Here is a 55,578-nt window from a genome sequence, read left to right as displayed (position 1 = left end):
GTCGTCGCTTGAGTCCATCATCGATGCCGACGACATCTCGGCGTGGGCGCGGACCGCTGCGGCCTGGGCGCTTCATGTGGAGCTCGTTAAGGGCTACGAGCTTGAAGACGGAACCCGCGCGCTCGTCCCTGGTGAATCCATCGCGCGCGAACGTGTGGCGATGGTGTTGCGCAATGCATTCGATCTGGGCATTCTGTAGGGAAGAGGGGATTGAGGGCTGCTCTGCGGGCTGTCTGCAGGCCGAAGCGTCTTGGCATTTGCGGGACGCTTCGGCCCGATGTGTCCTATATCTTATCAAGGATAAATATATCCTTGACGTGGAATAATTAAAGGGCTATTCTTCTCATCGTTCCAAAGATTTCTCCTCACTCCACTCGTCCGAGAACAAGGCCGCCTCCCCCGCGGCCTTTTCTCGTTTTTGGGAAAGTCGCCTCGGTGCCCTCGGGGCGGAGGGGCGCAGGGGCGCAGGGGCGCGAGCGAAAGAAGCTCCCCTCGCGGGCGGCTTGTTGGAAGCACGTGCGGGAAGGAACCTCGCTCGTCAAAGGGACTGCGGTGGGCGTTGTGGAAAATCGCTCGAGTGAGATTTCTTCTATTTCCCCAGGCGGGGGAGCTTTTTAAACAACGCCCAGGCGCGTTGTTTCCCCTCGGGGGTCTCAAGCATGTGCTCTAAGTCCCGAAATGCGATAGCGTTGCGGCAGAAGATGCGGCAGGCGCTATCGACGGGGACATTTTGCCGATAGGCGCGCGCGAGTCGCGCTGCCGCCGCGGCATCTGCCGTCACGAGGACAAGCGGGTCGATTCCTTCCACAAGGGTGAACAGGTCGCTATCCTCGAGCGTAATGTCATCGGCGGTGAGGGTCACGAAGGCCACGGCGTTGCCGTACCCGAGGGCGGCCATCGAGCTTTCGAGGGCATGCTTTGCCGCCTCGCTTGGCCTCTGAGAGCTGCATGCGCAAACGAGCGTCGTACGGGATCCCGACACGTAATCGGCGTACAGGTCCCATACGAGTCTGCCACTCGTCTCGTAAATGTTACTTTCTGTGGATTCTTTCACATCGCTCCCATGTTGTATGGCATAAAGGGGTATACCAGATTGCATGATAGCAAGAAACAAAGTTCCGGGCTTGCGAATAGGCGCAAGGTGCGCCTATTCCTCCGGTGCGATGAAGGAGGCTGTTTATGTGCACGAACGGGATTAACACGGGTCAATTCTCCCAGATGATCGATCAGATCGACGATCACATCAAGCTGGAGCGTCGCTGGGCGCACACGCTTGCCCACCAGGCGGGTGATGCGGGTTTCGCGCAGACGAACGAGAAGCTCCACAACGTGCAGGCGCTCCTCGATGACGTGCGCGCCATGCTCGACGAGGCGAAAGACGCGCTCGAAGACGACGCGGAAAACGCTCCCGGTGTTACCGTCAACCTCGTGTAATCGGCGTCTATCATGAGCAACGATCTCATGCGCTTCTCGGTGGCAATGCCCGAGGAGCTTTTGATGCGCTTCGACCAGCTGGTCGCTCGTCGCGGCTTGGCGAAGAATCGCAGCGAGGTAGTGCGCGACTTGGTGCGCGACGCCCTTGTCGAGGACGAATGTGCGACGCCTGGCACGGAAGTGATGGGCACGCTGACGATCGTCTTCGACCATCATGCGTCCGACGTGCAGGAAAAGCTGCACAACATCCAGCACGATTACTTCGGGAACATCGTATCGACGCTCCATGTGCACCTCGACCAGCATCATTGCTTGGAAGTGGTGATCCTTCGCGGCGAGACTGGACTCGTGCAGACCATCGCGAACCTGATTCTCGGCACGAAAGGCGTGAAGAACGGTCGCCTGGTTGTTACCACTGCGGGCGAGGGCTTGTAAGGGTCCTGGCGAAGGGGGCTGCAAAGTCCCCTCGAAGGGCGCCTCGGAGGGCGCTCGCGAAAGCCCCTGCAAAGGGCTCCCGTAAGGTTCCCACAAAGAAATAAAACGCGCGAAACGCCCAGGTTGGCGGCTCGATTGGTCGCAAGCCTGGGCGTTTCGTCTTGTTCGCGCTAATTACTTGTTCGGGTAGAACGGGCAGCCTTCCTTAAGGCATTCGGCGTTTCGTGTGTAGAACGCGCAGGTCACCTTTTCAGGTACCTCCATTTCCACGCCGTGCATTTCCTTGGCGAAAGCGACACCCTCGAGAATCGCCGTGAATCCCGTGCGCTTGCAGCAGCGCGGGCCTCCCAAATCGGCCAACTTCCCCAAGATGCGCGAGGTTAAACGTTGCGTTTGCGCCCAGGGGTCGCGCGTCATGGGCGTCGAGCCCGAAACGATCGACCACCATTGCCCGACGCTCGTCGCGGCGCCGCATGTGCCCCAGAACCCGCAGGTGCCGCCCGGCACAAGCAGCGATCGTTTCTGCAGCTCGGCGAGCGCCTTGTCCAAATCGATGTCGCCGCCGGCGTTTTTGTAGGCTGCCATGAGCGAGGCCCCGATGAGCGTGTGGTGCTCGGGCCCGTTCGGGTAGATCGATTTGTCGCCCATGATTTTCTGCGCGATGCGGATGGGGTTCTTCGAGTCGGTTTCGCGGCATACGGCCATGATGTGCTCGACCCCGCCCGCGCGATGGCACGCATCGCAGACGTAGTGGCCCGCCACGCAGACGGAATGCCCCGTCTCCTTCTTTCCGCAAATCTGGCAGGTGACCTCCTGCGCTTCCTCGAAATAGGCAAGCGGTTCCCCGCATACCAGGCAAATCCCTTTTCCAGCTGACATACGCTTCCTCTCTCTCGTCCCAATCAGGCTAGCTCCACTTCACCGTCTTGCGGACGAGGAGCCCGACCAGAAAGTCCAAAATGGTGACAACGATTCCAACCATGATAATGCCCGCGACGACGTTCGTGTAGTTCGCGTAGTTCGTGTAGTTGATGACGAAGTACCCAAGCCCGCTCGTGGCGCCATACATCTCGGCCATGACCAGCATCAACATGGCGGTTGGCAGCTGCGTTTTCAGGCCGGTCGCAACTGTGGGGTACAGATACGGCAGCAGCACCCTAAAGATCATCGTCGGCGTGGAGAGCCCCATCATGCGCGCCGAGTCGAGGATGTGCTTGTCCAGGGATTCTACGCGCAGGATGGTGTTCAGAAGCGTGGGCCAGAAGATGCCGAGGAAGATGACGGCGACGGCTGCGGCTTTGAACGAGGGCAAAAGCATCACGAGGTACGGTGCGAACACGATGGCCGGCACGGGCGCGAGCACGTGGGCGATGGGGTACACCGCTTCGCGCACCTTCGGCATCCAGCCGACGAATAGCCCGATGATGTTGCCGGCGATAAGCGAGGTGATGAAGCCCTCCGCGAGGAGGATCATCGACGACGTCACATTCTTGAGCAGCTCTTCCCAGCGTGCAGGGAACACGGCGAACACGTTCTCGGGGTTGGGAATGAGCACCGGATGCGTGAGCTTCAGGTCGGTCGATACGATTTCCCACACGATGAGCAGCGCAAACACGACGATGACGATATGGCACGTCGAGCGCTTCCGCCCGCCTGCGAAGTAGCGCCAAAGGAAGAGCGCCTCGATGATCCCTGTAGCGACGTAGAAGGGGACGCTTGTCTTCGGGTGAACCTTGCCAGGGACGGCGATTACGACGAGAAGTGCTATGAACAGGACGTTTGCCAGGATAAACGACACGGTGAGCACCTGGCGCGCAAAGCTTTTCGTTTGGATGGGCACCGCTTGCTCGTCGCGCTTTGCAGCGTGCTCGACAGCGATCTTGCTTGCGGCCTCGGCAGGACGGGAATCGTTTGCGACGGACTTTCTTCCGAATGGCATCAGCGGTCCTCCTTTCCCGTTGCGGTGGCGTCGAAGAGCTCCATGACCTCGCGTTTGATGTCGCGCAGGCGTGCATCCTCCACGATGGCATCGCTGTTGCGGACGCGGTCTTTCGGCAGGATGAATTCGCGCGTGATGTGGCGGGGCTCCATGAAGACGATGCGGTCGGCGAGGATAAGCGCCTCGTCGATGTCGTGCGTCACAAACACCGCCGTCTTGCAGCAGCCTTCGCCTTCGTTCCACAGGCGCAGAAGCAGCTCCTGCAGTTTGCCGCGGATAAGCGGGTCGAGCGCCCCGAAAGGCTCGTCAAGAAGCATCGTGGGCGCGTCGATGGCGAGCGCGCGGGCAATCGCGACGCGCTGGCGCATGCCGCCCGAGAGCTGGAAGGGGTAGCGGTTCGCTGCGTCTTCCATGCCAACCTGGGCAAGCAGCTCGAGTGCGTGTGCTTTCGCCTGCTCTTTGGTGGCGTTCCTGTTCGTCTGGCGGATCGAGAACGTTACATTCTTAAGGGCGGTCTGCCAGGGGAACAGAGAATAGCTCTGGAACACGATTGAACGGTCGGGGCCGGGGCCCGAAACGGGCGCGCCGTCGATGAAGATTTCGCCTGCGGTCGGCATCGACAGGCCTGCGAGCAGGGACAATAGGGTTGATTTGCCGCACCCTGAATGACCGATGAGGCATACGAACTCGCCGTCGGCGATGTCGAGGTCGATGTTCTCAAGCGCCAAAAACGACTCGTTGCCGTCGACGTAGGAGTAGCTTACATTCTTGAATGAGATAGCAGGCATAGAGCTCCCTCGCGATATCGGATGGGAAGGCGCGCGTGCCCGCGAATCGGACCGCGGGCACGCGCGGGGGGAAGGGCTGCTAAATGCCCAGGGTGTTGTGCTTTTCGTACTCGGCGACGAGCTTCTCGTAGAAGGCCTTGTTTTCTCCGCGCTCGATAAGCGCATCGAGGGCCGCCTTGTAGATAGTCGAGTCCATGTGCTCGACGATGAGCTCCTTGTTGGTGTCGTCGATGTCGCCGTTGTCGATCATGTCCCCGTAGAACACCTTCACGTCATCGGTGTAGGGGTCCATCTCGAACTTCATCGCGGCGACGTAATCGCCCTTGCCGTACGTGATGTTCTCGATGTACTCCTCGGGCTGGCCGGAGTACTCCACAATGGTCGCGATGGTACCCGCGTGGTCGTTCTCGATGTCGTAAATCGCGCGCAGGTTGGCGATCTCGAACTTGATGAGCGCCGAGCGCTTCTCCTCGAATGCCTTGCGGTTCGTGGTCTGGCGGCAGCAGGGGAACTCCTTGCCCGTCAGCTCGTTGGGGCGGAAGGCGACGGCGCATTTGCCGCCCTGCGTGGCGACGTAGCCGTAACCGCTGTTCACGAAGCACATATCGATTTCGCCGTTTTCAACTGCGGCAACTTCGGCGGCAGAGCTTTCCAGCAGGATGAACTCCACGTCCTTGCCGTCCTCGATGCCGTTTTGGCGCAGCCAGCTCTTGGTAATCATGTGGCCGGTCTCCATGCGGAAGCAGCCGATCTTCTTCCCCTTGAAGTCTTCCGGCTTCTTGTAGGAGTCCTTGTTCTCGATAAGCGTGACGCACTCGGAGCCGTCGGCGACGGTGCCGCCGAAGATGACCAGGTCATCGCCTTGTCCGATGTAGGTGCAGGAAGGGATGGAGCCGAAGGGGAGCACGTCGGCGGTGCCGTTGGAGAGCGCAGGCATTGCCTCGGGGAAGCCGCCCGACACGGTCTGCGTGGCGACGTTGAGCTTCTCCTCCTCGTAGTAGCCCTTCTTGAGGGCCAAGATGATGGCGGCGATCTTCGAGTCCTTGCCCAAAAGCACGATGTTGAGGTCTTCGGTGTCGGTCGAAAGCGTGTTGTCGTACTTGCTCTCGGGGGTTTCGGTTTTCGCCTCGGACTTGTCCTCGGTCTTCTGCTCGCTTGCGCATCCGCCGAGGGCGGCGATGCCGGCGAGTGCACCTGCGGCAGCAGCGCCCTTAACGAAGGTTCGACGGGAAAGGTTGTCGATAAGTTGGGCCATGCGGTTCCTCCTTGATTTGTTGGAATGTCCCCTATAAAGACGTAGTTCACATATAGCACACAAGCGAGTATTGGGTTAGTGACAATAGTCTAAAGTGTCGCATTTTTCCTTGAATAGGTTGCGAATGAGCTGGGAAAAAACTAGTAAGTAACTCGGATTTACTTAGCTTGTTAATCATAGTTGAGCAATAGGGATAAAGCTGTTTTCAGTTGGATGGTGGCTATAAGACAATTGACAATAATTGCATTGGAAGCGTATGGTTCAGCAATAGTCTAGCAGTAGCCTAGGATTAACAAGAAAGGTTGAAATATGAGCGACATTCGCGAGCAGGTCAAGGAATACTACAGCAAGATGTCCGTCGATAACGGCGGCGAGATGGTCACCCATACGTGCAGCTGCGGCACCGATAGCTTGCCCCAGTACATTAAGGATGTCTTGGCGGATATCCCCGAGGAGATCACCTCCCGCTTCTACGGTTGCGGCAGCCCGCTTCCGCCTGCGCTTGAGGGTTGCACCGTGCTCGATCTGGGCTGCGGTACCGGACGCGATGTGTACCTGGCGAGCAAGCTCGTTGGGCCCGAGGGCCGGGTCATCGGCGTCGACATGAACCCCGACCAGCTTGCGTTCGCCAAGAGCCATCAGGCTGAAATGGCCGCGAAATTCTACGACAACGTCGAGTTCGTCGAGAGCTACATCGAGGATCTTTCCGCTATCCCCGATGGGTCGGTCGACGTGGTCATCTCCAACTGCGTTATCAACCTGTCGCCCATGAAGGAGCAGGTCTTCAGGGAGATTTGGCGTGTGCTCAAGATCGGCGGCGAGCTCTACTTTGCCGACATCTTCGCCGACCGTCGCGTTCCGAAGGAAATCAACGAGAACCCGATCCTTTTGGGCGAGTGCCTCGGCGGCGCGATGTACGTTGAGGACTTCCGCCGCATGATGGCGCGCGTGGGCTGGGTCGACTTCCGCTACATGAGCTCGTCGGCGGCCACTATCGACAATCCCGAGGTCGAGGCGCTCGTGGGCAACATCCAGTTCAGCTCGCGCACGGTTCGCGCTTTCAAGCTGCCTGATACGCTGGAGGACATTTGCGAGCAATACGGTCAGACCGCCATTTACCGCGGCGGTATCGAAGGGTGCGAGAACTACTTCGACCTTGATGACCACCATCGCTTCTTCAAAGATCTGCGCCTCGACGTGTGCGGCAACTCCTGCAGCTACGTGCAGGACACCCGTTTCGGCAAGTACTTCACCGTTTACGGCGACCGCTCCATCCATTTCGGCCCCTACGAGGGCTGCGGCAACGCCCCCTCGGTTGACGGCGGCGGCTGCTGCGGTGGTGGCTGCTGCTAGCGATTACGCTCTTTATCGATATGGGTGAGCTGGTCGGGGAGAGAGCGGGTGCGCCCATCCCGCTTAAACGCCACTTTTTGTCCAGAAGTACTCGAAAAGCTAGTCGGAACGAGTTGTCCTCCGCGTCCCCACGCGCTCGCATCTGATGTTTCCCTGCTCGGTTGTGGCGAGTTGTGCCCCGCCGCACTTTCTGGCGTATGATGGGGCAAACCTAGAAGTCGCTCCATCCATGAAGGGGGATTCATGTCCAAGAAGGAAAAGAAGCAGAAGTTGGGAAAGCTCGCCCAAGCAGCGAAGCGCGCTCGAAAAGGCAAGGCTTCAGCAGGCGGGTGCTCGTGCAACCAGCCCGCCGAGCGCTCAATTGTCGCATTCGATCAGTGGCAGCCCGAACCTGTGCCCGCAGCGGAATCGGCGATTCTTCCGCCCTACAGCTCGGATGCGGCCTACAGCTGCTCCGATGATGTTTATGCTGGGCGCAAGAAAACGGTCGTCGTCGACTTTTTGTACCTCGACCTCACTGTGTGCGAACGTTGCCAGGGTGCCGACAAGCGTGTCGAGCGCGCGGTCGAGCTGTGCCGCCCCGTGCTTGCTGCATGCGGCTATGACATCACGCTGAACTCGGTAAACGTCGACAGCGAATGGCTTGCCGAGCAGTACAACTTCTACAGCTCGCCGACCGTTCGCGTGAACAACGTCGACATCTGCCCCTCTATCGAGGAAAACGACTGCGACTGCTGCAGCGACATTGCCAACTACGATGTCAAGTGCCGCCTGTTCCCGTTTAACGGCACGTACTACGAGGTGCCGCCGACGGATCTGCTTGTGCGCGGCATCATGGAGGTTGTGCTCCAGGGCCGCGTTGCCGAGCCTGGTGCCGATAAGCCCTACGAGTTGCCCGAGAACCTTGCCGGATTCTTCGCGGGCAAGCGCAAGAAGGATGCGGAGAAGCGCGCTGAACAGGGCGAAGGCGACAGTTGTTGCGGCGACGGTAGCGAATCCTCCTCGTCGAGCTGCTGATAGGCTGTCCGCGGGCGGTCGGCTCGCAGACTTCTTTCGGTCCCCGAAATCTTCGGAGTGGAATCATACATTATTGGACACTATCTATTATTAGAGGGTTCAATGTAGTAGAATAAACCTTAATGATGCGGGTGTGCAGCCGATGCGCACCCGTGTTGTATGTTGAAGAAAAATAAGGAAGGAAGCTAAATGGAACTCAATCTCAACCGCCGTCAGTTCGTCGCGGCAGGTACTGTGGCGGCAGTGGGCGCCATGGCTGGTTTGGCCGGGTGCTCCTCAAGCGATTCCAAGACCGACGCCAAGACCGACGACAAGAAGGTCGAAGCTCCCGAGAAACTCGTGTTCGCCTGGGAACCGGGCGCGTCGGAAGGAAAGTACGAGAACATGCGCGACCTCATCGCCGAAGCGATGGCGGAAGGCGCGGGTGTGCCCTGCGAGCCGATGACCACCACCGACTACAACGTGTGCATCGAAGCCGTGAACTCGGGCAAGGCCCATTACGCCTCGCTCGGTGCCAAGGAGTACGTCGAGCTGCACAAGAAGAACCCCGCTGTCGAGGTTGCCTGGGTCCTCTCCGACGGGGAAGGCAAGCTGAACCAGGTTTCCTACCATTCCCAGATCCTCGTGCTCGACGAAAACGCCGACAAGTACAAGAAGGGTGATTCCTACGAGCTTACGCAGGATGCCATGAAGGGCAAGAACATGTCCTGGGTCGAGCTCTCCTCGACTTCCGGCTACGTCATCCCCTCGATCGCGCTCGCGACCGAGTTCGGCATCTCCGACTCCGAGGAGCTTGGCGAGTCGGGCAAGTTCTTCAACACGGTGCTCTTCGGCGGCAGCCACGTGAACTCCATCTACAACGTGCTCACCGGCGACGCCGACTTCTGCGCGTGCGACGACACCGGCGCCGCGAACAACTACAACGTCATCGAGGGCGAAAACGGCGAGCTCGGCGCGCTCTACGAGATCAAATCCGGCCTCGAGGCTCCGCTCGACAAGTACGCCGGTGTGAAGCTGCGCTGCGTGTCGTCGCTGCCCGTTCCCGCGGTTCCCTTCGTCGTGAACACCGATTACGTGCCCGAGGATATGAACAAGAAGGTCATCGACTACATGTGCTCCGACGCGGTTTCCGGCAACAAGGAGCTGTTCAAGGATCCGAGCGACAAGGACACCGTGACCAAGTGGAAGCAGACCACGGGCAAGGTCACCTTCACCCCGGCCGACGACTCCTATTACGACGACTTCCGCAAGCTCATCGGCGAAGAATAGCGCGGAATGCCGCATACTGGATAGGGCATGACTGAAAGGGAAGGGGGCTCCGGTGGGTGCGACTGAAACATTGCTTCAGGTCGAGGGGCTGACGAAAAGCTACGATGGCTCCTTAAAAGCACTCGATGGCGTCTCCTTCTCCTTGAAGCGGGGGGAATTCGTCTCCCTGATCGGCAGCTCAGGGGCGGGAAAGTCCACGCTTTTGCGCTGCATCAACCGCCTGATCGACCCGACTTCCGGCTCTGTCGTGTTCGACGGGAAGGAAGCGACGAGTGCTCGTGGACGTGCGCTGCGCGAGATCCGCCGCCGCATGGCGATGGTCTTTCAGGGGTACAACCTGGTCTATCGATCGACGGCGATAGAGAACGTTCTTCAGGGGCGTCTTGGCTACAAGAATTCCCTCATGGGCGCTCTTAGCATATTCACGGAAGAGGAAAAGCGCGCGGCGTTCGATGCGCTTGAGCGCGTGGGGCTCGGGTGCTGCGCATACATGCGGGCTGACCAGCTTTCGGGTGGCCAGAAGCAGCGCGTCGGCATTGCCCGCGCACTGGTCCAAGACCCACTGCTCATTTTGGCCGATGAGCCCATCGCGAGCCTCGATCCTAAATCATCGAGAACGGTGATGGAGCATTTGCGCTGGGCCGCAGACGAGCGGGACATCGCTTGCCTGGTCAGCCTTCACCAGGTCGAATACGCGCTCGAGTTCTCCGACCGCATCATTGCGGTGTCGGGCGGCAGGCTCGTTTTCGACGGCGCGCCGAATGATCTGACCCCGGGCATCATTGCGTCGGTCTATGGCGAGGAGGATCCCTCGAGCTCGACCGCGGAGTGCTGCTGATGACCCTTTTCAAGAAGCGCGAATGCGCTGGGTGCAGCTCTGCCGTCGAATCGCCCGCGGGCACGGGGAAGGCGACGCCTGACCCGCTGTTCTTCCCCAAACGCCATGCGTCCTATGCGGGCATCCTTATCGCCTTCCTTGCGGTGACGTTTGTCGCGGGCGGCCATATCGACTTCAGCTTTCTCGACGCAGCGAAGGATTTTCCGGGCGGTTTCGTGTGGTTCGTCGAGCAATTCATGCCGAATGCCAAGGCGTTCGACCAGATGGAAAAGATTGCCTCGGCGCTCGCCATGACTATCTTGGACGCCATCGCCGCAGGTACGCTTGCCGCTATCATCGCGTTCGTCCTGGCTGTCATCGCTTCGCGCGTCTCGGGCGTCGGCGGCCCTGTTCAGATGGTCATCCGCGCGTTCGCGACGGTGCTCCGCAACATCCCGACCGTCGCATGGGGCTTCATTCTGCTCTTCTCCTTCAAGCAGGCGGAATTCACCGGCTTTCTGGCACTGTTCTTCAAAAGCCTCGGCTTCCTGACGCGTGCCTTCATCGAGACGATCGACGAGGCCGATGCGGGGTCGATCGAGGCCCTCAAAGCGACGGGGGCGTCGAAGCTCCAAGTCATCGTACACGGCGTGTTCCCCTTAAGCCTGACCCAGGTGGTGAGCTGGGTTCTCTACATGATTGAGACGAACTTCCGAGACGCGACGCTCGTCGGCATGCTCACGGGCACAGGAATCGGGTTTGTGTTCAACTGGTATTACCGCACGTTCAAGTACCCCACGGCTGGGCTCGTTATCATCTGCATCGCCGTGGCCGTGATCGTCGTCGAGGCGGTTTCCAACTTCGTGCGTCGCCGTATCGGCGCTCCAGACGGCCAATCGGGCGAGATGCGCGTCTCGCGGGGGAAAATCAAGGTGCGCGTCCGCACGACGTCGGGCATGGTGGTTGCCGCGCTCGCCGTTTTCCTTGCCGTCGCGACGACCTACACGATGGCAAACATGGGCTACGGCTCCGCCAATACGCTGCAGGCGGCATCTGACCTGGTCGAATACTTCAAGCTTATGTTCTTGTCCCCCTATCTTTCGAATTACACCTGGGCCGACATGTTCGAGGGGCTTGCCGTCACCCTTTGCATCGCGGTGCTGGCGACGGCGGGCGGTGCGCTTATCGCGCTCGTGCTGTCGCTGCTTGCGGCAAGCAACCTGTCGAACAAGCTTGTGAGCAACATCATCAAGACCGTGATGGCCATCATCCGTTCGGTTCCTACAATTATTTGGGTGCTCGTGTTCACCGTTGCCATCGGACTTGGTTCCGAGGCCGCCGTCATCGGCATGATGTTCCATACCGTTTCCTTCCTGACGAAGGCCTTCTCCGAGGCGTTCGAGGAAGTTGACCAGGGCTCCCTCGAGGCCCTCAAGGCGACGGGCGCAACGTGGTGGCAGCAGGTCGCGCGCGGGGTCTTCCCCGACAAGCTCAACGAGATACTGTCGTGGATCTTCATTCGCTTCGAGAACAACTTCGTCGGCGCGGTCACCGTCGGCGCCATCGCGGGCTCGGGCGGCATCGGCTACTATCTCTACATCGTTGCGAACTACATGTTCAACTGGCATGAGATGGGGCTCATCATCTACCTGTGCCTCGCCGTTTCCGTCACGTTGGAAATAATCGCCACGCAGCTGCGCAAGCGCTTCATCGTGCATCGCTAGGCACGTCGCTTTTCGGGTAAGATGGCCGCATGGAATCATTCGAACTGACATTGACGCATTATTCAGGCGATGGGGAAAGCGTCGTCGTGCCCGATGGTGTGACGGTTATCGCTCATCGCGCGTTCGCCAACAATGATGTCATACGCGAAGTCGTGCTGCCCGAGGGCGTCGTCGAGGTGGCAAGCCAGGCGTTCGCGTCGTGTGTGCACTTGCAGCGCGTTTCGTTGCCCGAATCGCTTGAGGCGATAGGTGCTGCTGCGTTTCGCGGGTGTCGCGACCTGCGTGAGGCTCGTCTTCCTAAACGGCTTACGACCCTTCCCGAGCAAGTGTTCCTTCGCTGCTTTCACCTGGGGGAAGTCGTTTTGCCTGAGGGTCTTGAGGTGATGGAAAACGAGGCGTTTCGCAAATGCGGCGAGCTTCGGTCGATTGCTCTCCCGTCAAACGTGAATTGGATCGGCGAGCGCTGTTTCAAGGATTGCGCGGCGCTTGAGGAAGTTGCCCTTCCCGCGGGGGTGCGCTCTCTGGAATCTGAGGTTTTCGCAGGCTGCTCGCGTTTGAAAGTGGTTCGCTCGGCTGGTGCGCTCGACTACATCGCGCCTGACGCGTTTGCCAACTGCCCCGCGATCGAGGTCGTGCCATGCGCAGGGTAGTGGCATCGACGTGTCAGGGGTGCCTGTCCAACTGTCCTGTGAAGGTGACGGTTGAGGATGGTCGTGCGGTGAAAGTGCGCGGCAACAATGCGAGCACGGCGACAGGCGGGGGCGTGTGCCCGGCTCTCGCGATAACCCTCGAGCAGGAATATGACCCCGATCGCGTGGCGACGCCGCTGCGCCGTCGCAGCCCTCGAAAGGGCCGCAGGGTCGACCCCGAGTTCGAACCCGTGACTTGGGACGAAGCGCTCGATGAGATAGCTGATCGGATGATGGCCTTGCGTCGCGCGGGGCATCCGGAGCGCTTTGCCCTTGCGAAGGGGCGCTCGACGGGTATCAACGAGGTGCTGACGCGCGCCTTCCCCGAGATCTACGGTACGCCGAACAGCTTCAACCACGACTCCATCTGCGCCGATGCCGAGAAGCTGGCAACGGGCGTGATGGATGGGGTCTACGACTACCACGATTACGACTGGAAACATCTGGAATGCGCCATTTTGTGGGGCGCCGACCCTGTCGCGTCGAACCGTCAGAAGGCACATGCCAGGCGCGCTCTTCCCGAGGCGCTTCGTCGCGGTGTGCCGATGTTCGTCGTCGACCCGCGCCGCTCGATGACGGCCGAACTTGTTGAAAAGGGGGCGCAACGAGCGGGCTCTGGTGGCTCGGGGATTTGCGATCCCTTCGCAGATAATCACTCCGGCGCGGGATGCTGGGTTCCTGTTATCCCGGGGACCGATGGTGCCCTCGCATCCGCCATCGCCCGCGTGATTCTCGCCGAAGGGCTTTGGAACCGCGACTACGTTGGGGATTTCGAGGATGGAAGGAACCTCTTTGCCGAGGCGGCCCAGCTCAAAGGCAAAGTGGATGGGGCTTCTTTTCAGGAACGATTCACGCGCGGCGTCTGCTCGTGGTGGAATGAGGAACTTTTCGACAAGACGCCCGAATGGGCGGAGTCCGCAACCGGTGTCCCTGCATCGATTATCGTGCGGATGGCGCGCACGTTCGCGGGGGCTGGCCAGCGCGCGGTGTCGTGGATTTCCCCAGGTGTTGCCATGTCGGCTCGCGGCCTCTATTCCGGGATGGCGTGCTATGCGCTCAACGGTCTTGCCGGGTCGATCGGTGCGGAAGGCGGCGTGCTCTCGTTTCCCTCGCTTCCTGTCGAGAAGCTTCCCAGCACCGAGCCGTATCGCGACGACCAGGCTCGTCGCGCATGCTCGCTGCTTCGTGTCGATGTTCCCCAGCGGGAGGATTTCTTATGCGCGAAGGCGGGTCGTGCGCATCGTGCTCCGGTCGCGAACCTTATTCCGGAGGTCATCGAGGGCGGCGACATCGATACGCTTGTCGCCTACTGGTGCAATTTCCCGTTTTCGTGTACGGGCGTCTCGCGGTGGGAGCGCGCGCTCGAAAAGCTGCCGTTTCTCGTGCATGTGACGACTCATATCTCGGAGATGTCCCAATTTGCGGACATTGTGCTGCCTGCGCGCCATCATCTTTTCGAGACGTGGGGGTTTGCGCGTTGTCGGCAGAACGGGCGTTCCTCGATTGTTCTCGAGCAGCCTTGCGTCGACGCTTTCGGTGAGTCGCGTAATGACGAAGCGGGCGTCGCCTTCGCCTTGGCGCAGAAACTCAGCTATCGTGGGTTTCCCAACATTCTCGATTACTATCAGCACGAATGCGTCGATCCCTGTACGGGCGCTGCGCCGACGTCGGGGGATGAGCTCGCCGAATACGTGCTCAAGGCGATGACTCTGCCGTTCTGGCGATCTGGTGGTGGGAACGGTGCGGGTGCTTCGGAAGGCGCCTGGAGGGATTTCCTCGCGAAGGGCATCTGGGAAACTGACCCCGTCTGCGGCAGGCGCGAAGGCGAAGACCCTTCGCCTCTCCCTACGCCATCAGGGCGCTTCGAATTTGAAAGCGACGCTCTCCGCCGCGCGTTCGAAGAGCATGCTCGCCCCTTCGGACTTGCCTCCGAAGGGGCGGCGACGTCGCTTGGGTATGAGGCGCGTGGGCGCAAGAGCTTGGTGCCACATTGTGAAATGCCTGTTCGCAAAGGAAGCGAGCGCGAATTCCCCTTCGTGTTCTCCCAGCATCGCTCGATCGTCAATCTGGAGGGCCGCTCGGCGAATGCCCCGCTCTACCACAAGCTGAAGAAGCTCGATCCCGGGGATGAGGCGGGAGATGATGTGGCGAAGATTCACCCGAGCGACATGGAGCGGCTTGGCCTTCGCTCGGGCGATATGGTTCGCGTGTCGTCGCCTGAGGGCTCGATCATCGTGCGCGCGAAGGCGTGGTCGGGCACGCTCCCAGGCGTAATCGTGAAATGCTACGGGCAGGGTCATTGGGCGTATGGCCACGTGGCGACATGCGACTTCGAGCAAGGCGTTCCGCGCGGGGGCAACAACAACGAGGTTATTCCGGCGGAATGGGAACGCGCAAGCGGCGCGACGGCGCGTCACGGAGGACTCACCCGCGTGCGCATCGAGCGCGCATAGAGTTCGCGCTCTTCGCGTGTGGGCTTGCGTGCTACCTCGCCACGCCCCCCGTTTCTGCTGTTTGCCTTCCATCCAGGTGGCAATCGCGTCCCCGCCGTGCGTTCTGGCGTATGATGGGGCAAACGAACGATTTTCCCGCGCGCGATGGACGCGTTGCGGGCGGCAAGGCAAGGGAGAGTCCTCATGGACGAGAAAGTGATGCTCGGACACGGCAGCGGCGGATCGATGATGAAGCGCATCATCGACGAGGTGTTCTACGAGGCCTACGGAAACGATGAGCTTCTACAGGGCAATGATGCGGCGGTGCTGCCCGCCCTCGCGCCCGGCGAACGCCTGGCCTTCTCCACCGACAGCTTCGTCGTGACGCCTCAGTTCTTCCCCGGCGGCGACATCGGGCGGCTCGCGATTTGCGGCACGGTCAACGATGTGGCTACTTCGGGTGCCCGTCCACTCTATCTGAGCTGTGGTTTCATTCTTGAAGAGGGCTATCCTATGGCCGACTTGAAGCGCATCTGCTCCACGATGGCCGAAACGGCGCGCGAGGCGGGAGTGCGCTTGGTCACGGGCGACACGAAGGTGGTGAACCGCGGACATGGCGACGGTGTGTTCATCAACACCGCGGGCGTGGGCGCGGTGCCCGAAGGAGTGAGTCTGGGCGGCGAGCACTGCAAGCCGGGCGACAAGGTGCTCGTCAGTGGCACGCTGGGCGATCACGGCATCACCATCATGAGTTGCCGTGAGGGCTTAAGCTTCTCGGCCGACCTGCAAAGCGACGCCGCTCCGCTGAACCATATGATTGCCGAGATCCTCGCAGCGGCGCCGAACACGCGCTGCTTCCGCGACCCGACGCGCGGCGGTTTGGCGTCGACGCTCAACGAATTCGCCGACCAGGCGCAGGTTGACATTACTGTCGAGGAAGATGCCGTGCCTGTGAAGGATGCGGTGCTCGGGGCCTGCGAGATGCTTGGCTACGATGTGCTCCAGGTGGCGAACGAGGGCAAGATGGTGTGCGTTGTCCCTGCTGAGGAAGCAGAAGCTGCACTTGGCGCCATGCGGGCGAACAAGTATGGCGCAGACGCGGCCATCATCGGCGAGGTGAGCGAGATGCAGCCCGAGCGCGGGCCGAAGGTCTATCTGCGCACGGCCTTCGGGGGCAAGCGCATCCTCGACATGTTAGTGGGAGAGCAGCTTCCGCGCATTTGCTAGCAGGTTCTTGACAGCGGGCTCTTGCTGGTGAACCTCCCTCTTCGGGCTCTTGCTGGTGAGCCCCTCTGGCGAATTCCTCAAGCGAACCCGCTCTCCAGCGATTCTCGAGCGGAAAGGAGCGTTTTCTCCCGAAATGGGGAATAATCATCGGGCGCGCCGTCAGGCGTGTCCGATTTTTTCTGGGCATCTTAACGTCTTGGTGCCAATTCGCGCCGCACCCTGAAAAACGCTTGATTTCCCTTGCATTTAACGGCTGCAATGGTATCTTTTCGGGCAGTAGTTTCCCGACCGTGCGGTGGTCAGCCGTGAGAGGGCGTCGGGATTCGCTTTCATCTGAATGAGACGAGAAGGAGTTTGACATGGCTCACCCGGTTATTGATGCAGATGAGTGCATCGGCTGCGGCATTTGCGTTGACGCCTGCCCGCAGGAGGTTCTCGAGGTCGTCAACGGCGTTGCGGCTCCCGTGAACGAGGACAACTGCATCGCATGCGGCGATTGCGTCGAGGAGTGCCCGATGGGCGCTATCCCCGAGGTTGTCGAGGAATAAACCTCGCAGACAAAGCGAGAAAAAGGCCGGCTGTCCAATCGGGCAGCCGGCCTTTCTGTTTATGGGGCTTTCATTGAAGAAGGGCTGCGCGGCGGCCTTTCCGTGTGCAGCTCGCTTTTTCAAACGGCAGGGGAAGGGCGCAGAGGCGGTGGCTTCTCTGCGCACAGGGCGTCCCGCCTACCCGATGAGGCTCACGAACAGCTCGTGAATCCTCAGGTCATCGTCGAGTTCAGGGTGGAAGGCTACGCCGATCTGGTTTTTAGCCCTCACGGCGACGATGCGCTCGTCGACCGTGGCGAGCGGTGTTGCACCCTCGTGGACTTCGGCGATGTAGGGCGCGCGGATGAACGTCATGGGAACGTCGCCCTCGATGCCCGAAAACGGTGCTTCTGTGTGGAAGCTGCCTAGCTGACGCCCGTAGGCGTTTCGTCGCACCGTGACGGGCAGCGTGCCGAAAGCACCCGGCGCGACGTCTCCTCCGACCACTTCCGCCGTGGGGTCGCCCGCTGCGGGGATGCCCTCTTCGACGGTTTGCGCGAGCAGGATGAGCCCCGCGCAGGTGCCCATGACGGGCATGCCGTCCGCAATGCGGCGGTGCAGTTCGTCGATCATGCCGAGCTCGCGTAGGAGCTTCGCCTGCACCGTGCTCTCGCCGCCTGGCAACACGAGCGCGTCGAAGGGTTGGCGGACGTCGGGTCCTTGCCGCAGCTCAACGCATTCGCATCCCAGCTTCGAAAGCGTACGCTCGTGTTCGATAAACGCCCCCTGAACTGCCAGGACGGCAACTTTCTTTCCCATATGCAAACCTTTCAGGCGATATCGACGTTCGAGGGGCCGCTTACTTGCCGCGCTCGGCCATGAGCAGGGCAATCTCGTTCTCGTTGATGCCGACCATCGCTTCGCCAAGATCCTCGGACAACTCGGCGATGAGCTTGGCGTCGGTGTAGTTCGCCACGGCCTTCACGATGGCCTGCGCGCGCTTGGCGGGGTTGCCTGACTTGAAGATGCCCGATCCCACGAACACGCCCTCGGCGCCGAGCTGCATCATGAGCGCGGCGTCTGCGGGGGTCGCCACGCCGCCGGCGGCGAAGTTCACGACGGGCAGCTTGCCGTTCTCGTGCACGTACTTCACCAGGTCAACGGGCACCTGCAGCTGTTTGGCCGCCTCGAACAGCTCGTCTGCGCGCAGGTTCTGGATGCGGCGGATCTCGGCGTTCATCATGCGCATGTGGCGCACGGCCTGAACGACGTCGCCCGTGCCCGGCTCGCCTTTCGTGCGGATCATCGTGGCTCCCTCGGCGATGCGGCGCAGTGCCTCGCCCAAGTCGCGCGCGCCGCACACGAACGGCACGTTGAACTGGGATTTATCGATGTGATAGGTGTCGTCGGCGGGGGAGAGCACCTCGGACTCGTCGATGTAGTCGATATCGATGGCCTGCAGCACCTGCGCCTCGACGAAATGTCCGATGCGGCACTTCGCCATGACGGGGATGGAAACGGCCTCTTGAATACCCTTGATCATCTTCGGGTCGCTCATGCGGGACACGCCGCCCGCTGCGCGGATGTCGGCGGGGATGCGCTCGAGCGCCATGACGGCGCAGGCTCCGGCCTCCTCGGCGATGTGCGCCTGCTCGGGCGTGGTGACGTCCATGATGACGCCGCCCTTGAGCATCTGGGCGAGCTGGCGGTTCAATGCAACGCGCTCGGCTGCGGTTTGCGGTTCAGACATTTCCTACTCCTTCTATCGGTATTTGATAGTTTGGCATCATACTTCCGATTTGAACCTGTTAACATGGTCAAATTGCAAGTAATAAATAAGACCAGATTGAGGCGAGGGCGAGAAATGCTGTCTTACGACATGGGCGAGCGAGGGAATGCGAGCCGCTACGACTACCTTTATCGGTGCATCCGCCACGATATCGCCCACGGGAACATCTTGCCTGATGAAAAGCTTCCCTCCAAGCGAGCCCTCGCGCGCAACCTCGGCGTGAGCGTCATCACGGTCGAGGCTGCCTATGCCCAGCTCATCGCGGAAGGCTATGTTCGCGCCGAAGAGCGCCGGGGCTACTTCGCGTGCGAGCTTTCCCCTGCTGCGCGCGGCGGGCGGCAGGGCGGGGCGCGCAACAGGGGAAATGCGCGGACCGGCGGCGTTTCCGGAGGTGCCGCCGGACAGCGTGGTTTCGCTTCCGAGGGCGCGACGGGGAGGCATGCCGCGTCTCCGGACTCCGATGCAGCCCAGTCGCCCGCCGCTTCCTCTGCGCGAAGGCTTGCGTCCCTTCGCTTTCCGGCGCATACGCTCGGCGACTCCCCGTTCTCCGAATCCGCGGGCGACTCGATGGCCTTCGTGCCTTCGTCGGGGGCTGCGGCGACGGCGCTCTTCCCCTATCAAACGTGGGCGCGCGTGATGCGCCGAACGCTCACTGAAGAATCCTCGGCGACGCTTGCGGAGGCGGCGCTTGCCGCAGGGTCCCCGCGCTTGCGCCAGGCGATAGCCTCCTACCTGCGCGAATACCGTGGAATGGAGGTGCCTGCCGAGCGCATCGTCATCGCCGCGGGGTCGCAGACGCTCTACCAGCTGATCGTCCAGCTGCTGGGGCGTGAACGCACCTTCGCGACGGAATGCCCGGGGTATCCGCTGCTCGGGCGCATATATGGCGCCCAGAACGTGCATTGCGCGAGCATCCCTCTCTCCGCAGGCGGCATCGACATTGCGGCTCTGCGCGAAAGCGGCGCGAGCGTGGCGCACGTGATGCCCGCTCATCAGTTTCCGACAGGAATCGTCATGTCCGCAGCCTGCCGGCGAGACTTGCTCAACTGGTCGCGAACGGACGAGGCGCGGGCGTTTTCCGCCGCGGGGCCGCGGGGCCGTTTCATCGTTGAGGACGACTACGACGCGGAATTCCGCATGCTGGGGCGCCCGATCGCGCCGCTTTCGAGCGTCGATGTGGCGGGGCGCGTCATCTATCTGAACTCATTCACGAAAAGCCTCGGCGCGGCATTCCGCATCGCCTACATGGCCCTCCCCGAGGATCTCGCTGCGCAATTCGAGTTCAACCTGGGGTTTTATTCGAATACGGTAAGCCCGCTCGAGCAGCTTGCCCTTGCGCGGTTCATCGAGCAAGGGCACTACGAGCGGCATGTGAACCGCCTGCGCACCCATGCGAAGCAGCTGCAGGACGAGCTGGTGCGCCGTGTGAGCGAAAGCTCCCTTGCCAAGGAGGTCTCATTCGAAGGGCTCGACCGGGGGCTGTACTTCTCGATGCGCGTGCGGAAGAGCGCGCAGGTTCGCGCCGTAGGGGCTCTGCGGGCGGCAGGCGTGCAGCTGACGCCTTTGGGGAAGGGCCCGCTCGCCTGGTCTGACGCGCAGACGGGGGAGTCGGTCTTCGCCGTCAACTGCGAGAGCCTCGAGATCGGGAACCTCGTCTTGCCGTAGCGCCGCGGGATTCATGGCCCCTTTCTCGCCTCGGTGGCCCGCCTTGAGCCTTGCCGACTTAGATTTCATATGCCTCTTCTTCACAATTCCTACACGGAGGGTTTATATTTCCGCAGGTCAATCGTTTTAGCAATACTTTGGCAAAAAATCTCAGCGAAATGCAGAAGTAAACTTGACAGCATCGCACTTAGATTTTATAGTACGCAATATCGAACGGGTGGGTCGATGGGGCAGCCGCGAAAACTCGGAGCAGCTCTTCTGAAAGCCTCCCTTCGAAACCACGGTAACTATCTCTACAAAGGAGAGGAAACATAATGTCTAAGATTCTCGGTATTGACTTGGGCACCACGAACTCGGCAATGGCAGTCATGGAAGGCAGCGAGCCTGAGATCCTCGTGAACGCCGAAGGCGATCGCACCACCCCGTCGGTCGAGGGCTTCCGCAAGGACGGCGAACGCGTCGTCGGCAAGGCTGCGAAGAACCAGGCAGTCACCAACCCGGAGAACACGGTCTCTTCCGTCAAGCGTTTCATCGGCCGCTCCTTCAACGAGACGAAGGCTGAGCAGGCCAAGGTGAGCTACAAGGTCGAGGCGGGCAAGGACGGCCGTACGGTCATCGACATCGAGGGCAAGACCTACACTCCCGAGGAAATCTCGGCAATGGTGCTCCAGAAGCTGAAGACCGACGCGGAGAAGCAGGTCGGCAGCCCCATCACCCAGGCCGTCATCACCGTCCCCGCCTACTTCAACGACGCTCAGCGCCAGGCGACGAAGGACGCTGGCAAGATCGCCGGCCTCGAAGTGCTCCGCATCATCAACGAGCCGACGGCAGCCGCCTTGGCTTACGGCCTCGATAAGACCAACAAGGACGAGAAGATCCTCGTGTTCGACCTGGGCGGCGGCACCTTCGACGTGTCCATCCTGGAGCTCGGCGACGGCGTCTTCGAGGTTGCTGCAACCGCTGGCGACAACCAACTCGGCGGCGACGACTGGGATCACCGCGTCATCGATTGGCTGGCCGACAAGTTCGCGGCCGACAACGGCGGCATCGACCTGCGCCAGGACAAGATGGCGCTGCAGCGTCTGAAGGAAGCGGCGGAGAAGGCGAAGATGGAGCTCTCCTCCACCACGCAGGCAAACGTCAACCTGCCCTTCATCACGGCTGACGCCACCGGCCCGAAGCATCTGGACTACACGCTCACCCGCGCGGAGTTCGAGCGCATCACCAAGGATCTGCTCGATCGCTGCCGCAAGCCTGTTGAGCAGGCGCTGCGCGACGCGAGCATGTCCCAGGGCGAGATCGACGAGGTCATCCTCGTCGGCGGCTCCACCCGTATGCCGGCCGTCCAGGAACTCGTGAAGAGCATGACGGGCAAGCAGCCGAACATGTCGGTGAACCCGGACGAGGTCGTCGCCATGGGCGCTGCCGTCCAGGGCGGCGTGCTCGCCGGCGACGTCGAGGGCATCCTGCTTCTCGATGTTACCCCGCTGTCCTTGGGCGTTGAGACCATGGGCGGCATCATGACCAAGATGATCGACCGCAACACCACCATCCCGACCCGCAAGACCGAGGTCTACTCCACCGCCGCCGACAACCAGACGTCCGTGGAAATCCACGTCCTGCAGGGCGAGCGCCAGATGGCGAACGACAACAAGACGCTTGGCCGCTTCCAGCTCTCCGGCATCCCGGCTGCTCGTCGCGGCGTTCCGCAGATCGAAGTCACCTTCGACATCGACGCGAACGGCATCGTGAACGTTTCCGCTAAGGATCTGGGCACGGGCAAGCAGCAGCAGATCACCATCTCCGGCTCCACCGCGCTTTCCGACGACGAAGTCGACCGCATGGTGAAGGACGCCGAGACGCACGCCGCCGAGGACGCTCAGCGCAAGGAAGAGATCGAGACGCGCAACAACGCCGACTCCCTCGTGAACGCGACGCAGCAGACCCTCGACGAGCTGGGCGACAAGGCTCCGGCCGATGCGAAGGCAGCTGCCGAGTCCGCTATTGCCGAGGCGAAGAGCGCGCTTGAGGGCACCGACATCGAGGCCATCAAGGCCGCGGTCGAGAAGCTCCAGCAGGCAGGCTACAAGCTTGCCGAGGTCGTGTACTCGCAGAACGGCGGCGATCCCGCGGCTGCGGCTGCCGCAGCGGCCGGTGCCCAAGGCGGCGCGGCTCCTGCCGACGATGACACGATCGAAGCTGACTACGAAGTCGTCGACGACGACAAGAAAGAAGGCAAGTAATCGCTATGGCGAAATCTGGAAAGGACGACGCCGTGAGTATTCCCATCGATGATGCCAACACGGGCGCAGAGGCTCCCTCCTCCCCAACCTGCGCCAACGATAGCGCCACCGCGGCCGATGCGAAGTCGGCTGCGGAGGGCGCTGCCGCCGAAGCGGTAGAGGCGGAAGTGCTCGAAGGCGAGCCCGAAGAGGCGGAAAAGCCCGCCGAGGACGCCGAGGGCGAGAAACCTGCCGATGACGCGAAGGCCGAAGCCGAGAAGGCTGCCGCTGAGCTTGCCGCCGCGAAGGCCGAGGCTGCCGAGTGGAAAGACAAGTTCATGCGCCTTCACGCCGAGTGGGACACCTACCGCAGGCGCACGAACGAGCAGCGCGAAGCTGAGAAGGTCCGCGCCGCGGAGAAGCTGGTCACGAGCTTGCTTCCTGTGATCGATGACTTTGAGCGCACGATCGACTACGCCGAGAAGAACGGCGAGGGCGAGCTGCTCGGAGGCGTCCGCGCGGTGCACTCCAAGTTCGTCGGCGTGCTCGAGAGGGACGGTGTGGAAGTGATCGACCCGGCCGGCGAGGCGTTCGATGCGCTGGAGGCCCAGGCGGTCGCGACCGTTCCCGACACGGAGGCGTTCGACGAGACGGTCCATGAGGTGTACCAAAAAGGGTACCGCCTTGGAGCGAAGGTCATCAGGCCCGCTATGGTTACGGTAACCACCGGCGGTCCGAAGCGACCCAAGCCCGAACAGGACGAAACCGAAGAGTAATGCATGGGGGCGGGCGCGTGAGTCCGTCCTCGTTTTTCAAGTGAGAAAGGCAGGTGGTCGTGTATGCCGGCAACTCCGGATTACTACAAAACGCTGGGCGTTCCGCGCACGGCGTCCACCGATGAGATAAAGAAGGCGTTTCGCAAGCTCGCGCGCAAGTACCACCCCGACGCGGGCGGCGACGAGGCCAAGTTCAAGGAACTCAACGAAGCCTACGAGGTGCTCTCTGACGACAAGAAGCGCAAGCTCTACGACCAGTACGGCACGGCGAACGAGAATCAGATCCCGCGCGGCTGGGGCGGCGGCCAGGGCGTGAATGTCGAGGACATCTTCGGCGGCATGGGCGGTGCCGGCAGCTGGGCCGATATCCTGGAGAGCATCCGTCGCGGCGAAGGCGCCTTCGGCACGGAATGGGACTTCGGCAATTTCGGCGGCGGCGGTGGACGTCGCGGTCCGCGCCCCCAGAAGGGCAAGGACATGAATGTCACCTTGAACGTGACGTTCGACGAGGCGTTTCGCGGCACCGAGAAGCGCGTGACCGTCCGCATCCCCGGCAAGGATGCCCCCGAAACCTTCACGGTGAAGGTTCCCGCGGGCGCCGTTGACGGCGGCAGGCTTCGTTTCCGCGGCAAGGGCGGCTTGGGCACAGGCGGCGGCGAGGCGGGCGATTTGCTCATCACCACCAAGATCGAGCCCCATCCGTATTTCTCGCGCGACGGCGCCGACGTGCTTGTCGACGTGCCGGTCACCGTGGCGGAGGCGGCACTCGGAGGCAGCGTCGTCATTCCCGCGCCGGATGGCACGAAGGTGCGCGTGAAGGTTCCCGCCGGAACGCAGAGCGACACAAAGCTCACGGTTCGCGGCAAGGGTGCGCCTCGAGTGAAGGGACAGGGTTCGGGCGACCTGAAGATCAAGGTAATCGTTAAGGTTCCCGAGCATTTGAACGAAGGACAACGTAGGGCCCTGGAAGAATTCCAGGCAGCAACGAGCGAGGACGTGAGGAAATGGTAATGGACGACCGCAACAGACCCCTGTACATGATCAGCGTGGCAGCGGAGCTTGCGGGAGTGCATCCCCAGACGCTGCGCGCGTACGAGCAGAAAGGCCTCGTCACGCCGCAGCGAACGAGCGGCAACACCCGCATGTACTCGCAGGCCGACATCGAACGGCTCGGGCTCATCAACGAGCTCACCAACGAGGGCATCAACCTCGCGGGTGTGACGCGCATCCTCGATCTGCAAGGTCGTCTGGACGCTCGCGACGAGGAAATCGACGACCTGCACAAACGCGTGCGCCGCTTGGCCGATCGCGTGCACGAACTCGAGACGCGCGAGAGCGTGAACTCGCTCGTGCAAAACGACGTCGGCGGCGTCACCCCGGGCGCCATCGTTTTACGGCGCCTCTCTTAAATGGCAAACCATCTCCTTATGAAGGAGGCTTAGATTATGAGGTTAGACAAACTAGCGATCACCGCCCAGGAGGCGTTCCAGAACTCCATGGGCGTGGCGAGCGATGCCGAGTCGGCGGTTATCCAGCCGATTCACCTGCTGAAGGCATTGCTCGACGCCGACGAGAACAACCTCGCGGCAATCATCAAGCGCATCGGCGCCGACCCGGTGCAGCTTGAGCGTAACGTGAACGAAGAGGTCGAGCGCGGCCCGAAATCGCAGGGCGGCATGCCCATGCCGATGCCGGGCAACGACCTCATGAAGACGATCGACAACGCGGTGAAGGCGGCTGAGAAGCTTGGCGACAGCTACGCCACGAGCGAGCATCTGCTCATCGCGCTTTCGGAGGACAAGGGCGCGGCTGGGCGCATCTTGAACGGCGTGGGTATCACGCGCAAGAATATCGAAGCGGCCTACGAGGAGCTCCGCGGTGACACGCGCGTGACCGACCAGCAGGAAAAGGCCCAGTTCGAGGCCTTGGAGCAGTACGGTCAGAACCTTACCCAGCAGGCGCGCGAGGGCAAGCTCGACCCGGTGATCGGCCGTTCCGAGGAAATCCGCCGCACCGTCCAGGTGCTTTCCCGCCGCACCAAGAACAACCCGGTGCTCATCGGCGAGCCGGGCACGGGCAAGACGGCCATCGTCGAGGGGCTCGCTCAGCGCATTGTCGCGGGCGACGTTCCTTCCAGCCTGAAGGATCGCGACATCGTGTCGCTCGACTTGGGCGCGATGATGGCGGGTGCTAAGTACCGCGGCGAGTTCGAGGACCGTTTGAAGGCGGTGCTGCGCGAGGTGAAGCAGTCCGAGGGCAAGGTCATCCTGTTCATCGACGAGCTGCACACCATCGTGGGCGCCGGTTCCTCGGGCGACAGCACGCTCGATGCGGGCAACATGCTCAAGCCTGCGCTCGCGCGCGGCGAGCTTCATGCCATCGGTGCCACCACGCTTGACGAGTACCGCAAGTATGTAGAGAAGGACAAGGCGCTTGCCCGTCGTTTCCAGCCGGTCACGATCGGCGAGCCGACGGTGGAGGACACCATCGCCATTCTGCGCGGCCTAAAGGAGAAGTACGAGATTCACCACGGCGTGCGCATCACCGACGGTGCCATCGTCGCCGCCGCGGAGCTTTCCGACCGCTACATCTCCGACCGCTTCCTTCCCGATAAGGCGATTGACCTGATGGACGAGGCGGCGAGCCGTTTGCGCATTGAGATCGACTCGATGCCCGAAGAGGTCGACATGGCCGAGCGCAAGCTCACCCAGATGCAGATCGAGGAGCAGGCGCTCATGAAGGAGAGCGACGAGGCGTCGAAGGAGCGCTTGGAGGCGCTGCGCCGCGACATCGCGAACGCGCAAGAGGATCTCGACCGCCGCAAGGCCGAATGGCGCAACGAGAAAGACGTCATCGAGAACGTGCAGACGCTCAAGGCCGACCTGGAAAGCGCCCAGGCCGAAGAGGAGCGCGTCACGCGCGAGGGCGACCTTTCGCGTGCTTCTGAGCTGCGCTATTCCACCATCCCCGAGCTGCAGCAGCGCTTGAAGACGGCGGAGGAGACGCTTGTCGGCAAGCAGCAGGACGGCGCGATCTTGAAGGAGGAGGTGTCCGAAGACGAGATCGCCGAGGTGGTGTCCGCGTGGACGGGCATCCCGGTCCAGAAGATGATGCAGGGCGAGATGGAGAAGCTCGCCGACTTGGAAGACAAGCTGCATGAGCGCGTCATCGGCCAGGACGAGGCCGTGCATGCGGTGGCGGGCGCTATTCGCCGCAACCGCGCGGGGCTTTCCGATCCGAACCGCCCGGTGGGCAGCTTCATGTTCTTAGGCCCCACGGGCGTGGGCAAGACCGAGCTCGCCAAGGCACTCGCCGAGTACCTGTTCGACTCCGAGAAGGCCATGGTGCGCATCGACATGTCCGAGTACATGGAGAAGTTCAGCGTCCAACGCCTGATCGGTGCCCCTCCGGGATACGTGGGCTACGACGAGGGCGGCCAGCTCACCGAGGCCGTGCGCCGCAAGCCCTACTCGGTCGTGCTGCTCGATGAAATTGAGAAGGCGCACCCGGATGTGTTCAACGTGCTTCTGCAGGTGCTTGACGATGGTCGTCTGACGGACGGCCAGGGGCGTGTGGTCAGCTTCAAGAACGCCATCATCATCATGACGAGCAACATCGCTAGCCAGGAGATTCGCGACTTCGCGAAGGAGAACGAGTCGATGGGCGAGATGATGGAAGGCATGATGAAGGCCGATGTGGCCACCGCGTCGAAGAAGCTCGCTGAGTTCACGAACAGGATTCAGGATTCGCTGCGCGCTACGTTCAAGCCCGAGTTTCTGAACCGCATCGACGACATCATCACGTTCAAGCCGCTGTCGATCGAGTCGATGGAGCCCATCGTGAAGCTCCAGCTCGAAGACGTGCGCCGTCGTTTGGCCGACCGCCACGTGTCGCTTGACGTGACGCCCGCGGCGCTTGAGCATCTCTCGATCGACGGATTCGACCCGGTATATGGCGCTCGTCCGCTGAAGCGCCTGATCCAGCGCGAAGTGGTCGACCGCATCGCCGACGCGGCCGTCCGCGGTAAGCTGTTCGATCGCAGCCATGTGCTGATCGACATCGACGATACCGCGGGGGACTACACCTGCCGTGTCGAGGCGCCGCTCAATCTGGACGCCGTGCCGGTGGAGTAAAGGCTTGAGGGTCGATAGTTAGTTTAAGGCTGCCAGGTTCTATGACCTGGCAGCCTTTTTATATTTAGGGCAACGGGTCCGCGCGATTTCTCGGCGCACTTTTCGCTACTCGAGGATTCCGAAATGGAATGTGTTACTACAACTCGCTCAAGACGCCGCAGGTCTTACAATGCAACTTGTCTGCGAAGACCGTCCTTGTGCAGGGCTGGCCTAAACAACTCGCTGCTCAATCGTATGAATATATTCACTGTTATCCGACGAAATATATTCATGGATATGCCAGAACTCAAGCATATCTCCGACCGGAGAAAGGCCGAGTTCTTTGATATGACTAAGCAATCTGTCATAAATCGACGGAGTTGCCTGAACAGGGCCCGAGAAAGTGACGGAGGCATATTTGCCTGCAGGAAAAAAGGTTGTACTGCGTAGCGCGGGGGCAGCGTTGAAGAGCATGACGCTCTTTGCGTCAAAATGACCGTCATCATTAATCTTGCTCGCGTCCATCTGGAAACAAGGAATGCTGTGAAATGCGTCAATAGGTATTTGCAACTCATGTGCTTTCTCTGCGACAATCCTGGGAATATCTTCGGCGTTTCCAGGCATGGATGAGATGGTCAAACAAGGACGCTTCGGATACTCCTTGATGACAACACGCTCAAGCGGCGCATCATGCATTGCATTAACCAAACCGAGAAGGCATGATTCGACTTTCTTCCTCCTTCTTTCCAGCTCGTCTATCTTGCGTTCAATGTCATTTAGCTCGAAACTGATTAATTCCAAACTCTTTGAAAGACAGTGGTCCTCAAGGAACTCCTTGATCTTCGCGAGGCTGAAACCCATTTCCAAAAGAGAGAACGTAATGTTGAGTCTCCCGAAATCCGGCTCACGATAACGGCGATATCCATTGCGGGGGTCTCTCTCGGGAGCAACAATTCCAAGCTCCTCGTAATAGCGCAGCGTATCGATTGAAACGTTATAGAGTTGTGCAACCTGTTTGATTGTGAGCGATTTCTCAGTTTTCACAGGCATCTCCTTTAGACGAGCTGCTCCCTATGTTGACTATGCATTAAACCCATGAGCAGCTCATGGGTTTAAGATAGTATCCACAACTATATAAGTATAAAGTCCATTAGATAAGCTGCGGTTTTACAAAAAAGTTTTATGAATAAATAACTCTTGACCCCTGAATCTCTCACGGCCTTACGCTTTCTGCATCGGTAAACACCAATGCGAAAGGAAATCTTGGTGAAAGTTAAGACAAGAACGGGCATCAAGAAATCTATCGGCGTCTCGAATGGCGTCGAGGCATTTCTCGGCATCCCCTATGCCAAACCGCCCGTGGGTAAGGGACGATGGAAAGCGCCGCAGCGCCTTGACGACAGCGATGCCGTGCAGGTCTGCGATTCCCTCGGTTGTTCTGCAATGCAGGAACGTGACGAAATCGAACTTGCGTCCATGCACGAGCAAAGCGAGGACTGCCTTACGCTTAACATTTGGCGTAAAGGCAACGCGGGTGAGAATCTTCCCGTTATGGTCTATATCCATGGCGGGGCCTACTTCAGTGGCGGTAGTGCAGATCCTCTTTACAATGGCGCAAACTTTGCGAGCGCGCACGACGTGGTGATCGTCACTATCAATTATCGTATTAACGTTTTTGGGTCGCTTTGCCTTTGGGCACTTCCTGGGGGCGAGGAGTACACCGACGCGGGTTATCTCAACACCCTCGACCAGATTTGTGCCTTGGAGTGGATCAAGGAAAACATCAGCGCCTTCGGCGGCAATCCAAACTGCATTACGCTTTTTGGCGAATCTGCGGGCTCCTCGAGCGCCGCACTGCTGTCCGTTTGTCCTAAGGCAAAGGGCCTGTTCCAACGTGTTATCTGCGAATCCGGCCCTATTGATCTTTACAAGACAAGGGAGAAGGGCGAGTACTTTGCCCGCGAGATTGCAAAAGCATCTGGTTGCGCGACTGCCCAGGAGCTTCTTGCCCTGAGTTCTGACGAAATCATCACAGGGATGCGCAAGTACTGTGATGCTCATCCTTTCGAAGTCTCACTTACCTTTGCGCCCGTTTGCGACGGCACATTGCTTCCTAAAAAGCCAATGAGAGCTTGGGCTGAGGGAGCAGCCCGTGATATCGATGTCATGATCGGCTGCACGGAAGACGAGTTTCAGTACTTTACCTTCTACTTCAAGCCGGAGGAGATGCCAAGTTTCTGGGGTGGCCAGCTGCCGATTCACTTTGACGATCAAATCAACGTCAAACGCTGGGAGAAGGTCTACGAGGATGCGTTCCCCGACAAGCCCTTGAAAGACAACTACATCGACTTCATGAACCAGACGGGCTTTTTCGTCCTGAGCGATTTCATGGCAGAGCAGCAGTCCGTTTATCGCCCCGTTTTCAACTACCTCTTCCGTTACAAATCCCGCATCGAGGGCATGGGTGCCTGCCATGCAATCGAGGTTCCCTTCGTGCTCAAGAACCTTGACACCAAAGACGGCCTCGAGTTCACCGGTCCCAACCCGCCCGAGCATCTCGCGGATGAGATGAGCAATGCCTGGTACGGCTTCGCAAAAGACGGAGTGCCCACAACTCCCAATAACGTGAAATGGCCCAGCTATGACGCGAGCCACCATGTCCACATGGTCGTTGACGAAAAGGGATGGATCGTCGAATCCAATCGCAACGAGCGTGCAAACGAGTTGTTCAGGCCAATGGCTGATGTGTTGCTAAACGACTAGAAAGCTGCAAAAGCGCTGCTTTCGCAAGAAAACAAGGAGGAAAGAAATGTCTGAGGAAAAAGAGAAGCTGCCAGGCTACCGATGGGTTGTCCTTCTCGCAGTGTGCCTGATCTGCTTCATGGCCAACTTCATGCAGTACCAGATATCCGCATGGGGCGTCGAAGTCATGGACGTCAACGGCATCGATGTTGCCGGTCTCACTAGCATGATGCTTTTGCCGATGCTTGCAGGAGTTGTCTTGTCTATCCCCGCGGGCGGACTCGCAGATCGCTACGGTGTCAAAAACGTCGTTATCGCCGGTCTGATTGTTGCTGTTATCGGTGGCTACGTCCGCACCTTTATGATTGGCAACTATCCCGTCCAGATGGTCGCCATGTTCATGCTCGGCTTTGGTATCTCATGCCTCAATGCCAACATGACCAAGATCTTTGGTGCGTGGTTCAAGCATCAGACCAGCCTCGCCGTCGGTTTCTACTACGCCGCATCCTGCCTTGCCATTGTGTTGGCACAGGCGTTCTCCACATTGCTTGGAACCATGTATATGTCTTTCCTGGTCGCAGCGATTGCATTGACCGTCGTCGCCCTGTTCTGGATTTTCTTCATGCGCAACACGCCTGAAGGCGAGGCAGCTCCCGAGGAGGAACCTGTTACCAAATACCTGGCTGTTGCAATGAAGAACAAGAACGTCTGGTTGATTGCCCTCGCTTATGGTCTCACTTTGGCCACCACCACTCAATTCTGCGCAATCCTTCCTACCGCTCTCGAACTTGGTCTCGGCGTCGAGACCGCCACAGCAGGCTCCATGGCCTCAGTCATCACCGTTGGCAGTTTCCTCGCTTGCTTTGCTGCTCCTGCGTTCGTCATCTGGCGTGGAAAGAACAAGGGTTTCCTTCTGATCTCCACCTTTTTGGGCGCTGCAGTCATGGCCATCAACTGGTTTGTTCCCCTGGGTCCCGGAATGTGGGCAGTGCTCGTCCTCAACGGCTTCCTGAGCGCCCTGTCCGGCCCGGTCCTTGAGGCCATGATCCCCGCGCTCCCTGGCATTGGCACCAAGTACGCAGGCAGTGCTGGCGGCCTCAACACCACCATCGGCGTCGGCATCGCCTACTTCCTGCCCATCGGCATCGCCGCTGTCTGCGGGGAGAACTGGGTAATGCAGTTCATCGTGTGCGCGGTCCTCTTCCTCGCAAGCGCGATTTGCATCGTCCTTCTTCCCGAAACCGGTCCCAAAGGCAAGCTCGCACAAGAGGGCAAGCTCGGCCTTGGCAGCGAAAGCACCCAGGCCTAGCTGCTGACTGCTCAATGAGGGCTAGGGGCGGCGAGTGTCTGGGGCGCCCCTGGCCCGCTCGCGCAAACTGTTTTCGAGGGAATTTCCCTCTCTGGCGATAGGAGCCGACGATTGGATGCCCGTTCTACCAGCCGCTACAAATGGGTGGTGCTCGCACTAAGCTGCTGCCTGTGCTTTTTGGGCAACTTCACTCAATACCAAGTTTCCGCGTACGCTACGCAGGTAATGCCTATACTCGGCATCGACGCCGTCGGTTTCTCTATGTTGTTCCTCGCGCCCATGCTCGCTGCCGTCTTCTTTAGCATTCCCTTTGGTGTTCTGGGAGATCGTTTTGGACCCAAGGTCGTCGTTGCGAGCGCATTCTGCGTCTCGACTGCAGGTGCCTTCCTCAGGGTCGTCACAACAGAATCCTACTCTTGGCAGCTCGTAGCTATGTTTTTGATGGGCGTTGGTATGTCTGCCCTGGTTGCCAACAACGCGAAGACCTTGGGTCTTTGGTTTGGGGAGAAGACGGGGTTTGCGGTCGGCGTATTTTATGCCGTCTCATGCTTGGGCATCGCAGCCGCCCAAGCTTCAAGCGCCCTTATCCCCTCTGCGCATGACGGCTATATCGTCTCTGCTGTCGCGCTGCTTGCATGCACGGTATCGTGGTCGGTCTTTGATAAGAACGTCGCATGCAGCGCGGATATTCCTGCCGATATTGAAGATGCATCTTCTTTCAAGGTTGCCGCTGGATCAAAGAACGTCTGGCTGCTGGCCATGGCGATTTCCTTCTCCCTTGCGGCTACAACCGCCTTTGCCGGCATGCTGCCCCAAGCGCTCGAACTTGAAAAGGGCCTGAGCATGGAGGCTTCTGGAAGTATGGCCGCCATGCTGACCGTGGCCAGCATATTCGGCTGCCTGCTTGCGCCGTTTCTTTGCTCCAAGTTCAAGAGCCAGAAAGCCTATCTAATCGGTATCTGCGCTGCAGGGGCGGCCATTATGTACGCCTCCTGGGTTCCCACCTCCTCTGCAGCTCTGTGGCCTTTGCTTATGCTTAATGGCTTGGTAACTGCAATGATGGGACCCGTCATGCAGGCGATGCCTGTCTCCCTCCCGGAGATTGGCAGCCGCCATGCCGGCAGCGCCGGAGGTATCATCGCAGAGCTCAGCCTTCTTGCCTGCTACGCGCTTCCCATAGCAATCGCTTATCTCTCAGCGGGTAACTACACCACAGAGATGACTTTAATCTCTGTTTGCTACGCGCTTGCCGCAGTTCCCGTCTTCTTTTTGGCAAGGACTCGAGGTTAACTTATGGGAGAACAAGCGGTTGGAAACCAAGAGCCTATCACCTTGGCAAAGCCAGTCCTGTACGACCTCAGGCGGAAATAGTTGCTGCGGGAGGCCAGGTAACGCTCAGCCTCGCAAGCTCCAACAAAACATTACGTCGCACAGCTTTCCCATATGCCCGCAGATGGCTGGCAGGCTCTTGCCTTAGCATTCTCAAAAGACCAGCTGCCGGATGCTGGGCGCGCAGTTAAGAATTGAAATGTCGTGTTCAGGCGCACCTTTTCCATTGAATGGCCGTCCATCTCTATGATTTTATTTGAGATAGAGATAATCGGTTTCGATAAAGGCGCTTGTCCATCTGGTGATGACAGGTGTTCGGGTACCCTGCTACGAGCCGAGGACGAAGGAGGCTTAGCGAGGCACGTCGGATACTTCGCAGAAGCCGTCTCCATTATACGGGCGGCTGGCGCGAGCATGCCCTGATACGCCACGCAAACCAGCCTCGCAACAAGGGTCGGGAGGCGGTTGCCAGAGGCAGTTCAAAAGAAAAAACCTTATAGGTTGATGGAATGATGGTGTTCCGTTTCGGATTGCTATTGTTCTGCTCCCTGCCAATGCTCTATATATACGGAGCTGCAGAGGGGATTGACGGGTGCGCTTGAGCCATTTGGCGTATCGCGAGGTAAGCAAGGGGGATTGCGTGAGAACAGACATGCTCCAGGAGTTCATCGTCTGGGCGGAGAGCAAGACGATCGAGGCGGCGGCGAAGGAGATGCACATCTCCCAATCCACGTTGAGCAAGCATCTCATTGCACTTGAGGCTGAACTGGGGATAAGCCTGATCAATCGGCACGACAAGGGCCGCCTGACGCCTGCGGGCGTGCGCTTCTACAACGGCATCGTCGACGTGATGGAACGGCTTAACAAGACCGTTGAGGAAAGTCGTCAGATTGCGGAGAAGACCGACTACGAGATCATTGTTTGGGACCCCTTCATCTTTTCGGGCGCTATGCGCGAGCTTGAGCGCATCATGCATGCGTTTTCGAAGGAGTGCTCGGTTCCCTTCCATTTCACTTTGAGAAACGAGGCGTATAAGACTCCCGGTGAGTCGCTCTCTGAAGGCTTGGTCGATGTCGCCATCGGCTATCATCCAGTCGGACTGGAAGGCGAGGCGCCTCAGGGAACTACCGAGTTCAGCCTGATGGAGGAGCCGCTTGTACTGTGGTGCAAGAAGGAGCATCCGCTTGCGCGGAAGGAGCAGCTGCTCCCCGAAGACCTCAAAGGCGTGCCCATCATGTGCAGCATGGAGCTTGCCCATCCCCTGGCACCTGCGATAACGAAGATGTGCGCGCAAAGGGGGTTCAAGCCGCGGTTCTATCGCTTCAACCCCACGTCGCAAGCGTCGTTTTTCTTCGATGCGCCGGCGGAATGCGTCTATGTCTTCACGCCGGAACTGCGCAATGACGAGCGCATCCGTTTGCGCGATGACATGGTGCTGCGCCATTTCGACGACAAGACGTTTGCTGTTCGTTGTTGCGTGGCGGTTCGCAACGTTGAGACCAACGAGGCGCTCTCCCAGTTCCGCGCGTTCCTTGCCGACGATGAGAACCGCTAAGGACCTGCTAGGGTTCGCTGTATTCGGCCCAGCAATCTAAGGCGTCGGCTCTGAGCCCGACGGTCGGCGAGGGCGGCGGTGCACGACCCCGGCCTCAACCGAGAGGAAACGGAATGGGCGCTTGACGAGGGTTCATTCCGTTTCGTCATTAATCCCGCCTGAAGAATAATCAAAACGACGTCAAGTGGCGTCGTTTTTTCTTTCGAGGGCGCATTTTCATCGCTTAGCCCATGACGTCGCCGCTTCCCATAATGGCATCTGCAGAAACCACTCCAAGACGAAGAGAGAGGGGAATGGAATGCAGATTCCAGAAGGGGAATATCGAGTCGGCACTGATGACGACTACTACGTTCGCACGAATGTGTGGTCGGCACCTGGCTGCCATGGTGCAGCGTGCGGTGCTATCCTCCACATCAAGGACGGCAAGTTCGTCGACATCGAAGGCGACGAGAGCAATCCCATCACGCAGGGGCGTTTGTGCATCAAATGCCTGAACATGACTGAGTTCGAGTATCATCCCGAGCGCATCATCTACCCGATGAAGCGCGACCCGAAGGATCGCGGCAAGAACGCGTGGGAGCGCATCACCTGGGATGAGGCGTACGACCTCATTGAGGAGAACTACAACAAGGTCGTCGAGAAGACGGGAACGCCGAACGCCGTCCTGACCCTTGGTGGCACCGGCCGCGAGGCAACGATGTTCTACCCGGTCATCTCGTTCGCCGACTTCCGCTCGGCTAACGTCGCGGCGCCGATTTCCGGCGACTCCTGCTACGGCCCTCGCTGCATGATGGCGGCGAACATCTTCGGCTCTGGCTATCCCGAGGTCGACAGCGGCATGTTCTTCGACGACAAGTACAACGATCCGCGCTTCGAGCGCCCCGAGTACATGATCGTTTGGGGTTCGAACCCGCTCGTCTCCAATCCGGCGGGCTATTTCGGCCACCAGATCATCGACATGATGAAGATGGGCACGAAGCTCATCGTCGTCGACCCCCAGATCACCTGGATGGGCTCTCGCGCCGAGCATGTGCTGCAGCTTCGCCCGGGCACTGACGCGGCGCTCGCTATCGGCATGCTGAAGGTCATCGTCGATGAGGACATCTACGACAAGGAATTCGTCGGGAAGTGGGTGTACGGCTTCGATTGGCTCGTCGAGCGAATCAACCAGTACTCCTACGAGGAGATCGAGAAGCTGACGCAGGTTCCGACCGAGCAGATGCGCACGGTCGCCCGTGCATACGCCACCGCCGACGGCACCGGCCGCAACTGCTCCATCTTCATGGGCGTTGCCATGGAGATGCAGACCGACGCGCTTTCCGACATCCAGGCTGTTTTGAGCCTCATCGCCATCACGGGCAACGTCGACGTTCCCGGCGGCAACGTGCTCGGCCCCAAGGCGTCCTTCACGGGTGCGTGGCGCTACGAGCAGATCAAGTGGGTTGCGGAAAAGGAGAAGCAGAGCCGTATCGGCAACGACCGCGAGCCGATCGAGCGCAACGCGCTTTCCAACGTCCAGTCCGATGCCATCTTGCCCGAGCTCGAGCTCCCCGATGATCAGCGTACGGTGCGCATGATCTGGTTCAACAGCTGCAACGCTCTCGTGTGCATGCCCGCAGAGCCGCAGCGCTGGATCAACGCCTGCCAGAAGATGGACTTCAACGTGGTGCAGGACCTCTTCATGACGCCGACGGCGATGGCCCTGTGCGACCTGTTCCTCCCCGTTTCCACGTTCGTCGAGCATGACGGCGTCGTCCAGATCCACTACGGCCGCCACACCCCTTACCTCGGCGCCGAGGTGAAGGCTATCGACTACGGTGAGACCAAGTCCGACCTGGAGGTCACCTTTGAGCTCGGCAAGCGTCTGAACCCCGAAGCTTGGGCCGAGTACGAAACGATCGAAGACTTCATGGACAACCAGATCGAGCCGACGGGTATGACGTTCGACGAGTTGCGTCACAAGGGCATCCTCTCCTTCAACGGTTGGAACTACCGTAAGTACGAAACCGGCGAGCTGCGCAGCGATGGCCAGCCCGGCTTCAACACCGTCACCGGCATGATCGAGCTGTACTCTCTGCAGCTCGAGTCCTGGGGCGAGGAACCGCTGCCGATGATCGAGCCCGTTCCCTTCAGCAAGGAATCCAACCCCGAGATGGCCGAGAAGTACCCGATCATCCTCACGACCGGCGGTCGTAAGTGGACGCAGTTCCACTCCGAATGGCGCCAGGTCAAGGGCATGCGTGAGATCGATCCGTGGCCGGTGCTGACCGTGAACCCCGAGACCGCCAAGGAATACGGCATCTCCGAGGGCGACTGGGCCGAGGTGTTCAACGACACCGGCAAGGCACGTCTCAAGGTGAAGGTTTCCCCGGTTATTAAGCCTGGCATGGTGCACGCGACGCATGCATGGTGGTTCCCCGAGCAGGACGGCGAGGCTCCGAACTACTTTGGCGCGTTCAAGTCGAACATCAACACGCTGCTTCCCAACGACAGCTGCGGGCGCATGTACAAGGGCAGCCCCTACAAGTCGAACATGTGCAATATCCGCCGCGTCACCGGCCTGGACGACTAGTCGGTAGCCGAGAAAAGAGAGGAGAAGAAAATGAGCAAGAAGGCACTTCTTATCAACTACAAGTACTGCTCCGGCTGCCACAGCTGCGAAATCGCTTGCCGCAACCACCTTCAGTGCGGCTTGGGCAAGTGGGGCATCAAGCTGACCGAGATCCAGCCGTTTGAGGCCCATCCCGGCGACTGGAACTGGGACTATGTTCCCGTTCCCACGAAGCTCTGCGATCAGTGCGCCGAGCGCGTCGAGGCAGGGGAGAAGCCGGCGTGCGTCAAGCACTGCCAGTCGTTCTGCATGGAGTACGGCACGCCTGAGGAAATGGCGAAGCGAGCCGAGGAGCTCGGCGACAAGACCGCCATCTTCATGATCTAAAGACATTGCTCGTGTGGCGCGGGCGGGTGCTTCGTCCGCTCGCGCCTCGTCACTGAGGTTGCGCCCCATTCGAGACGCGTGGGGCGCAACCGATTCATTACCGCGCTAGTGCTGTGAAAGAGGGGGACGGCATGGCTAAGAGGCAACGTGGATGGACTACGCTCACCGATATCGAAGAGTTCAAGACGATAACGTGGAGCTTTCTTAAGAACATTACCATGACCTGGGAATATGACGGCATGGCTTACCTGTTTCGAGAGGCTCGTATTCCCATCTACGGTATCGACCGCGGAACCATGAAGATGAACCACCCCATCATGGCAATGGGGATTCCCATGCAGAGGGACAAGAACTACGGCGTGGACATCTACGTTCCCGCCAAACTCAAGAAAAAGGCCGCTTCTCTGTTAGCGGATGAGGCTCGTGTTCGCGAATGCGCCGAGCTCGAAATCGTTGCTGGGGAAGAGAATGCGCGCGCTTTCAACGAGGAAGCTCTTGCCAACAAGAAGAGGAATTCCCGGCGGAAAGCTGAGCATAGGAAGGGTCTACTCAAGGCTCTTCTGTGCAGATAAAGGAGCGGGATTAAGAAGATCCCAAAAGAAAAAGGGGTGACTATGCTTCAAACCGAGCAAGATTTGCAAGCGAAATCAGGAGGTTTGCACTACGCATTCGTGATTTGCCTGGGCGGCTTCTTGCTGTCAGGTATCGTTTTGGCGGCGCAACGCCTACCGTCCATCGCACTCGATTCCGTGCGACAGACGCTGGGCGTCGGCTACGCCGAAGTTGGTCTGATTACCTCGGTGTTCATGATTTTCTACGCTGGCCTGTCGCTGGTATGGGGTATGTTGGGCGATAAGATCGGCACGCGCTGGGCGATGACCTTGGCGTGCGCCCTGTCCTCTGTCGGCACGATTCTCTTCGGCCTGTTCGGCGGCACGAGCCTTGCTGCCGCAATCGTCACGTGGTCCATCTGCGGCATCGGCTGCGCTGGCCTTCTGATGGCGATTCTCCCGAAGATCATCTCTCGCTGGTTTGCGCCGAACAAGCGCGGCTTCGGCATGTCGCTGTGCACGCCTGGTGCGAACTTTGCAGCGCTCATCCTCGGCGTTGTCGCGCCGCTCGTCATTAACGGCCTCGGCTGGAACATGGCTTATGTGGCGTTCGGCATTTACTTCGCCCTTATCACCGTGTTCGTCGCTTTGACGTTCCGCGAGGGTCCCGAGGAGAAGGGCCTTGCTCCCTACGGCGCTCCGAAGGGCACCCAGGCTGCTCCTGCTCCGAAGCTTGAGGAGAAGGCTGTGGCTTCCGGGAAGAAGGTCTCCCCGCTGCGTCAAGTTGCGAGAATGGGCATCACCTGGCACTTCGGTCTGTTCTACGCGGTGTACCAGCTGGGCTACATGGCCGCAACGCAGTACTACGTCGTGTCGATGACCGGCAACGGCTTCGACTTGGCAACCGCTGCGTTCTCCCTCACCATCGGCGGTGTGCTCACGATTATCACTGAGCTTGTCGTAGGCAGCCTGTCCGACCGCTATGAGCGCAAGAACATCATCGGCATCATGGTGGCCTGCACGGGCGTCCTTTCTGCAGGATACGCGATCTACCTGCTGAACACCCCGGCTCCGGATATGATTCCGTGCTACTTCTTCATTGCTCTCATCAGCGCATCCACCGGCGTCATCACGGTTATCATGTCGGGCGCTGGCGAGTACTACAACGATGAGTGCCGCGCAACGGGTACCGGCATGATCGGCACCATCAACATCGTCGGCCGCTACCTCGGTCCGTGGGTTGCCGGCATCGTGATCGACGCGACTGGCCAGACCGCCTACGCGTTCGTCATCGTTGCCGTCGCCATGATTGTGTCCTGCTTCATCGCCTTCGCGATGCCGCGTGCGGCAACTGTTCAGGCGAAGTGGGCTGCGAACAACTAGCAAGTCTCTTCCGCTCGATTGCGGTTCGGCCACTCTCCACAGGTCGGGCCGCAATCCTTTCGCGGGGGCTTGGCGCAATCTTCGAATGAGCGCAAGGCCCTCGCACTCCCTCCATATAAAACGTGTGCCGCGAATGCGAGTTTGGACGGTGCGCGCCGCAACCGTATCCCCACGATTCGGGAAAAGAGTTTTGCCGTGACGTGTTTTCCCTGCATCAAGTGCAACAAATGTCGGAAATTGATTCCGAAAATCGACATCGTCTGCTCGCAATGCGGTGCCGACATGCCACCTGGCGTTCCTTCTTGCTCGAAGTGCGGTTGCACCAAGAGAAAGTTTATCAAGGGTTCTGTCCCGAATCCCGATTGGCAGGGCACGGCAGAATTCAGGGAGCCGTCGAGCTCCGATTCCTCACAATGATCCTCGCTGCAATCTGAGATGCGGTGGATCTATCCCCTTATGGCCCGGATGCGCCCTCAAGCATCCGGGCTCTTTTTCGCTTGGGGGACTAGATTGTGTCCGCTATAGGGCAACCTATCGCGCCCGACGTGCCTTTTTCGGTAAATGTACTAGAATATGCCCCATGCAAAAGCCTTGGTCCGACATACGCGAATCCATCACGACGCCCCTTATGGGCTTTGCGATCGTCGTGCTGTTCCTCGTGTGCCTCCTTCTTGCGATGGTGGTTCTGGTCAGCATCGTCCGCGTGCTGATGGGGTAGTGGTATGTGGCAGAGGTTCTCGCTTTACGACCTGCGCGTTATCGGACATTACCTCGGTACGCTCACCCAGCTCTTCGCGGCGCTTATGGCGGTGCCGTTCTTAACGGCGCTCGTGTTCCAGGAATGGGAACCCGCTGCGCGCTATTTGCTGGGTATCGGCATCGCGCTCGTCGTCGGCACGCTGCTACAGTTTTTGCGTATCGAGCCCGGTCGTTTAGGTCGTCGTCAGGCGCTTGCGGTCACGGGCTTCGCGTGGGTTGTGCTCGCCTTCTTCGCCTCGGTCCCGCTCTTTCTGTCCGGGCACTACGCCACGTATATGGATGCGCTTTTCGACGGCGTGTCGGGCCTCACCACGACGGGCGCCACCGTTGCGCTCGACATCGACCACTTCTCCAACGCGGACAACATGTTCCGCTTCATGATGCACCTGGTCGGCGGCTTGGGCCTCATCGTTGTGGCGCTCTCGCTCGGCATCTTCGGCAAACGCTCGGGCTCGTCGCTCTACACCGCCGAGGGTCGAAGCGAGCATGTGGTTCCCAATGTCGTCCAGACGACGCAGCTCATTTTGCGCATCTCGCTCGTCATCATTTTCGGCGCTGCGGTGGTGCTCACTGTAATGTGTATGTCGATCGGCATGGAGCCCGTGCGCGCTGCGCTGCAGTCGCTTTGGCTGGCCATTACCGCATTCAACACCGGCGGCTTCGCGCCGATGGCCGAAAGCGTTTCCTACTACAATTCGATTCCCATCGAGATGTTCCTCATGTTGCTCATGATCTTGGGCTCGGTGAGCTTCGTCATTCACGCCGAGGTGTGGAAGGGCCGCCTGCAGTCGTTTTTCGGCGACATCGAGATTCGCACGATGATCATCTGGCTGCTGGTGATGACGGTCGTCGTTGCGGCGTCTCTCTCGGCAAGCGCGCTGTTCTCCGACCTGCCTGCGATGATTCGCCGCGGCCTGTTCATGGTGGTATCGGCGTTCTCGACCACCGGCCTCCAAAACGTTACGACCAACCAGTTCACGACGGTGTTCTCGTCGGGTGCATTCCTCGCGCTCGCGCTGATTATGGCCGTTGGCGGCTCGGCGGGGTCGACCGCTGGCGGCGTGAAGCTCTACCGCGTGGGCATCATCTTCAAATCGATCGTCTCCACGGTGAAAGAGGCGGTGTCACCCTCGTCTGCTCGCGTTGTCGTTTCCTATAACCATCTGGGACGACGCGTTCTCTCCTCCGAAGCTGTGAAGGAGGCGATGACCGTGTTTGTGCTCTTCGTGATCACCTATTCGGTCGGCGCGCTTGTGGGCATCGCGCACGGATACGAGGCGTCGCAGGCCATCATGGAGTCGGTCGCCATGACGTCGAACGGCGGTGTCATCACCGGCATCGTGACGCCCGGCATGTCTCCTTCCCTCGAGACGTTCTACATCTTCCAGATGTGGGCGGGCCGCTTGGAGTTCGTCACGCTGCTCGCTGTTTTGGCCGAGATTGTCGCGTCGCTGGTCTCCCGAAAGAGGGTGCGGCGTCAATGATTAGGCACGATATGACAACCTGGGCTTCGCTTTCCCGCCGCACCCTTTTGGCTGTGCTTGCGGCAGTGTTTTGCCTGTTCGCGTGCTTGCCCGCAGCCGCCTTCGCGAACGACGGCGATGACGAGGACGACTCCAACTTGGTGAATCCCCAGCAGCGACCCGACTCTTCGTTCATCTACGATTCGTCCATCGTCGATTTGTCGAACGCCGATTCCTACTATGACAAGCAGACCGTGCAGATCACTGGCGAGGCGGTGGGCGACATCATCGACGCGCGCGACGGTATGGTATGGGTTACGCTTGCCGAGGCCTCGAGCTCGAGCAACGCATCGGTTGCGGTGTTGATGACGCGCGAGTCCGCGTCGCACATCGACACGCTCGGCCGCTATGGGACAACGGGGACAATGCTGCAGGTCCGCGGCGTGTTCCATCTTGCTTGCCCCGAGGACGAGGGGCTGAGTGATGTGCATGCGACGAGCGTCGCCGTGGCTGCGAAGGGCTCGCATCATGCCGATGAGTTCCGTCCCGAGGCGTTCGCGTTCGGCGCCGTGCTCACTGTGATTGGGTTTGCGCTCATGGGATTGTTCCGCTATCTGCGGGAACGCCAGCGTTAGGGGGAGTTGTTGGAGGATACGGTTGCCATCGGGTGCGTCGTCAAGCTCGATCGTGGGTTTCCCCTGGTGCGCCTTTCGGACGGAGTTGAGCTGCGCTGCAAGCATGCGACGGCGCTCGTGAAGGGCGAGCGCGTTCGCGCGGTGATCGGCGACAGGGTGCGCGTTTCGCTTGCTGTGAGCAACGACAAGGCGCTTATCGTCGAGGTGCTTCCCCGTTCCCGCGAGCTCGTGCGAAAGGACCCCACCGAGCGAGCCGTTCCCCAGGTTCTCGCCGCCAACTTCGATCGCGTTATCGTGACGCAGCCTTCGACCGAAGTGAATATGCGCAGGTTGGAGCGCGAATTGGTGCTCGCCCACGAAACGGGTGCCGCCGTGTCCGTCGTGCTCACCAAGGCCGATCTTGCCGAGAGCGAGGATGCGGTCGAGCGCGTTCGCGAGCGCGTATTGGCGCTCGTTGGCGCGGACGTGGAGACGCTCGTCGTGTCGGAAGCGATGCCTGAAAGTGTCGAGGCCGTGCGCGAGCTTGTGCCCGAAGGAACGACGGCGGTGCTCATCGGGCGAAGTGGCGTGGGCAAGTCGAGCTTGGTCAACCTGCTTGTTGGGCGTGATGTGCAGGAGACGGGTTCGGTGCGCGAGGCCGATGGCGCGGGCCGCCATACCACGGTGAGCCGCGAGATGGTGGCTATTCCCCATGGCGGTTATGTGGTCGATATGCCAGGTGTGCGCGGTTTGGGCCTCTGGGATGCCGATGCGGGCATCGGCGTGGCTTTCGCCGACGTGGAAGAGCTTGCCGAGCAGTGCCGCTTCCGCGACTGCAAGCACGACAACGAGCCCGGTTGCGCCGTGCGCGCCGCCGTCGAGCGCGGCGATCTCGCGCGGGAGCGCTTCGAGTCCTATGTTTCCCTGAAGCGCGAGACTGAGGTCGTTCGCGAGCGTCGCGAGCAGGCGCGATGGATGCAGCGCGAGCAGGCGCCGGCGGGTCCGCGCGGTTCCCGCCATTCGGGCAAGGCCGCCTCGCACGGTACGGCGGGTACGGGCGGCAGCGCGGGCGGACGCAAGACGTCGGCGGCCTCGTCGAAGATGCGCCGCAGCAAGTCGGGCCGCGGCAGTGGCGGCTCAAGCTGGAGGAAATACGGCCAATAGCGTGCGCTTTTGCCCGCGTGACCCGTCCTGGGGCGCACGCAGCTCCTCGCGACCCCGCAAGCGGGCACCCGGGCCGCCTGCAACCCCTCCCCAGACCCCGCGTGACCCGTCTCGGGGCGCACGCAGCTCCTCGCGACCCCGCCAGGTGAGGAGTAACCTCAGTTCGTGGTCAAAAGAGCGAGTTATGCGCTGTAAATTTCCTCGATTCTCTGGTGAATCGGCAAGGCATCGCACAGCCATCGATCGGAACGCTCGCGTTTGCCCAGGTCACGACTTTCCCGAAGCAACCGCCTGCTCTCGACAACCGCACACAACTCGTCCAATTGACCACCAACTCGCCCTACTGCTCTGTAAAGGCTGTCGCATGCTTGCGTAAGGCGCGCGTAAGCTCCCGTCATGCTTGCGTCATGGCTTGCGATTGTGCCCCTATCGAGCGGATTTGCTCCCTACTATCGTCTTCAGCAAGAAAAGGCATGACTAACTCGACGCCTACCCTTGCCGAAATCGAAATCTCGAAGGGAGAATATCATTATGCAGGGCAACCTCATGAGCCGCCGTAACTTCGTTGGAGCCGCCGCGGCTACTGCCGCAACGGTCGCCGCCTTCAGCCTCGCCGGCTGCGGTTCGAACGGCTCGAGCGACGCGAAGTCCGACGCGAAGGAAGACAAGGCCGAGACGAAGGCGCTCTCCGGCACCATCACGGCTGTCGGTTCCACGGCGCTTCAGCCCCTCTGCGAAGCTGCTGCCGAGCAGTTCATGGAGAAGAACTCCGGCGTTCAGATCACCGTTCAGGGTGGCGGCTCCGGCCAGGGCATCACGCAAATCACCCAGGGCGCGGTGCAGATCGGCAACTCCGACGTGTTCGCCGAGGCGAAGGTGAAGGACACCGCCGACCTGAAGAAGATCACCGACAACAAGGTCTGCATCGTCGGCATGGGCCCGATCGTCAACAAGGACGTCACCGTCGACGACCTGACGATCGACCAGCTGAAGTCCATCTTCACCGGTGAAGTCACCAACTGGAAGGAAGTTGGCGGCGCCGATGCGGCCATCACGGTCATCAACCGCGCATCCGGTTCCGGCACCCGCGCGACCTTCGAGGCCGCCGTGCTCGGCGATACCAAGGTGCCCGACACCTTCAAGCCCCAGGAGCAGGATTCTTCGGGCACCGCTGCGAAGATGGTTGCTTCCACCCCGGGCGCCATCTCCTACCTGGCGTTCTCCTACTACGACGACACCGTGAAGGCCTTGAAGGTCGGCGGCGTCGAGCCGAAGGAGGCAAACGTCGAGGACAACTCCTGGACCATCTGGGCTTACGAGCACATGTACACCGCCGCCGATCCCGATGAGGCCACCAAGGCGTTCATCGAGTACATGATGAGCGACGATGTCCAGGGCGAGCTCGTCGAGGCACAGGGTTACATCCCCGTCTCCGGCATGAAGGTCGAGAAGGACGCTTCCGGCAAGGTCACCAAGAAATAACTCGAAAGGAGACGCGGCTTTATGGCTCAATTGCCAAAGCATCGCGTCGAGCTTGTCGGCAAGGGCGTCACGGGTGCGTGCATCGCGCTCGTGGCGCTTCTTGTTGTTACGCTCGTTGCAATGGTCGCGCAGCGCGGTATCGCGACATTTGCCGTTGATGGAATCGACCTGGGCGCATTCCTCACCGGCACCACATGGAACCCCCATCAAGACGACGTGAACGGCATGCCCACGGTGGGTGCGCTGCCCATGATTTCCGGCTCGTTTGCGGTCACGCTGCTCTCAACGCTGTTCGCCCTGCCGATTGCCATCGGCTCGGCTATTTTCGTTGTGGAAATCGCTCCCGGTTTCGGGCGACGTGTGTTCCAGCCGCTCATCGAGCTTTTGGTGGGAATTCCGTCGGTCGTCTACGGTCTTATCGGCCTGACCGTCGTGGTGGCATGGACGCGCGATATGGCGGCCGCGGCTGGCCAAACCATCACCGGCTTCGGCATCTTCTCGAGCGCGATCGTGCTCGCCGTGATGATCCTCCCCACGATCACGAGCCTCTCGATCGATGCGCTTGCTGCAGTGCCCGGGCAATATCGCGAAGGTTCCTACGCGCTTGGTTGCACGCGCTGGCAGACGGTGTGGAACGTCGTTTTGCGCTCGGCGGCCCCGTCGCTTATGACGGCGGTTATCTTAGGAATGACGCGCGCGTTCGGCGAGGCGCTTGCCGTGCAGATGGTCATCGGCAACGCTATCCAGATGCCGACGAGCCTGTTCACGCCCGCATCGACGCTAACTTCGGTGCTCACCATGGGCATGGGCAACGAGGCTATGGGCACCGTCTACAACGATGTGCTCTGGTCGCTCGCGCTGCTGCTGTTGCTTATGTCGCTCGTGTTCATCCTGGTCATCCACCTGATCGGGCACAAGGGAGGGACGAAACGTGGCTAAGTTCGACATGGCGGCGCATGTACGCCGCATCAACACGCAGGACAAGGTCGCCACGGGAATCCTTACGGCCATCGTGGGGCTTGTGCTGCTCATCTTGGCCGCTATCGTGATTTATATCCTGGTGGCGGGCGCGGGCAAGCTCTTCGACGTGAGCTTCCTCACCTCCAAGCCGCAGCAGTTCAAAGCGGGCGGCGGCATCGGGCCCGAGCTGTTCAACTCGTTCTACCTGCTATTCCTGACGCTCGTCATCAGCGTGCCGCTCTCGCTTGGCGCCGCAATCTACCTGTCGCAGTATGCGCCGGAGAACTGGGTGACCAACGTGGCGAAGACGATCATCGAGACGCTCTCGTCGCTGCCGTCGATCGTCGTCGGCCTGTTCGGCTTCCTGTTCTTCGTGCTGACCATGGGCTGGGGATTCTCGGTCATCGCCGGCGCGGTGGCGCTCACGATGTTCAACATCCCGATTCTTGTCCGCACGTGCCAGCAGGCGCTCGAAGACGTGCCGCGCTCGCAGCGCGACGCGGGTCTTGCCATGGGGCTCACCCGTTGGGAAACCACGATCCACGTGCTGCTTCCCGCCGCGATGCCCGCCATCGTCACCGGCATCGTGCTTTCGGCGGGCCGCGTGTTCGGCGAGGCTGCGGCGCTCATCTTCACCGCTGGCCAAAGTGCCCCGGTGCTCGACTTCACGTGCTTCGACCTCACGAGCCCGTCGTGCCCGTGGAACATTTTCCGTCCTGCTGAGACGCTTGCGGTCCACATTTGGAAAATCAATTCCGAAGGCGTGGTGCCCGACCTCGAGGCTATCTCGAACGGTACCGCCGCCGTGCTCATGGTGTGCATCCTGGCGTTCAACCTGATTGCCCGTTTCGTGGGCAAGTTCCTGGAAAGGAGGCTGACAAGCGAATGATGACGCAAGAGAAATCCCTCGCTGAGAAGGAGAATCGCGTGCCGGCCGTTGCGACGGGTGCGGAGGCTGCCGCGCAGGAAGGCGCCGAGCCGCTTTTGCGCACGCATGACGTCACGGTGACCTACGACACCTTCGAGGCGCTGCACGAAACGTCGCTCACCTTCGAAAAAGGGCAGGTCACTGCGCTTATCGGCCCTTCCGGTTGCGGTAAGTCGACCTTCCTGCGCTGCTTGAACCTCATGAATCGCGAGATTCCCAAATGCAAGATCGGCGGCCAGATCAACTACCATGGCCACGACATCAACACGCGTGCGGAAAACCTCTTCGAGCTGCGAAAATCCATCGGCATGGTGTTCCAACAGCCGACGCCTTTCCGCAAGTCGATTCGCGACAACATCCTGTTCGCCCCGAAGCGCCATGGCCTCGTGAAGGGCAAAGACGAGTGCGACGCGCTTGTGGAGGAGGCGTTGCGCGCAGGTGCGCTGTGGGACGAGGTGAAGGACAAGCTCGATCAGAGCGCGCATGCCCTCTCCGGCGGCCAGCAGCAGCGCCTGTGCATCGCGCGTACGCTCGCCATGCATCCTGACGTGGTCCTTTTCGACGAGCCGTGTTCGGCGCTCGACCCGATTTCGACGTTCTCGGTCGAAGAGACCATCCGCGACATCGCGCAAACCGGCATTTGCGCCATCATCGTCACGCACAACATGGAGCAGGCGACGCGCGTTTCGGACCGCACGGCATTCTTCTACGTGGGCGATATGGTCGAGACGGGCTCGACCAAGCAGATCTTTTCGGCGCCGAAAGACCAGCGTTTGCAGGACTATCTCACCGGAAGGTTTGGCTAATGAACATGGTGGAACGAAAGACTACGGAAAAGGGCAGGTCGCTGTCTGACTCGCAGGCGAGCATGCTCTCGGTTGCCGAGGGTGAATCGGTCATCTCGATTCGCAATTTCAACCTGTGGTACGGCGACTTCCAGGCACTGAAGAACATCTCGCTCGAGATTCCCAAGAACAAGGCGACCGCGTTCATCGGCCCTTCGGGTTGTGGCAAGTCGACGCTTTTGCGTACGTTCAACCGCATGTGCGATTTCGTGCCGACGGTTCGCACCGAGGGAACCATCGAGGTTGCGGGCCGCGACATCTTCGCGACCGAGCCCAACGAGCTTCGCGTCATGGTGGGCATGGTGTTCCAGCACCCCAACCCCTTTCCCATGAGCATTCGCGACAACATCCTGTATGGGCCGCGCCGCATGCGCAAGATCTCGAAGGCGGAAGGCGACGAGATCGTGGAGCGGTGCCTGCGCGACGCGGGCCTTTGGGAAGAGGCGAAAGACAAGCTTGATCAAAACGGTCTGGGCATTTCCGGCGGTCAGCAGCAGCGTCTGTGCATTGCGCGCGCTCTTGCCGTGGAGCCGCAGGTGCTGCTCATGGACGAGCCCACAAGTGCGCTCGACCCGATTTCGACGTCGCTTATCGAGGAGCTCATGGTGGAATTGTCGCGCGAACGCACCGTTGTCGTCGTCACGCACAACATGCAGCAGGCGACGCGCGTTGCCGACAAGACGGCATTCTTCTACCTGGGCGAGCTCATCGAAGAAGGCCCGACCAAGCAGATTTTCTCGCAGCCGCGTGAGCAGCGCACGAAAGATTACCTAACAGGAAGGTTCAGCTAATGGTAGTTGCACGTTCGAAATACTTGAAGCAGCTCGACGATCTGGCTGCCGCGATGGAAGACCTGGGACAGAAAACGGTCGCCGATGTGACGGCAGCCGGACTCGCGCTCGCGAAGGGTGACGTCGAGGCGGCCGAGGAGGTCATTTCGGGCGAGATGCGCATGCGCCTTCTCCGCGCGACGATCGAGGACACGTGTCTCGATATCATGCTCATGCAGCAGCCGCTTGTCGCCGACGATCTGCGTTTTGTCTCCGGGTCGTTTCGCCTGGTGAGCGACTTGGCGCACATCGATTCCAAGTCGCGCGACGTGGCGTTTCTGGCAACCCAGATTCCCCATGAGGCCGCATGCGCGATCGAGAACGAGATTGCGACGGCGTCGGGCAAGGTCGCCTACATGGTGAAGACGGCGCTCGAGAGCTTCGCGAATGCCGATCGCGATCGTGCCGAGGAAGTGTTTGCGGCTGACGACGAGGTCGACGCTCTCTACGCGAAGGCGGAGCAGGCAATCGTCGAGCTTATCCGCAAGGGCGACACCGACGCGACGCATCTGCCCGAGCTTTTGATGGTCGCGAAGTACTTCGAGCGGATGGGCGACGACGCCGAGCGCATCGCGAAGTGGACGATCTTCCGCATCACCGGCACGCACGATTTAAAGGTTGCCGGCGAGCCCGCCGAATAGCGTTTCGTCCCCTGTCCCGCTTTCGGGCCCGCACGACCGCCACGTCGTCATGCGGGCCCGATTGTTTTTCTGGGGGAAGTGAGACTAATCACCCGATCCCTCTCTCACGGGGCGCGTCTCGCGAGGGGCGAGTCGCCCGACCTCTGTCTCACTTGTGCGCTTACCCCGCTCGCGCCCCGTTGATCGCGTTTGCCGCGCTGCCCTTCGTCCTTCGCGCGCCGCCTTGTTGTTCCGCTATCCTGCCGCTTTGCCCCCGAACCCTCGTCCCTGTGAGATAATCTATCGGATAAGGTTTTTCAGCGAGGAAAGGGGGCAAGTTATGGTGTACTGCGTGGAAGATGACGCGAGCATTCGCGAGCTGGCGCTTTACGCCCTCACGCAGGCGGGGATCGAAGCCGAGGGCATGGCGAACGACGTGGAGTTCCGAGCGGCTTGCGCACGGCGGATCCCCGATGTGGTCATGCTCGACATCATGCTGCCCGGCGCCGATGGCCTGGAAATCCTACATCGCATTCGCAATACGCCGGGCCTTTCTCGCGTTCCTGTGATCATGGTAACCGCGAAAAGCACCGAGCTCGACATCGTGACTGCGCTCGACGGCGGCGCCGATGAGTATCTCACCAAGCCTTACGGCATGATGGAGATGGTCTCTCGCGTGCGCGCCCTGCTGCGTCGCGCTCCCGATTGGGGCAACGTTGCTCCCCAGGGGGCGGGCGACGAGATCACGATCGGTCCGCTTACCATCTCCGAAATGCGCCACGAGGCGTTTTGCAGCGGCGAGGCGCTTTCCCTCACGTCGCGCGAGTTCGATCTGCTCTTGCATTTCATGGAAAACCCCGGCGTTGCCCTTTCGCGCGATGCTTTGCTGCAGCATGTCTGGGGTTGGGACTTTGCGGGCGGCAGCCGAACGGTCGACATGCACGTGCTTACGCTGCGTCAGAAATTAGGCGAACACGCCAGCCTCATCGAGACCGTGCGCGGAGTGGGGTATCGCCTGGTCGCGCAGTAGTTGGTTTGCGGGTGCGCTCCGCTGGGCGGGCTCTCGGGCACTCGGTCCGCTTCCGGGCGCGCGCGTCGGGTCGGCGTCCTGACGCGCGCCCCCAGACGGGTCATTTTCCGCATTCGATGGAACGTCGAGCGTGCTTTCGCGAAGGGAAGCTCATAGCGATATAATGAGTCGGTTCATAGTGGCTAACTGATGGGCGGTGAGGGGCCAACCCTCTCGCTTGCGATGGCGAAATCTGCCGTTGTGTTCACCTGTTGTTGCTGTGAACTGGCCAAACGGGGCCGACCAATCGAACTCTAAAGGAAGCATATGAACCCGGTTGTCATCATCCCTACCTTTGTTTCAGCGCGCTCGCGACGCGAGGGCGGCTCCATCATCACCACCTATGACCATCCGACGCCCATGTCGCAAGATGGCGAGCTGCCGCGCTGCCTCGAATCGCTTACCAAGGTGCAGGGCATCGGGCAGATCATCGTGCTCGTTGCGGCGGAGCCTTCCATCGCGCACAAGGCTGCGCAGAAGACACAGGCCATCGCCGCGCGTTTCCCCGAGCTGCACATCGCGGTTATCGGCGCTGCGGAAGCGGGTCTGGTGCAACAACGCATGGAACAGCTCGGTCTGGGGAAATTGACGCGTGAAGTCGGCTTATCGGGTTATGGCGCCGTTCGCAACCTGGGGCTTGTCGTGGCATGCGCGCTCGGGTTCGACTCGGTGGTGTTCCTCGACGACGACGAAGTGGTTGTCGACGCCGATTTCCTCAAGCGCGCGGTGTACGGTTTGGGTAAGCTCACGCGCAAGGGCATTCCCATCCTTGCGAAGACGGGCTTCTATTACAATTCTGAAGGCTCCTACCTATCAAAGAGCCAGAACAAGTGGTACAACCGCTTCTGGCAGCAGGGGAGCGCATTCAATAAATGGATCGAGCAGGCCATGCACGCGCCGCGCCTTTCGCGTTCGAACCACGTGTGCGGCGGGTGTCTCGCACTTCACAAGGAAGCGTTCAAGCGCCTGTCGTTCGACCCGTGGATTCCGCGCGGCGAGGACCTGGACTACATGCTCAACCTGCGTATGTACGGATCGGACATCTGGTTCGACAACAAATGGAGCCTCCATCACCTTCCGCCCGAGTCGGCGAGCGAGGGCACGCGTTTCCGTCAGGACATCTATCGTTGGCTCTACGAGTATCGCAAGATGGAGTACAGCCGAACCCAGATTGACCTCATGCAGGTGAAACCTTCGTCCCTCGAACCGTACCCCGGGCCGTTCTTGGAACCGAGCATCGTGCGGCGCATCCGCATCACCGCGTTTCTGCGCAGCCTCGCTCGTCCCGATAAGCGGGCGTATCGCAAGGCGGCGAAGGCGGCGCGCACCGAGGCGGCGCAATATGCCCAGCGTAACTGCATGAAGTACTTCGAGTTCCAGTTCGTGTGGTCGGAGCTCATGTCGCGCATCGAGGGCGACCAAATCCTGAGCACGGCGATCGTCCGCAGCGCGGTGTCTCGCGCGGAGAATGTGGCGAGCGCGAACGGCCGCGTCGTCGAGCGCGACCCCCGCATCGGGGATGACCAGGCGACGAACGCCCCTGTGACGGATGCCTCTGCGTCGGGCATTCCGGAGCAGGTTGCGGCTCAGTACTCAAACATCGATCCGGGTATGACGAGCGAGATTCGCCTGAACCTCGCCGATTAATTGCTTATTTGTACGTTCGCGCCCATTTTGGGGTTCGATGTACGCTGCAGCGATACACTGCTGGAGAACACATGAGGAACGGCGTCTTGTTGGGGGCGCCTGAGATGTGGGGCCATCAGCATGGTGTCGCAGTAGAAAGATTTGACAGTGGCAATTCTCATTCACTTTGTCGTTCCCGCCCTGGTAGGCGTCGTTATCGGCATTGCCTCGGGGCTGCTCGGCATCGGGGGTGGCACGGTTATGGTGCCGATTTTCCGTCTTGCGTTCGGAATGAGCGCTACCATGAGCACGGCGACCTCGCTGTTCGCCATCATTCCGACTTCCATCTCTGGCGCGATCTCGCATCTCAAGGGCAAGACCTGCATCCCTGCACTCGGCCTCGCGGCGGGTCTTGGCGGTGCGTGCATGTCGCCTGTGGGAGTGTGGCTCGCGCAGCTTTCTCCCGACTGGCTCGTGATGCTCGCCGCAGCGCTCATCATCGGCTACTCGGCCATCAACATGTTCAAGAAGGCTTTCAGGGTTCCGCGGGCTGGCCAGCCCGCGGAAGGGGCCGACGCTGCGGCCGCGGCGGGCACGCCATATTGCGGCTCCAAGCACTCCTCGCGTGCCGAAGCACGCGTCGCCTCCGCGACCGTCCGAATCTCGGGCACTGGGGAAACCCTCGCGGACTCTTCGGCGACCAGCGGCTCTGCGAATGCCGCGGCGGCTTCCTTGGGCGAATCGGCGTCACCGGCAGCGGCCGTTTCAGCTTCCGCCTCTGATGACGCCCCGCTTTCCCGCAAGCAGCTCCTGCAAGGTGCGCTGATCGGCTTGGTCGCGGGCTTGGCCTCGGGCTATGTCGGCGTCGGCGGCGGATTCATCATGGTGCCGCTCATGCTCTCGATTATCGGCATCTCGATGCGCAAGGCGTCGGGTACCTCGCTTATCGCGGTCATGATTCTGGCCATCCCTGGTGTGATTGAGCAGGGGATTCTCGGCAATATCAACTACCTTGCCGGTATCGCGATCGTCATCGGCACCATCCCCGGCGCTGTCATCGGCGCGAAGCTCGTGACGAAGGTTCCCGAGCGTACGCTGCGCCTGTTGTTCGGGTGTTTTCTTATTGTAGCGGCGGTCATGCTCGTGCTGAATGAGGTCGGTGTTCTCGGGTAATCGTCTATACTTATCGCAAACTGGCGATAAGGGAACGAGAATATGGGCGAAACGGACAAGCGGGATAGCGGAATAGCGAATTCAATCGATGGGAGCGCGCAGGGGGCCATCACTCCGAAGAAGGGCGTTGCCCGCGTGTTCACGGTCGAGATGCTACTTACGATTATTGCGGTGCTGTCGGCCGTGACGCTTCTTTGGACGGCGCTCGCTCCCTCCCACAGCATCCCCATCATGATTACGGCGGGCGTCATGTTCACCCTTTCAATCGTGCTGGTGATTCGCCTTTCGATGGACCCGGATTCGGTACGTGCGCGCCAGTCGGACGCCATGCTGCGCCTCGCGAGCAAAACGCTCGAGAAGATGCAGGACGGCTTGAACCGCGAATCTGCGCAGGAAATCTGCCAGCTGCTCCTTCCTTCGACCGCCGCCATCGCGGTGGCCATCACCGACAAGGAGCAGATCCTCGGTTACGCCGGCTATCTGGAGGCCGAGAACCCTGCGGGTGGGCACATTCGCACGCATGCCACCCAGGCCACGCTTGACGACGGCAACATGCGCGTGCTGTTCACCAGCATCGACATCGGCTTTCCCGAAAATGCCACGACGATCAAGGCGGCCATTGTTGTCCCGCTTTTGGTACGCGGCGACGTGGTGGGCACGCTGAAGTTCTACTATCGGTCTGCCAAGCGCATCAGCGAGACACAGAAGTCGATCGCCGAAGGATTCGGCACGCTGCTGTCCACCCAGATGGCCGCAGCGCAGCTCGAGGAGCAAGCGCGCCTCGCCACGAGCATGGAGCTCAAGGCGCTTCAAAACCAGATTAACCCGCACTTCCTGTTCAACACAATCAACACGATTGCCTCGCTCATCAGGACCAACCCTAACGAGGCCCGCGTGCTTTTGCGCGAGTTCGCGGTGTTCTATCGCCGCACGCTGGAAAATTCCGACAGCCTTATCTACCTTTCGCGCGAGGTTGAGCAGACGCAGCGCTACTTCTCCTTCGAGGTGGCACGCTTCGGCGTCGAGCGCGTGGAGCTCAACGTCGATTTGGCGCCCGAGTGCGAGAACATGATGGTCCCTTCGTTCCTCATTCAGCCGCTGGTGGAAAACGCCGTGCAGCACGCCATGCCGTCCGAGGGCAAGCTCACCATCACCGTGACTGGCGAGGTCGAAGGCGACGACGTGTACCTGCGCGTGATCGATGACGGCACGGGCATGACCGAGGAAGCGCGCCAAGGCATCATGCATCCTAAGGAAACTAAGGGAATCGGCATTGCGGTGAAGAACGTGCACGACCGCATCGTCGGGTTCTTCGGGTCGAACTCCTATATGGACGTGCAAAGCGAGCTTGGCGCCGGTACTACGGTGACGCTGTTCCTGGAAGGGTGTGCAGCGCAGACGAAGTCCCAGATCGCTGCGAGCGATGCGGACGCTTTGCACCGATAGGGGAAGAAGATGGATCCCGAAGAGCAGACATCCGACCTCTACGACATCATCCAAAGCGTCGTTCACGTTGAGTGGCTCTCCACCGCGCTGACGGTGGCGATTGCGCTCGCTTTCACGGCGCTTGTTGCTCGCGCTGTGACGAAAGTGCTGCGCCGCGTGCTCTCGCATGACAACTCGCCGCTGCCCTCGTCGAGCATCTTCATCAACATCGCCCGCATTGCCGTGTGGGCGATTGGTATCAGCGTGGTGCTATCGAGCTGCTTTGGGATCGACGTTTCCGCGGCGATCACCGCGCTCGGCATCGGCGGTATCGCCATCTCGCTCGGCTTTCAGGATACGCTGTCGAACCTGATCGGCGGCGTGCAGGTGAGCATCACGGGACTCGTGGAGCCAGGCGACTACATCGAGGTCGGCGGGCAGCGCGGCATCGTGCGCGACGTGACCTGGCGCCACACCTCGCTCGAGACGCTTTCGGGCGAGCGCGTGGTGGTGCCGAACTCGGTGATCAACAAGTCGTCGCTAACGCATTTGCCGCCGCTTACGAAGGTTGTGGTGCCCCTGCTTGTCACCACGGGCGGTGCGGACTTGGACGCCGTCGCCGCAAAGATTGCCAAAGCTGCAGGTCAAGCGGCGCAAAAGGTGGGCGGCGGCGTCTCGCGCGAGCCGCAGGTGCTCTTCACGGAGGCCATGGAATACGGTTACCGCGCGAGCCTCATCGTGTGGGTCGAGGATGGCGAAAAGCACTCGGCGGTGAAGGACGCCGTCGTGCGCGCCGTCGCGCCTTACACCATGGCGTAAGGCGGGGGACTGCGGTTCCCCTTGCGCGACGCCCGCTCGCTGGTCTGCCCTCCTGCCCACCCGCAGCCCCGGCGAGACGGGGCCGGGTGATTTCTCTCACGTTCTGCCGCCTCGCGCGGACGCTGCCAGTCCCCTTGCCAATCGCCCGCCGCCAACCTGCCCGCCCCATCGCGAGACAAGGGTTGGGGATGAGACGGTCTGAGACGGGGCCGGGTGATTTCTCTCACGTTCTGCCGCCAGCCCGCCAGCCTTCTTCCGCGAAAAACCTCCTCTCGTGGACAAAATTCGTCGATATGTGAGTCTGAGAAGGGCAATGCGGGCGGCCGTCTTCATGAGGCATCACGTTTTCCCAGGTCAATTGATTCGAAGTAAAGTTCCCTAAAACTAACTCCTCACATATCGCCATTTTTTGTCCACGGCGGGCCGTTTTTGAGAAAGAAGGCCCGCTGGCGGGTAGCGTCCCGAATGTTGGTGTATCAACCCGTTTTCGGAGGGCGGGCGAAGCCCGCCCGAGGAAAACGGCC

Annotated in this window: 49 protein-coding genes; 41 read left to right on the top strand and 8 right to left on the bottom strand. The window is 60.4% G+C overall.

Annotated features, from left to right (window positions below):
- A partial coding sequence (locus Q0G85_RS03460; protein ID WP_297154744.1) for a hypothetical protein occupies positions 1-199 on the top strand: 199 nt, incomplete at its 5' end.
- A 390-nt stretch (positions 200-589) separates the two neighbouring features.
- Here Q0G85_RS03460 and Q0G85_RS03455 read toward each other — a convergent pair.
- Complete coding sequence (locus tag Q0G85_RS03455; protein WP_297154742.1) at positions 590-1,054, bottom strand: hypothetical protein; 465 nt, start codon at positions 1,052-1,054, stop codon at positions 590-592.
- Positions 1,055-1,179: 125 nt separating this feature from the next.
- Here Q0G85_RS03455 and Q0G85_RS03450 point away from each other — a divergent pair, with 125 nt between their 5' ends.
- Entirely contained in the window at positions 1,180-1,434 is a 255-nt protein-coding gene (locus tag Q0G85_RS03450) for a dynein gamma chain protein (protein WP_296059321.1), read from the top strand.
- A gap of 12 nt (positions 1,435-1,446) precedes the next feature.
- Positions 1,447-1,869: a nickel-responsive transcriptional regulator NikR gene (nikR, locus tag Q0G85_RS03445; protein WP_297154740.1), complete on the top strand. Its 423-nt coding sequence runs from the start codon at positions 1,447-1,449 to the stop codon at positions 1,867-1,869.
- Positions 1,870-2,043: 174 nt separating this feature from the next.
- Here the strand turns inward: nikR and Q0G85_RS03440 are convergent, their stop codons facing one another.
- The 4 genes from Q0G85_RS03440 to Q0G85_RS03425 all read right to left on the bottom strand — a co-directional run bounded on the left by Q0G85_RS03440 (position 2,044) and on the right by Q0G85_RS03425 (position 5,851).
- Positions 2,044-2,748: a DUF5714 domain-containing protein gene (locus Q0G85_RS03440; RefSeq protein ID WP_297154738.1), complete on the bottom strand. Its 705-nt coding sequence runs from the start codon at positions 2,746-2,748 to the stop codon at positions 2,044-2,046.
- Positions 2,749-2,776: 28 nt separating this feature from the next.
- Positions 2,777-3,808, bottom strand: a complete 1,032-nt coding sequence (locus Q0G85_RS03435) for an ABC transporter permease (protein ID WP_297154736.1) — start codon at positions 3,806-3,808, stop codon at positions 2,777-2,779.
- Complete coding sequence (locus Q0G85_RS03430) at positions 3,808-4,596, bottom strand: ABC transporter ATP-binding protein (protein ID WP_297154734.1); 789 nt, start codon at positions 4,594-4,596, stop codon at positions 3,808-3,810. The genes Q0G85_RS03435 and Q0G85_RS03430 overlap by 1 nt, the downstream gene beginning before the upstream one ends.
- Before the next feature lie 79 nt (positions 4,597-4,675).
- On the bottom strand, positions 4,676-5,851 hold the full coding sequence (locus Q0G85_RS03425; protein ID WP_297154732.1) for an ABC transporter substrate-binding protein: 1,176 nt from the start codon (positions 5,849-5,851) through the stop codon (positions 4,676-4,678).
- Between the two features lie 309 nt (positions 5,852-6,160).
- On the opposite strand from Q0G85_RS03425, the gene Q0G85_RS03420 reads away from it, so the two are divergent.
- The 9 genes from Q0G85_RS03420 (at position 6,161) to Q0G85_RS03380 (ending at position 16,927) form a co-directional block, all read left to right on the top strand.
- Entirely contained in the window at positions 6,161-7,204 is a 1,044-nt protein-coding gene (locus Q0G85_RS03420) for a methyltransferase domain-containing protein (protein WP_297154730.1), read from the top strand.
- 243 nt (positions 7,205-7,447) lie between these two features.
- Positions 7,448-8,221, top strand: coding sequence for a DUF2703 domain-containing protein (locus Q0G85_RS03415; protein WP_297154728.1), 774 nt, complete (start codon positions 7,448-7,450; stop codon positions 8,219-8,221).
- A 189-nt stretch (positions 8,222-8,410) separates the two neighbouring features.
- A complete protein-coding gene (locus tag Q0G85_RS03410; RefSeq protein WP_297154726.1) occupies positions 8,411-9,490 on the top strand; it encodes a PhnD/SsuA/transferrin family substrate-binding protein in 1,080 nt (359 codons plus the stop codon).
- Positions 9,491-9,542: 52 nt separating this feature from the next.
- Complete coding sequence (phnC, locus tag Q0G85_RS03405) at positions 9,543-10,328, top strand: phosphonate ABC transporter ATP-binding protein (RefSeq protein ID WP_297154724.1); 786 nt, start codon at positions 9,543-9,545, stop codon at positions 10,326-10,328.
- Entirely contained in the window at positions 10,328-12,031 is a 1,704-nt protein-coding gene (locus Q0G85_RS03400; RefSeq protein ID WP_297154722.1) for an ABC transporter permease, read from the top strand. Before phnC ends, Q0G85_RS03400 begins: the two co-directional genes overlap by 1 nt.
- Before the next feature lie 29 nt (positions 12,032-12,060).
- Positions 12,061-12,681: a leucine-rich repeat domain-containing protein gene (locus Q0G85_RS03395; RefSeq protein ID WP_297154720.1), complete on the top strand. Its 621-nt coding sequence runs from the start codon at positions 12,061-12,063 to the stop codon at positions 12,679-12,681.
- Positions 12,681-15,173 carry a molybdopterin-dependent oxidoreductase gene (locus Q0G85_RS03390; protein ID WP_297154718.1) on the top strand — a complete coding sequence of 831 codons (2,493 nt, stop codon included), beginning with the start codon at positions 12,681-12,683 and terminating at the stop codon, positions 15,171-15,173. The genes Q0G85_RS03395 and Q0G85_RS03390 overlap by 1 nt, the downstream gene beginning before the upstream one ends.
- 183 nt (positions 15,174-15,356) lie before the next feature.
- Complete coding sequence (hypE, locus tag Q0G85_RS03385; RefSeq protein WP_297154716.1) at positions 15,357-16,379, top strand: hydrogenase expression/formation protein HypE; 1,023 nt, start codon at positions 15,357-15,359, stop codon at positions 16,377-16,379.
- A 359-nt stretch (positions 16,380-16,738) separates the two neighbouring features.
- Positions 16,739-16,927, top strand: coding sequence for a 4Fe-4S binding protein (locus Q0G85_RS03380; RefSeq protein WP_158049141.1), 189 nt, complete (start codon positions 16,739-16,741; stop codon positions 16,925-16,927).
- Between the two features lie 177 nt (positions 16,928-17,104).
- Here Q0G85_RS03380 and pdxT read toward each other — a convergent pair whose 3' ends face one another.
- Complete coding sequence (pdxT, locus tag Q0G85_RS03375; RefSeq protein WP_297154714.1) at positions 17,105-17,725, bottom strand: pyridoxal 5'-phosphate synthase glutaminase subunit PdxT; 621 nt, start codon at positions 17,723-17,725, stop codon at positions 17,105-17,107.
- Between the two features lie 40 nt (positions 17,726-17,765).
- Entirely contained in the window at positions 17,766-18,656 is an 891-nt protein-coding gene (gene pdxS, locus Q0G85_RS03370) for a pyridoxal 5'-phosphate synthase lyase subunit PdxS (RefSeq protein WP_297154712.1), read from the bottom strand.
- A 114-nt stretch (positions 18,657-18,770) separates the two neighbouring features.
- On the opposite strand from pdxS, the gene Q0G85_RS03365 reads away from it, so the two are divergent.
- From Q0G85_RS03365 to clpB, 6 genes are all read left to right on the top strand, one after another.
- Complete coding sequence (locus Q0G85_RS03365; protein WP_297154709.1) at positions 18,771-20,360, top strand: PLP-dependent aminotransferase family protein; 1,590 nt, start codon at positions 18,771-18,773, stop codon at positions 20,358-20,360.
- Positions 20,361-20,674: 314 nt separating this feature from the next.
- The gene (dnaK, locus tag Q0G85_RS03360) at positions 20,675-22,603 is read left to right on the top strand and encodes a molecular chaperone DnaK (RefSeq protein ID WP_297154707.1); all 1,929 of its coding nucleotides are present in this window, start codon (positions 20,675-20,677) and stop codon (positions 22,601-22,603) included.
- Between the two features lie 5 nt (positions 22,604-22,608).
- Entirely contained in the window at positions 22,609-23,358 is a 750-nt protein-coding gene (locus Q0G85_RS03355; protein WP_297154705.1) for a nucleotide exchange factor GrpE, read from the top strand.
- A gap of 63 nt (positions 23,359-23,421) precedes the next feature.
- Positions 23,422-24,369: a DnaJ C-terminal domain-containing protein gene (locus Q0G85_RS03350; protein WP_297154704.1), complete on the top strand. Its 948-nt coding sequence runs from the start codon at positions 23,422-23,424 to the stop codon at positions 24,367-24,369.
- Positions 24,369-24,767 (top strand): heat shock protein transcriptional repressor HspR, encoded by a 399-nt coding sequence (locus Q0G85_RS03345; protein ID WP_158049148.1) that lies wholly within the window; start codon positions 24,369-24,371, stop codon positions 24,765-24,767. Before Q0G85_RS03350 ends, Q0G85_RS03345 begins: the two co-directional genes overlap by 1 nt.
- A gap of 36 nt (positions 24,768-24,803) precedes the next feature.
- Positions 24,804-27,491 (top strand): ATP-dependent chaperone ClpB, encoded by a 2,688-nt coding sequence (gene clpB / locus Q0G85_RS03340; RefSeq protein ID WP_297154701.1) that lies wholly within the window; start codon positions 24,804-24,806, stop codon positions 27,489-27,491.
- 210 nt (positions 27,492-27,701) lie between these two features.
- Here clpB and Q0G85_RS03335 read toward each other — a convergent pair whose 3' ends face one another.
- The gene (locus Q0G85_RS03335) at positions 27,702-28,514 is read right to left on the bottom strand and encodes a MerR family transcriptional regulator (RefSeq protein WP_297154698.1); all 813 of its coding nucleotides are present in this window, start codon (positions 28,512-28,514) and stop codon (positions 27,702-27,704) included.
- Between the two features lie 222 nt (positions 28,515-28,736).
- Here Q0G85_RS03335 and Q0G85_RS03330 point away from each other — a divergent pair, with 222 nt between their 5' ends.
- The 23 genes from Q0G85_RS03330 (at position 28,737) to Q0G85_RS03220 (ending at position 55,054) form a co-directional block, all read left to right on the top strand.
- Positions 28,737-30,233: a carboxylesterase/lipase family protein gene (locus Q0G85_RS03330; RefSeq protein WP_297154696.1), complete on the top strand. Its 1,497-nt coding sequence runs from the start codon at positions 28,737-28,739 to the stop codon at positions 30,231-30,233.
- Between the two features lie 46 nt (positions 30,234-30,279).
- Positions 30,280-31,521 (top strand): nitrate/nitrite transporter, encoded by a 1,242-nt coding sequence (locus tag Q0G85_RS03325; RefSeq protein WP_297154693.1) that lies wholly within the window; start codon positions 30,280-30,282, stop codon positions 31,519-31,521.
- 111 nt (positions 31,522-31,632) lie between these two features.
- Positions 31,633-32,811 (top strand): nitrate/nitrite transporter, encoded by a 1,179-nt coding sequence (locus Q0G85_RS03320; RefSeq protein WP_297154691.1) that lies wholly within the window; start codon positions 31,633-31,635, stop codon positions 32,809-32,811.
- A 679-nt stretch (positions 32,812-33,490) separates the two neighbouring features.
- Complete coding sequence (locus Q0G85_RS03315; protein ID WP_297154689.1) at positions 33,491-34,405, top strand: LysR family transcriptional regulator; 915 nt, start codon at positions 33,491-33,493, stop codon at positions 34,403-34,405.
- Between the two features lie 298 nt (positions 34,406-34,703).
- A complete protein-coding gene (locus tag Q0G85_RS03310) occupies positions 34,704-36,977 on the top strand; it encodes a molybdopterin-dependent oxidoreductase (RefSeq protein WP_297154687.1) in 2,274 nt (757 codons plus the stop codon).
- Between the two features lie 30 nt (positions 36,978-37,007).
- A complete protein-coding gene (locus tag Q0G85_RS03305) occupies positions 37,008-37,343 on the top strand; it encodes a 4Fe-4S dicluster domain-containing protein (RefSeq protein WP_158049152.1) in 336 nt (111 codons plus the stop codon).
- 131 nt (positions 37,344-37,474) lie between these two features.
- Positions 37,475-37,915 carry a hypothetical protein gene (locus tag Q0G85_RS03300; RefSeq protein WP_297154684.1) on the top strand — a complete coding sequence of 147 codons (441 nt, stop codon included), beginning with the start codon at positions 37,475-37,477 and terminating at the stop codon, positions 37,913-37,915.
- 42 nt (positions 37,916-37,957) lie between these two features.
- Positions 37,958-39,277: a nitrate/nitrite transporter gene (locus tag Q0G85_RS03295; protein WP_297154682.1), complete on the top strand. Its 1,320-nt coding sequence runs from the start codon at positions 37,958-37,960 to the stop codon at positions 39,275-39,277.
- A 580-nt stretch (positions 39,278-39,857) separates the two neighbouring features.
- The gene (locus Q0G85_RS03290) at positions 39,858-39,995 is read left to right on the top strand and encodes a hypothetical protein (protein WP_297154680.1); all 138 of its coding nucleotides are present in this window, start codon (positions 39,858-39,860) and stop codon (positions 39,993-39,995) included.
- A 4-nt stretch (positions 39,996-39,999) separates the two neighbouring features.
- Complete coding sequence (locus Q0G85_RS03285; RefSeq protein ID WP_297154678.1) at positions 40,000-41,520, top strand: TrkH family potassium uptake protein; 1,521 nt, start codon at positions 40,000-40,002, stop codon at positions 41,518-41,520.
- On the top strand, positions 41,517-42,134 hold the full coding sequence (locus Q0G85_RS03280; protein WP_297154676.1) for a hydrolase: 618 nt from the start codon (positions 41,517-41,519) through the stop codon (positions 42,132-42,134). The genes Q0G85_RS03285 and Q0G85_RS03280 overlap by 4 nt, the downstream gene beginning before the upstream one ends.
- A 9-nt stretch (positions 42,135-42,143) precedes the next feature.
- Positions 42,144-43,277, top strand: a complete 1,134-nt coding sequence (rsgA, locus tag Q0G85_RS03275) for a ribosome small subunit-dependent GTPase A (RefSeq protein ID WP_297154674.1) — start codon at positions 42,144-42,146, stop codon at positions 43,275-43,277.
- A gap of 531 nt (positions 43,278-43,808) precedes the next feature.
- The gene (locus Q0G85_RS03270; protein ID WP_297154672.1) at positions 43,809-44,759 is read left to right on the top strand and encodes a phosphate ABC transporter substrate-binding protein; all 951 of its coding nucleotides are present in this window, start codon (positions 43,809-43,811) and stop codon (positions 44,757-44,759) included.
- A gap of 21 nt (positions 44,760-44,780) precedes the next feature.
- Positions 44,781-45,698, top strand: coding sequence for a phosphate ABC transporter permease subunit PstC (pstC, locus tag Q0G85_RS03265; protein WP_297154670.1), 918 nt, complete (start codon positions 44,781-44,783; stop codon positions 45,696-45,698).
- Positions 45,691-46,608, top strand: coding sequence for a phosphate ABC transporter permease PstA (gene pstA, locus Q0G85_RS03260; protein ID WP_297154668.1), 918 nt, complete (start codon positions 45,691-45,693; stop codon positions 46,606-46,608). The genes pstC and pstA overlap by 8 nt, the downstream gene beginning before the upstream one ends.
- Positions 46,605-47,453 carry a phosphate ABC transporter ATP-binding protein PstB gene (gene pstB, locus Q0G85_RS03255; RefSeq protein ID WP_297154666.1) on the top strand — a complete coding sequence of 283 codons (849 nt, stop codon included), beginning with the start codon at positions 46,605-46,607 and terminating at the stop codon, positions 47,451-47,453. Before pstA ends, pstB (Q0G85_RS03255) begins: the two co-directional genes overlap by 4 nt.
- 62 nt (positions 47,454-47,515) lie before the next feature.
- Complete coding sequence (gene pstB, locus Q0G85_RS03250) at positions 47,516-48,283, top strand: phosphate ABC transporter ATP-binding protein PstB (protein WP_367116860.1); 768 nt, start codon at positions 47,516-47,518, stop codon at positions 48,281-48,283.
- Positions 48,283-48,963 (top strand): phosphate signaling complex protein PhoU, encoded by a 681-nt coding sequence (gene phoU / locus Q0G85_RS03245; protein WP_297154662.1) that lies wholly within the window; start codon positions 48,283-48,285, stop codon positions 48,961-48,963. Before pstB (Q0G85_RS03250) ends, phoU begins: the two co-directional genes overlap by 1 nt.
- A 319-nt stretch (positions 48,964-49,282) precedes the next feature.
- Positions 49,283-49,972, top strand: coding sequence for a response regulator transcription factor (locus tag Q0G85_RS03240; RefSeq protein ID WP_297154660.1), 690 nt, complete (start codon positions 49,283-49,285; stop codon positions 49,970-49,972).
- Between the two features lie 306 nt (positions 49,973-50,278).
- On the top strand, positions 50,279-51,658 hold the full coding sequence (locus Q0G85_RS03235; protein WP_297154658.1) for a glycosyltransferase family 2 protein: 1,380 nt from the start codon (positions 50,279-50,281) through the stop codon (positions 51,656-51,658).
- Between the two features lie 147 nt (positions 51,659-51,805).
- Complete coding sequence (locus Q0G85_RS03230) at positions 51,806-52,810, top strand: sulfite exporter TauE/SafE family protein (RefSeq protein WP_297154656.1); 1,005 nt, start codon at positions 51,806-51,808, stop codon at positions 52,808-52,810.
- A 150-nt stretch (positions 52,811-52,960) separates the two neighbouring features.
- A complete protein-coding gene (locus Q0G85_RS03225) occupies positions 52,961-54,256 on the top strand; it encodes a sensor histidine kinase (RefSeq protein ID WP_297154746.1) in 1,296 nt (431 codons plus the stop codon).
- 9 nt (positions 54,257-54,265) lie between these two features.
- Positions 54,266-55,054 carry a mechanosensitive ion channel family protein gene (locus Q0G85_RS03220; protein WP_297154654.1) on the top strand — a complete coding sequence of 263 codons (789 nt, stop codon included), beginning with the start codon at positions 54,266-54,268 and terminating at the stop codon, positions 55,052-55,054.
- Positions 55,055-55,578 lie beyond the last annotated feature (524 nt).

Origin of the sequence: uncultured Ellagibacter sp. (genome assembly GCF_934617235.1) — a bacterium.
In the GTDB taxonomy this organism is placed as follows: domain Bacteria; phylum Actinomycetota; class Coriobacteriia; order Coriobacteriales; family Eggerthellaceae; genus Ellagibacter.
Note: the sequence above shows the minus strand (reverse complement) of the source record. Positions and strands in the feature narration are given on the sequence as shown.

Excerpts from the sequence above, each read along its gene's own strand:
- Q0G85_RS03285 (WP_297154678.1), top strand. The coding sequence starts at position 40,000 with ATGTGGCAGAGGTTCTCGCTTTACGACCTGCGCGTTATCGGACATTAC.
- Q0G85_RS03365 (WP_297154709.1), top strand. The coding sequence starts at position 18,771 with ATGCTGTCTTACGACATGGGCGAGCGAGGGAATGCGAGCCGCTACGAC.
- Q0G85_RS03295 (WP_297154682.1), top strand. The coding sequence starts at position 37,958 with ATGCTTCAAACCGAGCAAGATTTGCAAGCGAAATCAGGAGGTTTGCAC.
- Q0G85_RS03350 (WP_297154704.1), top strand. The coding sequence starts at position 23,422 with ATGCCGGCAACTCCGGATTACTACAAAACGCTGGGCGTTCCGCGCACG.
- Q0G85_RS03235 (WP_297154658.1), top strand. The coding sequence starts at position 50,279 with ATGAACCCGGTTGTCATCATCCCTACCTTTGTTTCAGCGCGCTCGCGA.
- Q0G85_RS03300 (WP_297154684.1), top strand. The coding sequence starts at position 37,475 with ATGGCTAAGAGGCAACGTGGATGGACTACGCTCACCGATATCGAAGAG.
- Q0G85_RS03355 (WP_297154705.1), top strand. The coding sequence starts at position 22,609 with ATGGCGAAATCTGGAAAGGACGACGCCGTGAGTATTCCCATCGATGAT.
- Q0G85_RS03240 (WP_297154660.1), top strand. The coding sequence starts at position 49,283 with ATGGTGTACTGCGTGGAAGATGACGCGAGCATTCGCGAGCTGGCGCTT.
- Q0G85_RS03435 (WP_297154736.1), bottom strand. The coding sequence starts at position 3,808 with ATGCCATTCGGAAGAAAGTCCGTCGCAAACGATTCCCGTCCTGCCGAG.
- nikR (WP_297154740.1), top strand. The coding sequence starts at position 1,447 with ATGAGCAACGATCTCATGCGCTTCTCGGTGGCAATGCCCGAGGAGCTT.
- Q0G85_RS03420 (WP_297154730.1), top strand. The coding sequence starts at position 6,161 with ATGAGCGACATTCGCGAGCAGGTCAAGGAATACTACAGCAAGATGTCC.
- Q0G85_RS03410 (WP_297154726.1), top strand. The coding sequence starts at position 8,411 with ATGGAACTCAATCTCAACCGCCGTCAGTTCGTCGCGGCAGGTACTGTG.
- dnaK (WP_297154707.1), top strand. The coding sequence starts at position 20,675 with ATGTCTAAGATTCTCGGTATTGACTTGGGCACCACGAACTCGGCAATG.
- Q0G85_RS03220 (WP_297154654.1), top strand. The coding sequence starts at position 54,266 with ATGGATCCCGAAGAGCAGACATCCGACCTCTACGACATCATCCAAAGC.
- Q0G85_RS03450 (WP_296059321.1), top strand. The coding sequence starts at position 1,180 with ATGTGCACGAACGGGATTAACACGGGTCAATTCTCCCAGATGATCGAT.
- pdxT (WP_297154714.1), bottom strand. The coding sequence starts at position 17,725 with ATGGGAAAGAAAGTTGCCGTCCTGGCAGTTCAGGGGGCGTTTATCGAA.
- pstC (WP_297154670.1), top strand. The coding sequence starts at position 44,781 with ATGGCTCAATTGCCAAAGCATCGCGTCGAGCTTGTCGGCAAGGGCGTC.
- Q0G85_RS03380 (WP_158049141.1), top strand. The coding sequence starts at position 16,739 with ATGGCTCACCCGGTTATTGATGCAGATGAGTGCATCGGCTGCGGCATT.
- Q0G85_RS03280 (WP_297154676.1), top strand. The coding sequence starts at position 41,517 with ATGATTAGGCACGATATGACAACCTGGGCTTCGCTTTCCCGCCGCACC.
- hypE (WP_297154716.1), top strand. The coding sequence starts at position 15,357 with ATGGACGAGAAAGTGATGCTCGGACACGGCAGCGGCGGATCGATGATG.
- clpB (WP_297154701.1), top strand. The coding sequence starts at position 24,804 with ATGAGGTTAGACAAACTAGCGATCACCGCCCAGGAGGCGTTCCAGAAC.
- Q0G85_RS03395 (WP_297154720.1), top strand. The coding sequence starts at position 12,061 with ATGGAATCATTCGAACTGACATTGACGCATTATTCAGGCGATGGGGAA.
- Q0G85_RS03440 (WP_297154738.1), bottom strand. The coding sequence starts at position 2,748 with ATGTCAGCTGGAAAAGGGATTTGCCTGGTATGCGGGGAACCGCTTGCC.
- pdxS (WP_297154712.1), bottom strand. The coding sequence starts at position 18,656 with ATGTCTGAACCGCAAACCGCAGCCGAGCGCGTTGCATTGAACCGCCAG.
- Q0G85_RS03400 (WP_297154722.1), top strand. The coding sequence starts at position 10,328 with ATGACCCTTTTCAAGAAGCGCGAATGCGCTGGGTGCAGCTCTGCCGTC.
- Q0G85_RS03270 (WP_297154672.1), top strand. The coding sequence starts at position 43,809 with ATGCAGGGCAACCTCATGAGCCGCCGTAACTTCGTTGGAGCCGCCGCG.
- pstB (WP_367116860.1), top strand. The coding sequence starts at position 47,516 with ATGCTCTCGGTTGCCGAGGGTGAATCGGTCATCTCGATTCGCAATTTC.
- Q0G85_RS03415 (WP_297154728.1), top strand. The coding sequence starts at position 7,448 with ATGTCCAAGAAGGAAAAGAAGCAGAAGTTGGGAAAGCTCGCCCAAGCA.
- Q0G85_RS03225 (WP_297154746.1), top strand. The coding sequence starts at position 52,961 with ATGCTACTTACGATTATTGCGGTGCTGTCGGCCGTGACGCTTCTTTGG.
- Q0G85_RS03290 (WP_297154680.1), top strand. The coding sequence starts at position 39,858 with ATGCAAAAGCCTTGGTCCGACATACGCGAATCCATCACGACGCCCCTT.
- Q0G85_RS03430 (WP_297154734.1), bottom strand. The coding sequence starts at position 4,596 with ATGCCTGCTATCTCATTCAAGAATGTAAGCTACTCCTACGTCGACGGC.
- pstB (WP_297154666.1), top strand. The coding sequence starts at position 46,605 with ATGATGACGCAAGAGAAATCCCTCGCTGAGAAGGAGAATCGCGTGCCG.
- phoU (WP_297154662.1), top strand. The coding sequence starts at position 48,283 with ATGGTAGTTGCACGTTCGAAATACTTGAAGCAGCTCGACGATCTGGCT.
- Q0G85_RS03345 (WP_158049148.1), top strand. The coding sequence starts at position 24,369 with ATGGACGACCGCAACAGACCCCTGTACATGATCAGCGTGGCAGCGGAG.
- Q0G85_RS03305 (WP_158049152.1), top strand. The coding sequence starts at position 37,008 with ATGAGCAAGAAGGCACTTCTTATCAACTACAAGTACTGCTCCGGCTGC.
- Q0G85_RS03310 (WP_297154687.1), top strand. The coding sequence starts at position 34,704 with ATGCAGATTCCAGAAGGGGAATATCGAGTCGGCACTGATGACGACTAC.
- Q0G85_RS03425 (WP_297154732.1), bottom strand. The coding sequence starts at position 5,851 with ATGGCCCAACTTATCGACAACCTTTCCCGTCGAACCTTCGTTAAGGGC.
- Q0G85_RS03325 (WP_297154693.1), top strand. The coding sequence starts at position 30,280 with ATGTCTGAGGAAAAAGAGAAGCTGCCAGGCTACCGATGGGTTGTCCTT.